Origin of the sequence: Streptococcus tangpeifui, assembly GCF_011038795.1 — a bacterium.
GTDB lineage: Bacteria > Bacillota > Bacilli > Lactobacillales > Streptococcaceae > Streptococcus > Streptococcus tangpeifui.
This window is the reverse complement of sequence record NZ_JAAKDU010000002.1, coordinates 57,672-115,342: the sequence shown is the minus strand read 5'-3', so window position 1 is coordinate 115,342 and position 57,671 is coordinate 57,672. Positions and strand designations below refer to the sequence as shown.

Below are 57,671 nucleotides of genomic sequence, written 5' to 3'. Positions count from 1 at the left end.
GCCGTTTACCTTCCGCATTGTCTTTACCTGGAACAATCGGCATTTCAGAAAGCGGCATAACATTTGTTGCCGAAGTGGCACCTAGGGTAATGCTGTTATTTGGGCCGGACATCCTGATAGCCCCTGCACCATACCAAGAATTTGGTGCATCGGATGAATCCCAACCTGAGTTTGGCTGACTATTCTTATACATAGTCCAACGGGCACCACCTTCACCCTGTTTAAAGTTAAGCGTGTCCGTAGCATAAATCTGACCGTTTTTCTCACCGATAGATGAACCGGCAATCTTAACGAAGGTACCAGTATAGTCCTTAGCCATCTCGATAGAGTTATGCTCACGGTTTAATGATGCTACCGATAAAAGCGCATTATCAAAGTCAATCGGATTGCCATCTTCATCGTAGAAGGTGAATTCATTTTTAATAAAGATAGATGTATCTTTTTCTGTATTTCCAGTGAAAGCAGACGCAAATACCCCTAGAGTTGGATCGGTAAAGATCCCCAGCCAGACCTTACCTTCTGGATTCTGGAATTTTGAATCTGGATCAACAGTATACTTAAAGACAATCTTGGAAATCTTTTTACCATTGTAGTAAGAGTTTTCTAAATTTGTATAAGTAGCTGTAGCACTTTGTCCGCGTTCTAAAAGGACAGAAGCCCACTTAGCTTCACCTGTGTTACTTACAGTTGTCGTCCAATCTGACTTATCGCCAATATTACCAAAGAGCTCCATTGAAGAAGAGACATCATCAGCTTGTTGTAAATTACTGATGTCCAAATCATCCATCTGAAGTACTTTCTGATCATACTTAGCTTTTGAAGTGCTCTTGCTAAAAGCATCATCCATAGCTGATGCTTTTAAAAACTGACCTTCGGTTGTCAACGCCAATTGAGCATTTGGTTCAAGGTCATAGACCAAGCTTTGGGCAGATGGTTCTGTCAAGTTACCATCTTCGTTCTTATGCTTCTCAAGTTCTTCCAGAGCTTTTTTAATTCGCTCTTGTTCCTCTTCGTATTCCCGTTTTTTGATAGGATACTCAGCCAAGTCCTTTTGATATTTGGCTAAGTCCTTTTCATATTTAGCTAATTTGGCTTCATAGTCAGCCTTAGCGTCAGCATTGCGCTGTTTAATAGCAGCGTTTTCCGCTGCAATCTCAGCATTCTTAGCTTGGTTGTCCTTAACAGCTTGGTCATAGGCTGCCTTGGCATCCGCATTAGCCTTTTGAACACGGGCTAATTCCGTTTCATAAGCCTGTTTCTTGGCTTGGTAATCCGCTTCATTATCCTTGTTACCCTGTTGGATAGCGGCCAAGTCAGATTCATATTGTTTGACAGCAGCGTCATATTTGGTTTTAGCATCCGCATTGCGCTGTTTGATGGCGGCGTTTTCCGCTGCAATCTCAGCATTCTTAGCCTTGTTGTCCTTAACAGCTTGGTCATAGGCTGCCTTGGCATCCGCATTAGCCTTTTGAACACGGGCTAATTCCGTTTCATAAGCCTGTTTCTTGGCTTGGTAATCCGCTTCATTATCCTTGTTACCCTGTTGGATAGCGGCCAAATCGGCTTCATATTGTTTGACAGCAGCATCATATTTGGCCTTGGCATCGGCATTGCGCTGCTTGATGGCGGCGTTTTCCGCTGCAATCTCAGCATTCTTAGCGTTATTGTCCTTTACAGCTTGCTCATAGGCTGCCTTGGCATCCCCGTTGGCCTTCCGAACCCGTTCTAATTCAGCTTGGTAGGCCGCAAGCGCAGCCTGATAAGCGGTTTCATTATTTTTATTTGTGTTTTGAATGGCTTCCAGGTCTTTTTGGTATTGCGCTAATTTTGCTTCATAGTCAGCTTTGGCAGCAGCATTAGCAGCATTAATCCGCTCAACTTCTTCCTGATGGGCAGCCAAATCTTTATCATATTGCTCTACAGCGGCCTTGTTTTCTGCATCTATACGCTCAACTTCCGCCTTGTGCTTAGCAATGTCTTCTTTATAAGAGTTGACGGTTGTCTTAATTTCTTCTACTTGCTGGGCATAATCCGCATCGATCTCTGCCTGCTTAGCAGCTGCTTGATCTGAGGTCTGAACGGTCCCTGCGTCTACATCAGCCTCTTCTTGAACCGTCACACCGGCTTGATAGGCTTCCTTAACCGCCTGCTCCAACTCTGGTGACGGAGCCTCTACAACCAACTTCTCCCCATTGTTCTGGCCGGCTTGAGCCTGACTCTGGCTGGCTTGGTCGCTGGCTGGGCCTTGGGCTTCCGGCAGATTAGTCGCTGGATTGCCTGTTTCTGTCCCGACAACCTTCGTGTCAACACCGCTTGTCGATGTTGTTTCCGATACTTCCTCGGCTGCTGCTCTATAGCCTGTCAGTGACACCAGTGCTGTGGCTCCCAACACAGCACCGCATAGAGACTTCACAACCTTACTTTTTCGAAAACCGTAAACTTGTTTTGCTTTCATTGTTTTCTCCCAATATTTTTCTAAGCAAATAATATTGCCTAGAATATTGTAACATAATTCCCTTGATTAAGAAATATTATTGTCTTGCTATGCCATAGTTTTGAAAAATATATGACATTTTTCTGTTTATTACAGAATAATTATAATTCAACTTCTAATTCCTTCCTCTTAAAACTTAATACGATGCATTTACTTTATTTTAGCTATTTTTGAAGCATCTGCACATCGTCACTTTGTTTAATGTGGTTTTTTGAATATATATTTATAGGGAAAAGTACTTTGCCAGGTCATTTGCCACTAATTTAGCAGATCTGCTGATGATTTAGGAAATGTAGCAAGAGTAGGAACTTGTTAAATGAGCAGATTTCTGCTATGATGTAGGCGTCACAAGAGGAGCTTTTGCTGAGAATGATCTCCAGTTTTAAGTAAATTCCATAACATTGGAGTTTTGCGTAGAGTCTGGGTGTCTAAACTCTTTGAACCTGAACAAGGTAATGCTTGCGTAAGGGATGTGCAGAAATAAGTGGATTAGTCAAAGTCCTGCTTATCTCAGTTTTGATTGTGGCAAATCAAATCAATTGCCCAGTCAGACTGGGCTAAGGAGGATTTTTTATGCAAAAAACAAATGTTGCTTCGATGGCTGAAATAGCTATCTTTGCTGGTCTGGCTATGGTACTGGATTTCTTTACCCAGCCGATGTCAATCGGTCCTTGGATTTCCTTATCCTTTAAGATGGTCCCTATCTTTTTAATCGCCTTTCGCCGAGGCACCAAGCCTGCTATCGTAGCAGGCTTGATCTGGGGGATCCTGCAAGTTGCGCTTGGTCAGGCAGCTGGGGGTTGGCTCAATCTCTGGCAAGGTTTTTTAGAATACTTCGTTGCCTTTAGTTTGATCGGCTTTGCCGGCATCATCAGGCCTTTATTCAATCAAACTCTTAAAAAAAATCAGCCCTTAAGGAGCTGGGCCATTATGGTTCTTGGGATTTTAATCGGCAGCCTGTCTCGCTATATCATCCATTTTATTGCTGGAATTATTTTCTGGGGAAGCTACGCTCCTAAGGGGCAGTCAGCTCTCGTCTACTCTGCTATTATCAATGGTTCTTCTTGCTTGGGTGAAACCTTAGCCTGCATTATTGCTCTAAGTCTGCTTTTTCCCTTTATTAAACGTTTTCTGCTAGTAAATTAAAGAAAAACTTAGGTCCAAAAGGTTTTGATTTCAAGAATCATCAAACTCTAAATGATCAATCAAATAAAAAAGTGAACAAGATAGTATTCTGAACAATGGAAAACTCATTTTGTTCGCGTTTTCTTCAAAATAATACAGAAAAAATGAGAAAGGTGTACTTTCTCATTTTTTGCAGTATTCCTTAGTTTTTCTTACGGCGGATGCCAAGCAGACTAAAGCCGGCTGTCAGGCTAACTAATCCTAATAGAGGCATGTAAGCATTGTTAGTATCGCCAGTAGCTGGCAGGTGACCGGTTTGTGGCGGAGCCGGCTGATAAGCCTTTTCCTTAACCGGACGATAGAGGACCGTATGGCTAGTCTTAGGATCTTCTGGCGTCTTAGGCTCCGGTGTGCTGGTGCGAACCGTGTTTGAGCTATAAGTGATGCCATTAACCGTATTAACATAGGTATTTTCAAAGGTTCCAACGGCAATCCGCTTCATTTGCAGATAAACTTCCGCTTGGAAGGCCGAATCAACAGAGACAGACCGTAAGAAGTCTTCCTTAAAGCTGATAAGAATCCGACCATCAGCCTCATCGACTTGGGCTTTAGTATATTGGGTCAGGTCCGTACCTGCCTTGATGACAGTACCATCTTTGAGGGTAAGGTCAACCTTGGCAAAGGCCTTATATTGGCCCGTGTACTTATCACCTGTCTGATCGTAATCATCGTCGAAGCTATACTCGAAGAGCTCTTCAGCATGCTTTGGTGGAATGATACCACCGATCAGACGATAATTGAAGGTTTGATTGAGAGCAATCGTTTGCCCATCAATATTAGTCAAATCGGCGGGATCAAGAGTCAGTGTCACATCCTTCTTAGGATCAATCTTAGGGACATTGTTAATCACTGGGTTGGACTCATAGCCGTTACCGAAATCAATTTGATAGGCCCTGTTTTCGTAGCCGCCACCTGTTTTACCCATTGCAGCCTTGACAACCATTGGTGTCACAATGGTCAAATCAATACCTTTAACGACATAAGTATCATAGAAGGCCTGCGGATTATCGGCTGTAAAGAGCTGGAAGGCGCCTTTTGGTGTGATGTTAGCCTTTTGAAGCATCTCACGAACCGTCTCTGGAGCAGCTTCAAGGCTGGCATAATCAGTCACGCTGATACCTGTTACAGCCTTACCGCCAGTATCAGTAATTTTGACCAAATCTGGACGCAGATCGAGGGCTTCTTCTGGATAATCCTCTAGATAGAAGAATCCTTTTTGGATACTTTCTTTACCAGAGCTATCACCCTTGTATTGGTCCAAGTCCCAAGTCAATTCATAGTAGTTTGTTGAACCTGCTAAGACGGCCTTCCCATCGATCACCACGCCATTTTCATTTTTATTGACCTTGTGCGGCTTGATATAGCTGTTGTTTGGATGTTTAGGGTCGTTTGGTTTCCCTGGAGTGGTTACTCGAACAATATTGGATTTAATACCGTAGGCATCGTTGACCGTCAGAGTGAAATTATTGGTATAGATAGCACCATCATTCAGTACTTGGCCAACAATCGTTGGGTAAATAGTTGAAACCGTCTTGGTCAGATCTTTATTGAGGTTGGCTAATGTTTCTGCAGTGGCTGTGAAAGTTACTGTATTCGTAGCTTCGTCATAGCTAGTGTCAAAGCCAGGACTAGCAACCTTTGTAGCTTCTAAATTAAATTGATAGCCACTTGGCAATGGATCCACCAGAACAAAGGAAGTCGTTTCGGGACGACCAGCTGGTAAATCTGCGGTTAACAATTGGAACTTAACAGTTGATTGCTTAGCTACTAAAGTCTTATCAATATCAAGATTATCGCTATTCTTGATTGCCTTGGTTACACCTGGCTGAATCGCTAATTTGTAGTAGTGATAGCGAACCCTTGGCACGCTGACTGGATCAGGTACCTTCTCATAAACAGGGTCAACAGGTGGGGTTGGCAGAGTTTCATAGTTGGGTTCAGATGGCTTAGTTGGTTCCGGCTGGTCCGGTGTACGAGTTGGCGGCGTTGGCTCTGGATCGTAGTTGGGTTCGACCGGTGCCGGTTCCTGAGGCTGCTCCACTTCATAGTTGGGTTCAGCCGGTTTATTCGGTTCCGGCTCATCCGGTGTATGAGTTGGCGGCGTTGGCTCTGGATCGTACTTGGGTTCGACTGGGGCTGGTTCCTGAGGCTGCTCCACTTCATAGTTGGGTTCATCTGGTTTATTCGGTTCCGGCTGATCCGGCGTACGAGTCGGTGGGGTTGGCTCTGGATCGTACTTGGGTTCGACTGGTGCCGGTTCTGATGGTTTTTCTACTTCATAGTTAGGCTCATCTGGTTTGTTTGGTTCCGGCTGATCCGGCGTACGAGTTGGCGGCGTTGGCTCTGGATCGTACTTGGGTTCGACTGGTGCCGGTTCTGATGGTTTTTCTACTTCATAGTTAGGCTCATCTGGTTTGTTTGGTTCCGGCTGATCCGGCGTACGAGTCGGCGGTGTTGGCTCTGGATCGTACTTGGGTTCTACCGGAGCTGGCTCCAAGTCCTTTTCGACCTCGTAAACAGGTTCTGAGGGCTGAGTTGGGGCTACTGGCGGTGTTGGTTCAGATTCCATCGGTTTATTAGGAATGTCCTTTGCCTTTATCTTAGAATCAAAAGCGAACCATATTCCCGAAGCGTTTTCGGCAGAAAGCGTAAATTTAATATCGGGACCAGTTTGTTTACCAACAATAGCTCCATACCAATTCAATGGGGAATCCGAACTATCCCATTCACCGCTTTCAAATCTTGACTGATTGGCCTTAGTATAGTTTGGAGTAGCAGCATATAAGCCATCCCCATTGTCTTTTACAGAAGAGCCGTTTATTTCAATGGCCGTTCCCGTATGATAATTAACCTTTTCAATTGTATTTATACCATTATACTGCGGCCAGCCATGTCCTCTGTTAAGTGAAGAGAAATCTAGCAAGGCACCCGTTGCATCGATCTTATTTCCATCTTCATCATAAAACTTAATGTCGACATCAATACTCTGTGAGCCAAAGAACTCAAAATAATATATTGTTTGTGTAGGATCATCATATAGCATCGCAGGTATTTTATCAGCATTAAGACTGGTATCTTTTAACGTATATATGAATTCGGCAGACGCAATCCTTTTACCATTCAACTCTGAATTCTTTAGGTTGCTGTACCGTGCAACAACAGGTTTACCTTTTGGCAAAAATACTCGCTTGCCCGGCCAATCTGCACTATCTTGAATGCCACCCCAAAAATGATCATAGGCCACTCGTCTCTTTTCTGTATTAAATGGCGTATCTGCCTTAATATAGTCCATTTTATCTGCTTCAGCATAGAATTCGTCAGCATTATAGACTTTATCTCCCGATGTAATTTCGAGGGTAGCATTTTTTTCTTGCTCAAAAATAAAGGGTTGCGATTCTGGTGATGGTAAATAGCCATCATCATTTTTGTGTTTTTCCAGTTCCGCCAAGGCAGCCTTATAAGCGGCTTGAGCATCTTCATAAGCTTTTAACTTGGTTTGATAGTCAGCTAAATCTTTTTGGTACTGGGTTAAGTCATTTTGATATTGGGCTAATTTAGCTTCGTAATCAGCCTTGGCTTGGGCATTGCGCTGTTTAATAGCGGCATTCTCGGCTGCAATCTCAGCATTCTTTGCTTGGTTGTCCTTAACAGCTTGGTCATAAGCTGCCTTGGCATCGGCATTAGCTTTTTGCACCCGAGCCAATTCAGTTTCATAGGCTAATTTTTTAGCTTGGTAGTCAGCTTCATTGTCTGCATTGTTCTTTTGAACAGCAGCCAAATCTTTCTGATATTGGGCCAATTTGGCTTCGTAATCAGCCTTGGCTTGGACATTGCGCTGCCTGATAGCGGCATTTTCCGCTGCAATCTCAGCATTCTTTGCTTGGTTGTCCTTAACAGCTTGGTCATAAGCTAACTTGGCATCGGCATTGGCTTTTTGTACCCGAGCCAATTCAGTTTCGTAGGCTAATTTTTTAGCTTGGTAGTCTGCTTCATTGTCTGCATTGTTCTTTTGAACAGCAGCCAAATCTTTTTGATATTGAGCCAATTTGGCTTCGTAATCAGCCTTGGCTTGGGCATTGCGCTGCCTGATAGCGGCATTTTCCGCTGCAATCTCAGCATTCTTTGCTTGGTTGTCCTTAACAGCTTGGTCATAAGCTGCCTTGGCATCGGCATTGGCTTTTTGCACCCGAGCCAATTCAGTTTCGTAGGCTAATTGTTTAGCTTGGTAGTCAGCTTCATTGTCTGCATTATTCTTTTGAACAGCAGCCAAATCTTTTTGATATTGAGCCAATTTGGCTTCGTAATCAGCCTTGGCTTGGGCATTACGCTGCCTGATAGCAGTATTTGCCGCCTTAATCTCTTCATTCTTGGCGGTGTTAGCAGCGACTGCTTGCTCATAGGCTGTTTTGGCAGCCGCATTAGCCGCTTGCACACGGGCTAGCTCTTGCTCGTAAGCCGCTTTTTTGGCTTGGTAGTCGGCTTCATTAGCCGCATTCCCTGCTTGGACTGCCGCTAGGTCTTTCTGATATTGGGCCAATTTGGCTTCATAGTCAGCCTTGGCTTGAGCATTGCGCTGCCTGATGGCGGCATTTTCTGCAAGGATAGCTGCATTTTTGGTATTATTGGCTGCGACAGCTTCTTCATAAGCCTTCTTGGCAGCTGCATTGGCTTGTTGTACGCGGGCTAACTCTTTTTCATAAGCTTCCTTAGCCGCTGCATAGGCAGCTTGAGTATCTGTATTAATTTGTTGGACAGCTGCTAAATCTTTTTGATATTGAGCTAATTTGGCTTCATAGTCGGCCTTGGCCTGAGCATTTTTATTGGTTATGCGTTCAACTTCAGCCTTGTTAGCGGCTAAAGCCTGTTCATACTGGGCTTTCTTGGCGGCATTTTCTTGATTAATACGATCGGTTTCTGCTTGATTAGCAGCCACATCGGCCTTGTAGGTTTCTGTTGTGGTTTTGATGGCTTCCGCTTGCTTGCTGTAGTCTGCCTTGATTTCACTTGATTTTTCATCTGCTTCTTGGGACGTCCCCACAGTTCCCTTGTCAACGGTTTCATCTTGTGATACTGTTACACCAGCTTCAGTAGCGGATTTCACGGCTTCGTCAAGCTCAGTGGTCGCTACATTGACAGGCATCGAACCAGTCTTTTCTCCCTCCTGAGCCTGACTGGTCTCTGCTTGACTGCTAGAGTCTGCCTGTTTATCAGGCAGGTTGGTTGCGGGATTCCCAGTCTCCGTTCCAACAACTGCTGTTGTATCAATACTTGATGTTGTGCTGTTCATCATATCTTCAGCTAGTACCTTTTGACCTGCTACAGACACAACAATAGCAGTTCCCAACAAGGCACCACAAAGGCTCTTACTGATCTTACTCTTGCGAAAACCAAACGTTTCTTTGCGTTTCATCTCTACTCCTTTTAATCGAATTGTAACATTCTAGTTTTTTTGATGACATTGATGTCATATTACCATTTTATGAGGAACTAAACAAGCTAATTGGCTTTTATTTATTGGCAACTGATCATTTTTAGAAATTTACCAAATTCTAAGTTAGCCTGTCTCTAAAAATATCTTAGAAGATGTGTCATCAAGGAGGTTTTTAAGAGAATTATTAAACCTGTTTTCAATGTCTACTGTCAGATCTTCGTCGTACTTTTGTCCCTCTAGCTAACCAGTGTCAAATCAAGCATTATGTTTCTTATGAGTCTCTCTTTTACGATAGATGTAAGGATGAGTGCAGTCACTATGAGCAATTCGTTTTTTCAGAATAGGTCACTGCTCATCCTTTCTTCATCCTATCCATTTCAATTTAAATGTGTCATGATTTATCGAGTCAGTTAATAACTTGGAATTCCTGTTTTTGGTAAGTTTGGGAAATTTTTGTCGTTTGTGCAAGCATTTACTTTAATAGTAATTTTCTAGCATAGCAGAAAACTTGATTCATCATATTTTTTCCTCAATTTTCTAGAATAGATTGGACTGTCTCATCAGCTTAGGAACACAGAAAACAAAAAGACAGCTCATCAAGAACTCTGCCTTCACATTTTAAACAAATCTGCATGACTGCCTGTATACACATAAAAGACCTCTCATTCCTTTTGATGAAATGATGGCCCTTTCTTGCCGTTCAATATTGTAGCTAGAAGCATTTATTGTTCCAAAACTAAGTTTGGCCTGTGAAAAATTGAGCCATAAGCCTTAGATTATTTTATTTTTAAATTTTCTACTGATCCTCAGGCCTGATAAAACTTGATTATCAGCTCTTTAATCTCAATTAAGAGCTGATATTTGCGGTATTTCCAAAAAATAAGGTAGACAAAATAAAAATCTTTAGTGCAGGCTGCTGTATGCAGGACGCTCAAAACGAGATAGGTGAAGGAAGAAAGCCAACCTAGGGCTAAAACGAGGGTTAAAACAAGGCTGGTTAGGACAAAGGGAGCCAGATAAACAATCAGCATCTGCCCTTTGGGATAGTAGGAACCTGGACTGGCGGCATTAAAAAAGCCTAGATACCATTTGGAACCGTATTTTACAGGATTATTGGGGTTAAAGAGCTTTAAGTAGAAAGCATGAATTCCCTCGTGAATGACTAACAGGAGAACTAAATCGAAGAGGAAGAAAAAAGGTTCCCACCAATTGATATAAAAGGAGGAGGTGCCTGTGATAGCGATAGCCAGTCGAGAAAAGAGATAGTAATAAGGGAAACAGAGCAGGAGACTCAATAGTTTTAAGCCAATGATCAGCCCTTTTCGCTTTAAGATATTTAACTCAGCAATCAATTTCATAGTAGGCCTCTCCCCCTGCGCTCTAGTAACTTATCTCCTATCGTCATTATTGTTATTATTGTTTAATATTTTCTGATTTCACTCTCTCATTGTACCATGAGAGATTTAATTTGCCAATGACAGACTGAAAAGATTAGGAGGAACTTTCGAAAATAGATTGAAAAGAAAAGCTGCTTTTTCCTCTATAGGAGGCAGCAGCTAGTGGTAAAGTTCCAATGCTTATTTTTATAAAAACTTGTAGAGACCTTAAAAGCGTTTATGATAATCATCTTGCCAAGATTTCTCCTGTCCGCAAAAATATTAAAAAAAACGTATGGTTAATGACCCAGTCCAAATGCCATAGATTATGCCTAAGAACTAGGTAGAACCAGCTATAGCGAGCAAAAAAATTATAAATCTGATCAGGAATTGTAATATTCGGTCACCATAGAGACATAGAGACCATTGGAAAGTGCCTGATTGGGCAAAAACCAGAACTGCCGATTGTCTTCGATATCATCAAGGATATCAGGATATCCTCAGGCTTTTACCCGATGAAGGCATTCATCTGTCTGTGTCACGTAAGGGAAATAGTCCTGATAATGGTATGATGAAATCTTTCTTCGGTATTCTCAAATCTGAGATGTTCTACGGTTTTGAGAAATCTTATCAAACTTGACGAACTTGAACAAGCTATTACAGACTACATTTTTTACTACACCAACAAGCGATTTAAAATAAAATTCAAAGGACTTAGCCCTGTCCAATACAGAACTAAATCCTTTCGATAATTTCTTATCTAACTTTTTGGGATCAGTACATGATAGGTGCTTAAAAAAACAAGTCTAAAGGAACCCTAATACATGATTTTGATCAGGGTTGCTGGCCCCCAGTGCCCCAGTGGGACAGCTTATACTTTGGTTCGTTTAAAACAAGTCTAGCTGTCCAATACGCTCAACAGCTTGAACCAGCCGGTCTGGCTCAACCAAAAGACCGATTCTGACATAGCCGTCACCTTCCTGACCGAACCCTATTCCTGGGGCAACGGCAACATGGGCTTTCTCTAACAGGAGATCCGCGAAGCTTTGATTATTAAACCCCTCAGGCACAGGCATCCAGGCATAAAAGGACCCCTTAGACGGGAAGGCCTGCCAACCAATCTGGGCAGCTGCTTGGACGAAGGCCTTCCGTCTTTGGTCGTATCTCTGGTTGAGGGCTACAATGGCCTCTTTGGCTCTTGGATCCGATAAGGCCGCCACCCCCGCATCCTGAATGGCAGGAAAGATACTGACAAAGAGGTGATCCTGAATGAGATTGAGGGCCTCAATCATATCTGCATTACCAGCTGCGAAGGCTAAACGCCAGCCAGCCATATTAAAGGTTTTGGAGAAGGTATAGAGCTCAACGCCAACATCCTTAGCACCTGGTGTGGATAGAAAGCTAGGATTTTTATAGCCTTGGTAACCCAGAGCGCCATAAGCAAAATCGCTGACGACACCGACTTCATATTTCTTGGCCCACGCCACCAAGTTTTCATAAAATTCCGGAGTGGCCACAGCGCCTGTTGGATTATTGGGATAGTTAATATAGATGAATTTAGCACGACGAGCAGTCTCCTCGGGAATGGCAGTCAAATCAGGCAGGAAGTCATTTTCTACCAGTAGAGGATAAGTCTCACAATCCACCTGCCCCAAAGCAACCGCTGAGAGATAGTCTGGATAGCCTGGGTCAGGCAAGAGCAAGAGGTCACCAGGATTCATTAAGGCCCAGGGTAATTCGACCAAGCCAATTTTAGATCCTCCTAAAACACAGATTTCTGTTTGGCTGTCTAAATCAACCTGATAATTTGTCTTGTAAAAGTCAGCTGCTGCCTCCTTGAAAGGAGGATTCCCGCGAAAGAGGGAGTATTTATGGGAGGCTGGCTTGGCTGCAGAATCCTGCAAGGCTTTCACAATAAAGTCGTAGGTTGGCTGGTCAGGATTCCCTTGACCGAGGTTGATGACATCAGCCCCTTGAGCAATCTTAGCATTAACCTTGGCCACTAGATCTGCAAAAAATTGTTTGGGTAAGTCTTTTAATAAATCAGATGTTTCAAATTTCATAGCTATCCTCCTAATGATAGAGTTCTGGTCTGCGATCCTCAAAAACTGGAATATTTCCACGGACCTGAGCTATTTGGGCTAAGTTCAAGTCGGCCGTAAAGATCCCTGTCTCATCATCTGGTGCTTGAAGGATGACATTCCCCAGAGGATCAATAACCATGGAATGCCCACTAAAATGATTGTCAGGATCATCTCCTACTCGATTAACCGCCACCACATAGGCCTGATTTTCAACAGCACGGGCTCTTAAGAGAAGCTCCCACTGCTGCACTCGGATTTGAGGCCACTCTGCTACGACGAAGAGAATTTGAGGCCCATCAGACATGAGGGTCCGCAACCATTCAGGAAAACGAATATCATAGCAAATAACAGAAGCTGCTTTAATGCCAGCTACTTCAAAGAGGCTTCGGTCAGATCCTGCTGTCAGATAGCGATCCTCTGCCATCAAACCAAAAAGGTGAGCCTTGTCATAGGTTGTTAAGAGTTGCCCCTCTTTGTTATAGATATAGGTTCGATTGAAAAAATGACTGCCTTCTTTGACAGCCACTGAACCGCCGACAAGAGCTACCTTATTCTCTCTAGCAAACTTACTAAGCAGTTGCTGAGTCTGCCGGCCATCCTTATCAGCCAGCCGGTCTAAATCGGACAAGGCATAGCCTGTATTCCACATTTCAGGTAAAACAATAACATCAGGATTTTCTTGGGCAGCCTGCTCTAGGAGCTCCAAAACCTTCTCGAAATTAGTTTGAGGCTGTCCATATAAAATATCCATTTGAATTAGGGAAATACGCATAAAATACCACCTTTCACGCCGATGTTGCCTATATTTTAACACAATTATTATTATCTGATTATTCTGAACTCAGTAATTCATCGATTTTTTAGCAAAAAAACCAAGTCCGGATAGACTTGGTAGATGACTGGCTAGTTAGACCTGACTTAGAAGACTAGCCCTGAAAAATCTTAATCCCCTCTTCATTGTTTTCTACTAAAATCTTATTGTGACGATATTTCCAAGTCATGATATACACATAGTAAAAATCGCCACTACAAGCAGCCGCATGCAAGCTGACAATAAAGAGGTAAATGGGATCCGATAGCCGACCTAATGCTAGAACAACAGTTAATAGGAGACTATTGATAATAAAAGGACTGGTTCCAATGACTAGCATTTTTCCCTTACTATAAAGGGAACCTGAGCAGGTAGTATAGAGTATGAAGAATCTCCAAATCACACCAAATTTAACCTTGCTTTTAGGCTTAAAAAGTTTGAAGAAGATACCATGAATGCCCTCATGCAGGATAAAGATAGTCATGATCAAAGCAATGAGAGCGAAGGGTTCCCAGGCCCTAATATTAAGGCGAATTCCTGAGCTACCAGTTACTATGGGAATAAGCTTAGCGAATAGATAAAGAAAAGGAAACCAGAGTAGGAGAGAGGCGAGATTCAGCCCTAATACCAGACGCTTATTATCTCTAATATTAATCTCTTGAAGTAAGGTCATAGATCTGCCCTCTTTCAGTTTATTTCACTTATAGTTTATATGATTGGGGTCACTTTAACAAGCTTCTACTGAAAAATTACTAAATTGAAAAAGTTCTGAACCAGAGGTTACAAGAAATCGAAACTAATTATCTTAGGACTTTTAATACGAGGTTCAAAGCTCTCTGGAAGCAGCCACATAACTGGTGGTTTTCGCTAACCAAAAAGAGGCTGAGACAAAAGTTCTCAGCCTTATTCTTTGGTCAATTTTATTTGCTAGGCACAGTGGTTGGGAGTAAGACTTGTTGGCTCTGCCAAGAAGTCTTTCCCATGCACAGTTATGAGGTGCTTTAACACCAATGAACCACTGCTGGTTGGATAATTCTTATCTTTGGGGGCAGTCCCATTTTCAGGTGCCCCCCTTAAACAGTCCACTGGACTGTTTAACTGCTACGCAAGTGATAGCTCCAACAGTTTAGGGAACTGTTGGAGAATGTCCAATTCTATGAACGTTAGTTCATATCAATCCCTAATCAACTGTGCGGAGGTGGGTTAAAAAGCTCTGGTAGAGCTTTTTAATCGGGAAATAAAGCTTGCAACGCAAGTGTCAAAATGCTCCAGTGGACTTTGGCGGTTTAGGTATAGACTGCCAAACGCCTGCCACCTAAAAACAGGAGAGTGGCAGAGCTCTGAGCCTTAAAATAAGAGAGCGAGGACAATCAAATTCTTCGAATGATTGATTTCTTATACGTAATCTTCAGAGATTACAATGCTTTGTGGGTGATTGCACAACAATCATCGCGGTTTGTCCCGCTTTCTTTTTATTCCTATTGCATTGAGACAGTCAGCTAACTCAGCTTAGAGCTTTTCGGCCACAGCGGCTAGAAGAGCTTGGATAGCTGAGGCGTCTGAACCTCCAGCCATAGCCATGTCTGGCTTACCGCCACCGCGACCTGAGACAATTGGAGCCAGTTCCTTGATGAGGTTGCCAGCGTGGATATCCTTAGCCTTGCTGGCGACAAGGACATTGACCTTGGCATCGATGCTCGCCGCTAGAACAAGAACATCTGAGTAATCCGCCTGTTTCCATTTGTCCGCAAATGTGCGCAGAGCACCAGCATCTGAAACCTCTACTTGACTAGCAATGTAGCGGATACCATGTGCCTCTTTGACATCCTTAAAGATATCGCCTGCTGCGGCAGCAGCGGCTTTTTCTTTGAGTTCTGCGATTTCTTTTTGCAGATCTTTAACTTGTTCGGTCAGGTTTTGCACCTTAGTTGGCGCTTCCTTAAGCTGGGGTGCTTTGACAATCGCAGCCACTGTCTTGAGGGCATCTTCTTCCTCACGGAAGGCTTCAAACGCTTGTTGACCGGTCAGGGCGAGGATACGGCGAGTACCTGATCCGATTCCTTCTTCTTTGACGATCTTGAAGAGGCCGATTTCAGAGGTATTACCCAGATGAGTACCGCCACAGAGCTCGATAGAATAATCACCAATGACAACCACGCGCACATCCTTGCCATACTTCTCACCGAAAAGAGCCATAGCTCCCATTTCCTTAGCCGTATCAAGGTCAGTTTCAATCGTCTTGACCGCAATAGCCTTCCAGATTTGTTGGTTGACCTCTTCTTCAATACGACGGAGTTCGTCAGCTGTTACAGCCTCAAAGTGAGTGAAATCAAAGCGCAGGAAGTCTTCTTCATTGAGCGATCCAGCCTGAGTCGCATGTTCACCGATGACATTGTGAAGGGCCGCATGGAGTAAGTGAGTGGCCGTATGGTTTTTCTCAACCGCATAGCGACGTTTGTGGTCGATTTCCAAGTGATACTCTGTACCGAGAGTCAATTCGCCTTCAACCTCAACGGTATGAAGGGCTTGACCATTTGGTGCCTTTTGCACATCTGTCACACGGGCTAGGACATGGCCAGCAACATCTGTGATGACACCATGGTCAGCTACCTGTCCGCCCATTTCAGCATAGAATGGCGTTTCTTCAAAGACAAGAAGAGCTTGACCCGAAGTTACTGAGTCTGCACGCTCGTTATCCACAATGATAACTGAAAGCTTACTATCTAGGACTTCCTTCTCATAGCTGAAGGTTGATGGCTCAACGATACCTGCGAGGGTTTCGTTTTGCATCCCCATAGAACCGCCCTTGACAACGGCAGCCCGGGCTCGCTCTTGCTGCTCTTTCATGGCAGCTTGGAAACCAGCATGGTCAATCTTATATCCAGCATCCTCTGCCAACTCTTCTGTTAGTTCAACTGGGAATCCGTAGGTATCATAGAGTTTGAAAATATCCTGACCTTCCAAAGTATCCTTACCAGCCGCTTTGAGATCAGCTAAGAGCTCTTCCAAGTGACCGCTACCAGCGTCAATGGTGCGGGCAAAGGTTTCTTCTTCACGTTTAACGATTTTTTCAATAAAGTCTTGCTTTTCCAACACTTCTGGATAGTAAGATTCCATAATCTTACCAACTGTTGGAACAAGTTTGTAGAGGAAGGTATTCGTGATACCCAACTTGCGTCCGTGCATAACAGCACGACGGAGGAGACGGCGAAGAACATAACCACGACCTTCATTACCAGGAAGGGCACCGTCACCGATAGCAAAAGAAAGGGCACGGATATGGTCAGCGATGACCTTGAAACTCATGTTGTCGCCGTCTGGATCGTAGGTCTTCCCTGAGAGCTTTTCAACTTCGCGAATGATTGGCATGAAGAGGTCTGTTTCAAAGTTAGTTTTAGCCCCCTGCATGACTGCTGCCAGACGCTCTAAGCCAGCACCCGTATCAATATTTTTACTTGGGAGTTCTTTATACTCTTTACGTGGAACTTTAGGATCTGCGTTGAATTGTGATAAGACGATATTCCAGATCTCGATATAACGGTCATTTTCGATATCTTCTGCCAAGAGACGTAGACCAATATGGTCTGGGTCAAAGTCCTCACCACGGTCGTAAAAGATTTCTGTATCAGGGCCTGAAGGACCGGCACCAATTTCCCAGAAGTTATCTTCGATTGGAACCATGTGACTGGGGTCCATACCGCAGGCAACCCAACGGTCATAGGTATCCTTGTCATCTGGATAATAAGTTACATAAAGTTTTTCCTTAGGAAAGGCAAACCAGTCCGGACTAGTTAAGAGCTCATAGCCCCACTCAATCGCCTCATCACGGAAGTAATCTCCGATTGAGAAATTCCCCAGCATTTCAAACATAGTGTGGTGGCGGGCTGTCTTACCAACGTTTTCAATATCGTTAGTCCGAATAGACTTTTGCGCATTGGTAATACGGGGATTTTCTGGAATGACAGAACCATCAAAGTATTTCTTGAGGGTAGCGACCCCAGAGTTAATCCAGAGGAGGGTGGGATCATTGACCGGCACTAGGTTAGCTGATGGTTCTACGGCATGACCTTTGGATTTCCAGAAATCAAGCCACATTTGACGAATTTGTGCAGAAGTTAGTGCTTTCATGAGTATTTATAACCTTTCTATATCTTTAGTCTTAGTTAATTAGCAGCTGAGTTAGCTGCTCCCCCAGATTTCCGAGCTTTTACATAATCAATCGCTACTGTTAAAGCGATGACTAAGTCTGAATAAATTTCGTTATACACCTCAATATTATAGGTTGAAGTCATACGCAGCCATTCCTGTGAGATGCGGGCTACAAGCTCCCCGTTCTGCAGCAGGTTAAAATTCATCTCCCAGAAGTTACCCTGAACTTCCATATTCAGATTTTCGAGAGAATAGTGGGGTTTAAAGAAGGTAAAATCCCTCTTGATGGTAAAGCTTTGACCATTGGCTAAATTGACCTGAAACTTGGGCAAAAAACTCCAGAATTGCTTATCAAGCTTACCTATCAGGTTTCCCTGCATATCCATGATTTTAAAGGTCTTGGGAATTTTGAAGAGGCTGCCCTCGACCTGATAGGCTGGCATCCCTAACTCGTCATTAATGGTAAATTTTCCACCTAAGGACCACATTTTTTGTTTAATTTGAAATGTTTTCATACAGATTCCTCGATATCATAAGAAATTATAAAAAGACAAGTTCAATAATGGGGAGGGCGAACATGGCCGCGGTACCACCTCCATTTAATGAACTTGTCATTCTTCATTAACTATTTCGTTTTGAAATTGAGCAGCATGGTTAGATTACCTGTCTGGCTCGCAGCAACCGCCAGATTTCTGAACAGGTCAATTCTAAACAATTCTCAATTTTATTTTTCCGTCTTAAACTGTCTTATTTAGACTTTTTAGAACTTGAAGCTGTGCTGCCGTCTAAACCATAGTTTGAAAGCAGTGAGCTGTAGGTCTTATCTTCAATTGTGACGTTGTATTCTTTGAGCAATTTAGCGATAACGTTATTGGTAAACTTAGAATCGCCAATCTTTTTGTTGACGTAAATTTCTGTCAAACGTTTCTTATAAGATTTCCAATCAGGATTCTTTTCATTTTTAGCGGTTACTTTGACAACATAGTAACTCTTAGAACCATCGTTACCTTCGGATTCAATGACATCTGATACAGCATTATTGTCCAACTTGAAGGCTGCCTTTTGGACATCTTCTGGTGGAAGGTTTTGGGCTGCATTGGTGTCGGAAGATGTTCCAGAATCGAAGGAGACATTTTCCTGACCACTATTATCTTTAGCGATTTGGCTGAAATCAGCTCCGTCCGCTGCAGCTTGATCATGCAGGTTAGAAGCCTTATCCTTATCATCTGTCTTGATGTAGCTGACAGTAATTTCTGGATTATAATCCTTATAAAGTTCTTGCAATTTCTTGTCGTTCAAATCCTTCTTAGCAGCATCCCTAAAGGCATATTCCTGCAAAGCTTGAACGCGAAGATTTTGTTTGAAGGTATCTGTTGTCAAGCCATTTTGTGACAAGAGGGTAGTCAACTGATTTCCGTATTGCTTAGCGTATTGTTGATACTTGTCATTAACCTTGTCGTCAGAGACCTTCTTACCATACTTGTCTTCCAGCATTGTTGAGAAGATTTTTTGCAAGAGAGCACTCTTAGTTGCATCTGAACCCTTAGAACTTTCATAGAGATCAGCAACCGTGATAGTCTTGCCCTTCATCCGAACCAGAACAGTTTCTTGGGAAGGACGACTATTCATATAAAGATAGGTCCCTACACCACCGATAGCCATAGCTAAAACAAAGGTCAGGAGACTGCGGAAAACCTTGCTTCCAAAGATGGTCGCAAGAGAATTCCATAAACTGCCTTGGGTTTTCTTCTTTTTCTTTCTTTGGTCTTTTCTAGCACGTCGGTTTTTATTTTTTACTTCATCCTGAAATGCTTTTTTATTCGCCATATTCTACTCCTTCTTATTGGGAACTGGAACAAAAATCGGTAGTGCAGCACAATCGATTTTGTATCCTGCCCCAAACATTAACTCACCTATTATAACATACTTTCTTCTATCTTGCCTAGTCTGGAAGAGTGACATCTATAGCATTTTTGCGAATCAGCAATAGGCCATCACTAATCGGTAAGAGACTAGCTGTCAAATCCGGATTATTCAAAGTGGCATCCATAAGCCGTTGGAGACCGCGGTAGATGGTTCTTTGTCCTCGCTTAACCTCTGCAATCGGCTTGGCTAAATCGCCTCCCTGAAAAACATCGTCAATAACGATGACACCGCCGACTTCCAGCCGCTCCAGAACTTGGGGTAAAAAGACGATATACTTAGATTTGGCTGAATCCATAAAAACAAAATCGTATCTGTCCCTTAGTGTCGGTAGAATATCGAGGGCTTCTCCTTCTAACAACTTGATCTGCCGCCGACTATCGTACTTGGTTAGATTTTCCTTAGCCAAGCCCAGCATTTCTTCATTACGTTCCAACGTTGTAATTTTAGCTTCAGGTGCATATTGAGCCATAAGAAGAGCCGAGAAACCAATGGCTGTTCCGATTTCTAAAATAGATTTGGGAGCTAGAGCCTGCATAAGAAAGCGAAAATAAGCCACCACCTCTGGTTGGATGATAGGGATATTTTCCTGATGGGCAAAGTCTGCCAGTTCTCTTAGATGTCCTGTCTCCTTTTTCTGATGTGTCCGCATGTAGCGAACAACTTCTTCTTTGACTATGGGACGGCGCATATTGTGATTAGCATTTTTACTGTACGTTTGAACCATGATCCTATGATAACAAAGGCAAGAGGGATTTGTAAAGACAAGTAAAAGGGAAATTCTAAGAAACTGTATTTACAAGTTTAAATTCTTAGCGTTAGCTGGAAAAAGCGACCATAAGGTCGCTCAAAACAGACAGTTGCCGCCGTGGTAAAAAGACGATTGTCCCTATTCAATCAATCGTCGAAGGGATTTTCAAGACCCTAGGCTTGAAAATGAGCAATGGAACTCCGTTAGGAGGTCGCTTGCGTCCCTACTACATAAGACTAACTGTCAAAAAATGTGAGTACAAGTTCTAACAACCGTGCTTTTCCTTATACTTTTACTGTTTGAAAAGGCCCTCAGCGCTCTCACATGCTATAATAAAGTAACGGTATGTTTAGAAAGGAAAAACTACTTATGAATAAAGGATTTGAAGCTTTCAAGAATACTCTGTCAACCGAGAGCCTCAAGGCTATCTACGATGAGACAAAAATTGAAGTGGCCGATGAAGAAACAGAAGGAACTGAAGCCTTTTCACTGGCATTAGCCACGCAGTACGCCGTTAATCTGGTTGAAAAATACCAAGAATGGCTAAATAAGGATAAATAAGTCATAAGGAGTTTAGGACAGTTAAGTTCTAAACTCTTTTGTAGTTCCTAAGCGCTTTTTGACACTCCGAAAGCAAGATAAGGTCGTGATTTCATAGACATCAATTTTTCAAATAAGCCTACTTCTACCTGCCGACCCTAAATGCTCTATTAGTTTTTTTTGTAATGATTCCAATGAATGGATTTATCCAGTAAATGCTTACTGGGCTGACTTCTTTTTGTTAGAATGAAGGTCTAAACCTAAATATATTTCTAAAAACTGAGTCGGTCTACGACCCTGCATAACTTACAAGGCCTAGGGGAGCTTTTGAATTCAGAAATAAACTAATGAAGTTCCGTTCATTTGATGGGATAAGCAAGGCGAACCTGCCCTTAGTATCTTGAATAAAGGAGTGAGGTAAATGGCACAAAAAGAACTAGGTCATCATTTCTTAGCTAGACTTGGGAAAAAGCGGCTGCGTCCTGGTGGCGTTACAGCTACTAATTGGCTAATTGAACAGGGACAGTTCAGCAAGGACAAAGAGGTTCTAGAAGTTGCCTGCAATCAGGGAACGACTGCTATTGATTTGGCTCAGAGGTATGGCTGCCATGTCATAGGAGTTGATACCGATACTGGGGCCTTGGAAAAAGCTAGGGAAGCTGTTGCTCAGGCTGGTCTTGAGAAATTCATTCAGGTCCAAGAGGCTAATGCTATGAAATTGCCCTTTGATGATAACTCTTTTGACATTGTTATCAATGAGGCTATGCTGACTATGCTCCAAGACAAAGCCAAGAAGCGGGCAATCATGGAGTACAGACGCGTCCTAAAACCGGGAGGCCTATTGTTGACACATGATGTTGCCTACGAGGATCCTCGATTGGAACAGACTTTAGAAAAGCTGAGAACCACCATTAATGCTAATGTCCAGCCCCTTCAAGTCAATGATTGGAAAAATCTTTATCAGGAAATGGGGTTTAAACAGGTACAGACGACCTACGGCCAAATGTCCCTGATGTCTCTGTCAGGAATGATCAGAGACGAAGGCCTTGGGGGAACGTGCAAAATTTTCTACCGAGGTATGAAAAAGGAAAATCGTCAGCAGTTTTGGAAGATGTACCGCTTTTTTAACCAAACAGGGAAAGATCTGCGTTATATCGCTGTAGCCAGTCAAAAATAAGGAGGAAATATCATGCGTTATATTGATAAATTAGAGCCTGCACATATTCTGGATTTAACCAAGGAAGTTCCTATCGCTGAAGAGCAAATGCTCAGTAAAACTCTGGTTCAGCGCCAAGACTTGGGAATGACTCTCTTTTCTCTGGATAAGGGGCAGGAGATTGGCCGCCACTCCTCACTAGGTGATGCTATGGTCAATATTTTATCGGGAACTGCTAGGATTACCATTGCTGAAGAAGATTTCGACGTCACGGCAGGTCAATCAATTATTTTACCTGCCAATATTCCCCATGCCCTCTTTGCTAAAGAGGCCTTTCAGATGCTGTTGATTGTTGTTAAACCGGAGGCTGACCATGATTGAGTCATTTCCAAATTTGGTTCATTACCATGAGCAGCAAATTGCCAGTCGCTCGCTCAGCCAGAAACTAGGATTGGAGCGAGCGGTCACGCTCTATGCTTTTGATCAAGGAGAGAGCATCAGTCCAGAGGTCAGCACAGCCGATAAACTCTTACAAGTATTAGAGGGCAGGCTGCTGCTGTCTTTAGATAACCAGAAAATCAAACTGGAAGCCGATAGTTTGGTCGCCATCCATAAAGGACAGGTAATAGCCCTAGAGGCTGCTAAGCCGAGCAAACTGCTACAGATTGATTTGTGAGACTCTTTAAAATTCAAACAGTAGAGCTTGATTCTTGAACAGATTTATAAGCTAAGCTTGTAAAAAAGTAAGGGCAGTTGCCACTCAGGCACCATCTCTCTATTTTTTGAATTGCTCTTGCTGCTACCATATACAAAAAAACACGAGGCTAGAACAAATATTCTGCCTCGTGTTAACTTATTAGATAGAGCTGTTTGCTACAATTTTTATTGGTTTGTTATCAAGACCTTGCGCGGCTTAGTTCCTTCGGCTGGGCCGATAACACCTGCTTCTTCTAATTCCTCCATTAAGCGAGTCGCTCGGTTAAATCCAACAGACAGTCGTCGTTGGAGCATAGAAGCCGAGGCTTTTTGCGTTTCCAAGACTAGAGCTCTGGCTTCAGCAAAGAGGGGATCTCCTTCGGAAGCACCGCTGCCTGAGCCAGAATCACCATCATTTTCGGAAACTTCACCGGGATCAAAGCTGTGATCATAATCCGCTTCAGCTTGGTCCTTGATAAAGTCAACAATCCGTTCCACATCATCGTCAGAGATAAACGAACCTTGCAGACGAATAGGGTGATTTTCATCAATCGGCTTAAAGAGCATATCCCCCCGACCAAGCAGCTTTTCTGCCCCATTTTCATCGAGAATAGTCCGACTGTCTGTACCTGACGAAACCGCAAAGGCAATCCGTGATGGGACATTGGCCTTAATGAGACCGCTGATAACATCAACGGATGGCCGCTGGGTGGCTAAAATCATGTGAATACCAGCTGCACGCGCCTTCTGTCCCAGACGGATAATAGCATCTTCAACTTCCTTGCTGGCTACCATCATCAAATCAGCCAGCTCATCCACAATGACAACAATGAGAGGCAAAGGAATCTTCTTCTCCTCAGACTGAGCATTGAAGGACTCAACCTTAGCATTGTAACCAGCAATATTGCGAACACCGACATGACTGAAGAGCTCATAGCGGTTTTCCATCTCATCAACAACTTTTTGTAGAGCCTTGGCAGCCTTACGAGGGTTGGTCACAACAGGAATTAGGAGGTGGGGAATATCATTGTAGACAGAGAGCTCAACCATCTTAGGATCAATCATCATGAATTTGACCTGATCCGGACGGGCCTTCATCAAAATGCTGGCAATAATACCGTTGACTGCAACAGACTTACCAGAACCGGTCGAACCAGCCACCAGAAGGTGGGGCATTCGCGCCAAGTCAAAGCTACGCGCCGTTCCATTGACAGCCTTGCCAAGCGGAACCTCCAAAAGTTTGCTAGGATTAGTCTTGGCCTGCTCCCAAAGTTCACGGAAGGTAACCGTCGCAATTTCCGAGTTAGGGACTTCGATACCCACTAGAGATTTTCCAGGAATAGGCGCTTCAATCCGCACGTCTTTGGCTGCCAGAGCAAGGGCCAGATCGTCCGCCAGATTGGAAATGCGGTTAACCCGAACCCCAACAGCTGGCTTGATTTCATATTTGGTGACGGATGGTCCGATTTCTGCCCGTTCAACACTAGCCTTAATACCAAAGCTGGCGAAGGTTTCTTCCAAAATCTTGATATTTTGGCGAACAATCTTTTTCTCTTTGGTTTGGTTCTTAGGCTTGTCAGGAGCGAAGAGATCAATGGTTGGCAACTTATAAAGCAGATGCTGTTTAGGAGTGAAATCAACCTGAACAGGTTCATCATCATCTTCTTGATCTTGGGTTTGATCTAGATTGGAGCTGGCTGCTTGAGCTGATGCGGAAGCTGGATTTTCAGCTTCTTCCTCATCAGGATAGTGGAAGTGATAATTCTTGAAGTCCTGCTGAGAATAGCTGTCCTGAACTTCTTCATCATATCCTCCCAGAATTTCCGGCTCAGTTTTCGGAGTGGATTGAGCTAGGTCTGATGATAGGATTTCGCCTGTTTCAGGATCAATTAGGCCAGCAAAGTCATCATCCTTTTCCGGCTGACTTGCTTCTTGCTCCTTAGCTGCCTGAGCTTTAGCTTGGACCTTGGCCTGGCGCTTTTGCTCGCGGCGCGATTCCATTTGAAGGCTGGTTTGGTCGATCTTATCACTGAGACTGCTGCCGGTCTTTTTAAAGAAACGCATAACGTCATACACATCCCAGGAGCTCATCAGATAAAGACCGAGGACGATAAAGAGTCCGCCGATTAGATAAGAACCGATGTTAGAAAAAAGAAAGACAACTGGCTTGTAAAGGACAGCCCCAACCATGCCACCGCCTAGGAAATGGGTGACATCCACATTTTTGAGGTCTGCCGTTGCCAAACGAAAAGTCCCTTCAAAGATATCACGTTTCTTCATCACATCCATAGAGAAGAAATAAGCATGGAAGATCAGCATGAGGCCGGCCATAGCAGATATGTAGCCTGACATAAAGCCTGCATGCTTTTGCAGCCATTTCCCTGCAAAGAGGTAAAAGAGCACGCCAAAAATAGCTGGATAGGCCAGACTTCCAACGGCTAGACGAATGAGGTTGTAAGCCGTGATACCAAAAACTCCCAAACGAATAATTGCAAAAAAAAGAATAAAGGCTGTCAAAAAGGCAACTACCATTTTGCGAACAGCTTTTTTATGCTCTCTTTCCTTCTTGGTCGGGCGGCTGTTTTTCCTACCCTGTCTCTTATTTTTTTTAGCTGATTTTGTTGATTTTGCTTTTGCCATAATACCACTATTATAGCATGTTTTATGAGATTTGATGAGGAGAGATAACTACAAAAAGGCCGGAAGAAAATCCAGGCCCTTTTGTTTATGAAGGTTGAGTTGATCGGCACAGACATATCTGCGCCCAGTTATTCTTAGAATGAGCAGTCTGTTATTGGAAAATCTTGGCTTAAATTCTAAGTTGCCAAGTTCTAATGCAGTTGGGCAGTGCTAAGCGGCATGCAATGATAGGTGTCATTCAAACTGCTATTATTTATTACGTAAATAATAATATATCGCCATCACAATCAAATAGAGCGGTAAAGAACCCGAAACACAAAATCTAATCTTTTTTGATTTAATACTTTTAAGTCCTCGATCAGCTAAAAAAAAAACATAGCAATAATAACTATTGCATTAATGATATCAATTGGTGTTTTCATTTTAGTCCTTACTTTTGATAAATTATATAGCTATTCTCACATATTAGGTACATCTAACATTTAAAGGAGACCACCTTTATTGACGTTCGCTCCAAGATAGCCACCTGATACTACACCAGCAATCGTTCCCATAATAAAGCATTCATATTGTTATCCTATTTTTATATATTAATCTCACTTGAATTTAGGCGAAAAACGTTGTATAGATTGATAAAACAATTAATATAATAAAGGAAATCCAGGCTAAAATTTGTTTAGTCCTTCCCTTTTCCATTGGCCTGATTACAAAATAACTGAAAATCCCCAGCATCAATAATAATATAAATGGGATTAAATACTTAAGTGAAATCATTTCTATTGTACCTCTATCCAATTTATTACAACCAAGATGGCGTACCTGGTATATGAATTGAATTTCCAAGTTCAGATCCAATACCTCCGCCAATAGCACCTCCAATACCTGCACCCCAAGCAAGTCCAGCAACTGTACCTCCTCCAGGTTCAGCAACTGTGCCAAGTGCTCCGTCAATCATACCACCAATTGATTCTCCAAGTACAGAACCAGCTCCTCCAAAGACCCAACCTAATACTTTTCCTCCACCTTCGGTCTCAGAAAGAACTTCCATATTCGCCAACGTGTATTCCTCAAATGCCATTGTGTCTAAAGTACTGTGTTCATAAAAAGTTTTCCTTTTTAAAAAATTATGTGGCTATTTTAACGCTTAAAGTTTACTTATGCAAGGAAATTTGAAATATTTAACATCAAAGGTAATCTTTTGAAAAAGAAGAATAAAAATTCTGGTTATTGTTATCGAATTTTTTAGAAATACAAGAATGAGAAACTAAAGATAGGAAAACTATATTTGGCAAGAATTCACCCCACTTCTTGATTGGTATCCAAAAAAAGAAACAATTGATAGTCAAAATAATCAAAAACAGACACGGCGACAAGATGCAAGCAGTACTTTTGTACAGCTAGTTAAAGTCAACGATGTATCACCTGAATTCTCAACGGATATATGACGTTTGAATACCTCCAATATTACTACCATTGACCCCCTCCAAAATAAAAGCAGCTCAAGAAGGAGATGGCTGCTGGTTGAGCCTCCTGTCAGTTAGTTTACAGGAGGCTATTCAAGTTGTATTGAGGAGAGCATTTTAATGCCAAGTTTAAAACCTTACAAAATCATGATTCATCCCTATCGCAACGAGTAGGAATCGTTTGGATAGGTTCTGAAATAATTTACGGACTTTGCGGACTCATCATTTGCAAGGTATTAGAAACTGTATTCACAAGTTAGCATCAGCTGGAAAAAGCGACCATAAGGTCGTTCAAAACAGACAGTTGCCGCCGTGGTAAAAAGACGATTGACCCTATTTAAGTCAATCGTCGAGGGGATTTTCAAGACCCTAGGCTTGAAAATGAGCAATGGAACTCCGTTAGGAGGTCGCTTGCGTCCCTACCACATAAGACTAATTGTCAAAAAATGTGAATACAAGTTCTTAGTTTCCAAATCAATCTATTTTTCAAACTGGCTGGCTGCTTGGATAAAGTCTTCTACTGTTTTGGTTTGGCCAGCATGAAGGTCGCAGACGATTTTTGAGCCAACAATGACACCGTCGGATACTTGATTGAAACGGGCAACATCTTCCTGACTGGAAACACCAAACCCTGTCAGCACTGGAATATCGGCCATGGCTGATAGACGCTTTAGATGCTGGTCTAAATCTTGACGGTAACTTCCTGATTTTCCAGTTACCCCATTGATGGCAACTGCATAGATAAAGCCCTGAGCATCTTTGATAAGCTCTTTCTGGCGTTTGAGACCGGTCGTTAGGCTGACAAGGGGAACGAGGCTAATATCACTATCGACCAGATAGGGTTCGACAAAATTAGCGTGCTCATGTGGCAGGTCGGGAATAATCAGCCCCTTGACAGAAGTTTCAGCCAAGTCTGCTACTAATTTTTCCACACCATATTGGTAGACCGGATTAAAGTAGGTCATTAAGACCAACGGTATTTGAAGACGTTGCTCCTGCAATTTGGCAACAATGCCGTCAAGTGTGGTACCGTGTGCTAAGCTGCGCAAACCTGCTTCTTCAATGACTGGACCGTCTGCGACAGGGTCTGAGAAAGGGACACCGACCTCAATGGCAGAAGCTCCTGCTTTTTCTAAGAGGCTTAAGGTCTCGAAGAGACCGTCCAATCCCTTATCGTGGTCACCGGCCATGATATAGGGAAGGATGAGACCTTTTCGAGCATTTTTTATAGCTTGCAGGTGGTTGGTTAATGTCTTTGTCATAATCTACTTCCCTTCTTTCTCAGCTTCCAAGCGCTCTTTAACCTGTGAGACATCCTTGTCTCCACGCCCTGATAAACAGATGATTAGAGATTGATCCGGCTGCATGGTTTTCGCGACTTTTTGCGCCAGAGCGATGGCATGGCTGGATTCCAGAGCAGGAATAATTCCCTCAAGACGGGAAAGCAATGTGAAACCTTCCAAGGCTTCCTGATCCGTAATGGAATCATAACTGGCACGGCCGATTTCATTGAAGTAGCAATGCTCAGGTCCAACACCTGGATAGTCCAGTCCTGCTGAAATAGAGAAGGCTTCCATTATCTGCCCATGCCTATCCTGTAAGACATTCATCAAAGCGCCGTGCAGCACGCCCGGACGTCCCTTAGCAAAAGTTGCCGCATGCTTATCGCTGTCTAGACCTAAACCGGATGCTTCTGCACCGTAGAGGGCAACTGACTCATCATCAACAAAAGGATAGAACATCCCGATGGCATTGGATCCACCGCCAATACAGGCCATAACAGCATCTGGCAGCTTACCGCCAGAAAGCTGGGCAAACTGACGTTTAGATTCCCGACCGATGACGGATTGGAAATCACGTACAATTTCAGGGAAAGGAGCTGGGCCTAAGGCTGACCCCATGATATAGTGGGTATCGTCAATATTGGCTACCCAAGCGCGCAGGGCTGCGTTGACCGCATCTTTAAGGACACGAGAGCCATCTGTAACTGCCTCAACTCTGGCTCCCAGCAGTTCCATGCGGAAAACATTGAGGGCCTGACGTTTGACATCTTCTTCTCCCATGTAAATGGTACATTCCATATCAAAGAGAGCTGCCGCCGTTGCTGTAGCTACTCCATGCTGACCGGCACCGGTTTCTGCAATTACTTTTTTCTTCCCCATACGCCGGGCCAACAGCACCTGACCGAGGGCGTTATTAATCTTGTGGGCACCGGTATGATTGAGGTCTTCGCGCTTGAGGTAAATCTTGGCTCCGCCAATATGCTTGGTCAGGCGTTTGGCATAGTAGAGCGGGGTCTCACGGCCAACATAATTTTTGAGCAATTGATCCAATTCCGCTTGAAAATCTGGATCATCCTTAGCCTGACGGTAGGCTTGATCCAATTCCAGAACGGCTGTCATCAGTGTTTCGGGGACAAATTGACCGCCGAAACTGCCGTAAAATCCTTTAGCATCTGGTTGATTATAGGTCATTGTTTCACACTTTCTATAAATTCTTTAATCTTGCGAAGATCCTTCCTGCCCTCGGTTTCAACTCCTGATGAAACATCGAGGGCGTAAGGATGGAAGGCTGCGATAGCCGCTTGAGCGTTGCCGCTGTTAAGACCGCCAGCAATGAAAAAGGGCTGCTTAACTTGGCTAGTATCTAATTTTTGCCAATCAAAGGTTTTCCCAGAGCCAGCCAGAGGAGCGTCGAAAAGCAGGTAAGCGGCCGAACTCCTGACTGAGTCCGCTGAATTGCTGACCTGCAAGGCACGGATAACCGGTACTGAAACCTGACGGATCAGGGAATCGGGAAAGTCCCCATGAATCTGGACCAGATCGAGAGGGACAGCTGCAATGGCGGCCTGCAGTTCCTCTAGACTGGGAGAGACAAAGACACCCACCGTCTTAACCCTTTCGGGGACAGCTGCTGCTAAATTATGAGCCTGAGTCAGAGTCACCTGACGCTTGCTGGGAGCAAAAACAAAGCCGATATAATCCGCACCGCTGGTGACGGCCCTTGCTACTGCTTCTGGGTCGGATAGGCCGCAAATTTTAACCCTTGTCAATTCTTAGCTCCTTTATCTTGTCTGCAACATTGTCAGCTGCCATCAGGGCTGTTCCTACTAAGATAGCATTAAAGTAAGGAGCAACTGTCTGCGCATCTTCTTCGGTGCTAATGGCTGATTCAGAAATGTAAACAGGTCCTTCTTTAAAATGGGTGGATAGCTGCAAACTCGTGTTGATATCCGTGTTAAAAGTGACTAGATTGCGATTGTTGATTCCAATAATCTTTGCACCAATACGGTGAGCAGCCTCAAGTTCTGGTAAATTATGCGTTTCCACTAAAACTTCCAAACCTAGGCCCGTCGCAAAATCATACAGTTCCTTTAAACGTCCCTCTGACAGGGCTGCTACAATCAATAGAATCACCGTTGCTCCAGCATTTCGGCTGCGGATAATCTGCTTTTCATCAATGATAAAATCCTTAGCCAGAGTCGGAATAGCCACTTGGCTAGAAATTTGTCGCAAATAATCTAGATGTCCCTTGAAATAAATCTCATCTGTCAGTACAGAAATCATAGCAGCACCATTTTGTTCGTAGGTCTTAGCTTGAGCCACAATATCAACACCCACATTGATATCACCGAGGCTGGGACTGGCTTTTTTGACTTCGGCAATGATTTGCAATTTGTCTTGGTGACCCTTGAGAAAATCATAGAAACGATAGGCCTGACGTAAGGGGTGCAGTTCTTCCATGGTAAGCTGGGCAACTTCCTTGGCTTTTTGCTTTAGGATGGTGGGGAGAAATTCTTGACTCATACTTGTACCTCTTGTAACTGGTGAAGCTTGGCTAGAGCCAAACCGTCAGCTAGAAGCTGACGGGCTAGGGTTACGCCGGCTTTGATACTGTCAGCTTTACCATTGGCATAGAAGCCCAAGCCTGCATTTAGGACGGTCGTCTCTAGATAAGGACTCGGTTCATTGTTTAGGACGCTGAGCAAGATTTGAGCATTGTCTTTAGCATCACCGCCTGTGATATCGGCCAATTCAACCTTATCCATGTCCAAATCTTTATAGGTAAATGTGTGCTGGCTGATTTTACCGTCTTCTAATAAAGTATAGGTATTGGTACCATAGAGGGCAGCCTCATCCATATTGTCAGGTCCTGTAATGACTAGGGCACGTTTGCGGCCCAGCTGCTGCAGTGACTGAGCAACTATGTCCTGCAATTCTACACGATAGAGCCCCATAAGCTGAGTTTCTAAATCCAGCGGATTAGCCAGAGGCCCTACCAAATTCATAATAGTTGGAATCCCCAGTGCCTGTCTGGCTGGACCAATGTAACGCATGGCTGGATGCATGGTTTGCGCAAAGATAAAGGCTAAGCCTGCCTCATCCAAAGCCTTAGACAGAGTTTCAGGTTCTGCTGCAATGTTAATCCCTAATTCTTCCAGAACATCGGCTGAACCTGATTTAGATGAGACCGAACGATTCCCTGCCTTGGCCATGCGGACACCGCCAGCTGCTAAGATAAAGCAGGCTGTTGTCGAAATATTGAAACTGTAGGATTGGTCACCGCCAGTTCCGCAGTTGCACATGGCATCCTCAAAAGTCTGAGGAAGCTGGGCTGCTCGATTTTTTAGAGCCTTGACCACCCCTGTAATCTCCTCTGGTGTTTCAACCTTAATTTTCAAGCCTAACAAGAAAGCGGCGATTTGTGCTTCTGACACTTGACCCTGCAAGATATTTTCAAAAAGTTCCTGAACTTCTTCTTGATTTAGGTCTTGTCTCTGACTTAATTTCATAAAAATCTCTTTCATCTGTTGTTCTCCTCTTACATTTTATACGTCTACTGTTTGCTTCTTACTCTTTGGCTGAAAGCTTGACAAAGTTTTCAATCATTTTCAAGCCATCCGGTGAGCCGATACTTTCCGGATGGTATTGGAGACCGTAAATGGGCAGTTCCTTATGCTGCATAGCCATGATTTCATGATCATCGCTAGTGATGGCCGTCACTTCAAAATCCTGAGGCAGGTCTTCAACGACTATTGAGTGATAGCGCATAATAGGTACGCCGTCTGCAATACCTTCAAAAAGAGGAGAAGGTGCTTGCAGTTCCAGAGGCGATTGCTTCCCATGTCTCACATTTTTAGCCAGCCCCAGTTTACCGCCAAAACTCTCAGCAATAGCCTGATGTCCCAGACAGATACCCAGTATCGGCTTTTGTCCAGCAAAGTCCTTGATCAGACTTTCCATTTTCCCAGCATCAGCTGGCCAACCGGGACCTGGTGAAAAAACTAGGGCATCAGCTGTTTGCGCCTCTTGATACACGTTTTCAGCATCATTGCGCAGCACTTTAACCTCTGCGAAAGTCCCAAGATACTGAGCTAAGTTATAGGTAAAAGAATCATAATTATCAATCAGTAAAATCATTGGGCATCTCCTATTTTTGTCATAGCCTTGGCCTTATTGATTGTTTCGTAAAATTCATTCTCAGGCTGACTGTCGTAAACAATACCAGCTCCAGCCTGAACGTAGGCCTTGTTATTTTTGAGAATCATTGTCCGAATAGCAATGGCAAAATCCATATCGCCTGTCGCAGATAGGTAACCGATGGCACCGGCATAGATTCCCCTTTTTTCTTTTTCCAGCTGATAGATACGCGTCATAGCACGAATTTTAGGAGCACCTGATACGGTTCCTGCTGGTAAGGTTGATTTTAGAGCATCAATAGCTGTCAGTTGAGACAACAGAGTTCCTTTGACAACACTGGTCAGGTGCATCACATAGCGAAAATATTCCACTTCCATATACTTGGTCAGCTTAACACTGCCAATCTCAGCAATCTTACCGATATCATTGCGGCCTAGATCGACCAGCATACGGTGTTCGGCCGTTTCTTTGACATCACTGGCTAAATCTTTCGCTAAGGCCTGATCTTCTGCTTCATCCTTACCTCTGGGACGAGTGCCGGCAATCGGATTGGTCACGACCTGACCGTCTTTAACGGAGACTAAACTCTCAGGACTGGCTCCGATAATCTGATAATCTCCGAAATCATAGAAATAGAGATAATTTGACGGATTGGTCACGCGCAAATTTCGGTAATAATCGAGCGGATCTCCTTGAAAATCGCTGGAGAAGCGCTGGCTGATCACACATTGGAACATATCTCCCTGACGAATAAGTGTTTTAGCCTTGGTGACCATAGCTTCAAACGTTTCCTTTTCTAGGTGGTTCTTAAAATCCAGTCGGTGCAGCTCTTGCGGGCTGAATTCATTCGGAGCCTGAGTCTGCAAATCCTGAATGACCTGTCCCAATGCCTGACGGCTAGCATCATTATCACGGCCGCTGTAAATATTATCCTCTACCACATAGACCTTTTCCTTCTTGTGATCAAAGACCAAATATGACTCATAAATAAAGAAGTGCATATCCGGTGTCCCGATAGTGTCTTGGGGAATCTGACCAATATTTTCATAAAGATTCATCATATCATAGCCAACAAAACCGATGGCGCCGCCGCCAAAAGGAAGGGCAGATTGATTCGATTTAAGTGTTACGGCGCTGAGATAATCAAGCGGATCATCATCAACTACTATTCCGTTTTTTAATAAGCGGCCTTCTTCAAAACGCAGTTCAAAAACGGGATTATAGGCCACAATTGAAAAGCGGGCATTTTCCTTTTCGCGGGGAATAGATTCCAAAATGACCTTATGCTGACCTTTAATGCGCATATAAGCTAAAATCGGGGTCAGCGTATCTGCCGGTAAAATTTTTTGCATAATGATTCCTTTCTGTCTATGTGATCGGAGACCGGACAAAAATTCGTCCAGTATTCCTGTTTTGGAATAAACTTTTGACGCAGGCGTCAGCAGGCTTTCTTTTGGCTACAAAACTAAAGCGGAAAACCTAAACAAATGTGATGAACATCGTTCATTTTATTTCCAACCTCAAAAGGTCTCCCAGACCTTTTGAGCTGTGCAGAGTGGGAGTGAAACGGTCTGGGGAGAGACCGTTTCAGGTCACCACTTTGAAACTAGGGAGTGGTGAGCCCCCAAATTTTCAATTTTGGGGTTGATCCTACCCCTTTTTGCAAATAGTTTAACTGGTATGAGGATGTTTTTCCTCATTAATTTCAGTCTCTAATAGGATAAAAGCTTCTATCATTGACCGCCATACAGCTTCCGCAACAGCTGGTGATAGGTTTGCCTCTGCGGCCTACTGCGGCGTTCACGGATTATCTGGGCTACACGATGAGGGGCAGCCACAGCGGCAGTATCTTGGCTGGTTTTTAAACGTCCCGCTGTCTCTACTAATTTTTGCCGCTCGGCCAACAATTTAATCATTTCCTGATCTAAACTATCTATTTTCTGACGAACGTCAGCTAGTGTCTGGGGCATAGCATTCCTCCTTTACAGCCATTATCTGATGTTCAAAGTTTTAGAAGTCCTTTCTTATACTCTTTGAAAATCAAAACTATACATCGTTGACTTCAGCTTGCCGTACACTAGTACTGCCTGCACTTCGCTGCCTTGTCTATTTTTGATTTTCTTTGGGTATTTACTTACGGAATCGGCTTTCTGAAAAATGGTTGGCTTCAAATTCTTGAGATAAACGTCAAAAACCCTCGCACAGAAAAATCTGTGCGAGGGCGTTTAGTACAAAGTCAAAACACGGTACCACCTCGATTGATAGGATTTGTCAATATTTCCCATCATCTCATACTTGTCCAACAACAAGCTGCACGATAAGGGGTGCCTAACCGGGAGACTATTGTTTATCTCCGCTTTTATAGCCATCAGCCCATTTCCCAAAAGAGCTGCTATTGCCTCACAGTAACCGGCAACTTCCTGAAAACCTCTCTTAAAGTACTTCTTCTGATTGGTTTATATTATAAATCAGTCCCCCGAAAATGGCAAGCGTTTTCTGTAAAAAATTTTTGGATTTTTTCTTTAATTTTTTCAGTTGTACTAGCCTTTTGTCCTAGAGCTATCCCTACTTACCAAGGCAAATCAAGCCCGAACTTTCCGTCCATTTTTTGATAAACTGTATCACCATAGTTTTCATCGTACTATCTAATCTGCTGATAGGCGGATTCTCATTCATCATCAATGAAAGAATTTGATAATCTGGGCATTCTTCAAAGTTGACCATTAGAGCTAGACAGCATCTTGACGACTAATAGTGGCTGCCCCACCTTTCTTTGCTGCCTTAGACCACTGGTACCAACCGACTAAGCTATTAATGAGGTAGATAAAGTATTTTCCTTGTATCTGCAAACTTTCTCCCCACCAAAGATAGATGGAGAAAATATTGGTAGCTGCCCAGAAGAGCCACTGTTCGCGATAGACCGCAGTCATCAGGAGCTGGCCTACCCCATTAGTCGCATCGGTGACACTATCTCTGAAAGGCCGTCTAGCTCCGATGGACTGATAGATGAGACCGAAGCTCAGCCACCAAAGGGCGGTTACCAGAAGATATTTGAGCCAGTTGGCCAAGTTTAATTTACGAGCCACGAACGTCTGCTCCTGCTTTTTAAACTGAGATTGGTAAATCCAGACAAAAAGACCAATTGGCTGCATAATCGTAAAGTACAGGGTTGTCAGTACCTCACCATAAAATCCTTCTTGCAAGGCTAAAATCAAATAAATAACCGAATTAATCAGACCAAATAGATAGTTGCTGGCCCGACCTTCTGATACAAAAATGACACAGATAATACCGGTCAGACTGCAAGTCATTCCTACCCAGTCTCTCACTTGATGATGGTAGTAAAGTTCCAGCCAGAGCGGAAAACTGCCGAGGATCAGCAAGTAAAGCCATTGAACGAGGCTGCGGTTGGCAAACAAATCATCCCAAAAGATCTTGAGGCTCTCTGCTAGAGAATGCTCTTTTAATCCTCGGATGATCAGTTGCAGCCCCTGCGACATTTCTTGCCAGGTTGTGCGGATACCTTTAATTTTTCTTTCAATAAAATGCATGGTTACTCCTTTTGTTTTTAGAGAGCCGTGTCCATTGACTTGCGGATGCAACGCTCTATTGACTAAGTGAAGGCTGGGGCAGACAGTTATGATGGCGAAATCCTCCTAGCTGTCTGTTCACTCGTCCAACTTTCAATAATCGTAAGATGCCTATTATTGGAAGCTATTATAGTCTCCAAATAAGTGAATGTCAATCGTTCCTTACGCATAAAAAAGCTTCAGACCCTTGCAGGAACTGAAGTTTTGCTGGTTTAGACAAATAACACTGCTTTTTAAAACGGCTTTAATTTTTTCCTACACCCAGCCCTTGTCCTTGGCAATGCGGACGGCATCGGTACGATTGCTGGCCGATAATTTATTAAAAATACTGGTCATATAATTTCTGATGGTCCCATTCGATAAAAACAGTTTTTCAGAAATATCTTGATTGGACAGACCTTGAGCTGCCAATTCTAGGACTTCCTGTTCGCGCCGACTGAGAGGATTTGACGTAAAAGTCACCTCTTCAACTAGCTCTGGTGAGTATTCTTTGTGACCTGCTAAAACCGTATCAATAGTCTTCATGAGTTCCGAAGCTGAGCGATCCTTTAAAACATAAGCGTCTACATGAGCTGCTAAAGCGCGTTTGAAATAGCCTGCACGCTTGAAAGTGGTCACGATGATCACTTTGATATCCGCATTAGCGCGAATCCATTCCAAGACTTCAAGTCCTGTTTTCTTTGGCATTTCAACATCTAAAATAGCGACATCAACAGCCTGTTTTTGCAGCTGAGCTATCGCTTCGTCCCCATCTGTAGCTTGATAAATTTCCTCCACACCATCCTCCATGAGTAGAAGCTGACAAAGCGCATCCCGCAGCATGGCCTGATCTTCTGCAACTAATAATTTCATAGCCTATCTCCTTCTTCTAAGGTCACACGAATAAGCGTTGGATTTTGGCTGGATAGAATCACAACGTCCCCCTTAACCAGCTGTAGGCGCTCTTTGATAGAATGCAACTCCTCACCAGTCAGCTGGGCAAAACCGCAGCCATTATCACTGACCTCTACCACCAGTTTGTTGTCAGACCTAAATAACTTGATACGGCACTGATTAGCCCCAGCATGCTTGATAATATTAGTGGTTAATTCTCGTAAAATCATGGTCATGCTGGACTGGATAACTGGTGATAAAGTATCTAAGTTCAACTGATTATCTACTGTCAGGCCAATGTCTGACAGGGCAAACACCTCAGTGATATTATCTAATTCCTCTGCCACTGTACGGTATTTGAGATTATTAATTAGCTCGCGGACATTCTTCATCGATTCTTGGCTAATCTGGTTAAGCTCCAGCAGCTCCTTACTAACAGCAGCTAGATTTTTCTTATCCAGCTGCTTGAGAGCCAGTTCTGTTTTCAAGGTCATCATGGCAAAGGTATGTCCCAGCGTATCGTGTAAATCGCGGCCGATTCGGTTGCGTTCATTTTCGGCGGACAGGAGATTAATTTCCTTATTTTTCTGATAAATTTCTTCTTGAATTTTATTTTCCATATAGGTCTGTCGCTGAAAAAAATGCATGGCAATGATAAAGATGGTAATCAGTACCGTCATTACTTTTGCTATTAAGGGCTGAGCAAAGAATAACCCCCACAGCATAACCGCCGAAAGAGCAAACACGTAGGATACCATGCGGTAACTTCGGATATCACCCTCAAATCGCCAAACTAAAAGATTTTCTAAATAGAATAAAAACCACATCATATTAGGCTCAATCGCAAAAGTCATCCCAAGAATATAGCCGAGCAGATAGAACCACAGGAGGGCAATCAACTTTTTATACTGATCGCGAAGATGAATAATCAAAATATAACAAATTCCAAAAAGTATTGAAGGGATTAAGGTCCAGCTAGGATAGCCGAACCACAGCACCCCTCCCCAAGGAAAGATCATGAAGACTAGCCCTACATAAAAGAGCGAATCCGTCTTTTGAAATCGGCGAAACATCAATTTACCTCAAATTTTTTTCCAGCTGCCAGAGCAATTATTAAAACTATAATAGCATATCCTAGCAGAATAACCAGAGACTGGATGGAAAAATCATCTTTGAAATAAGAAATTAAGAGATTATTGAGATGATAGGTCGGGGTCACCTTGGCTAGTTTCTGCATAAAATCTGGGAAAGTCTGTACTGGCATCCAGAGGCCGCCCAAGACAGCCAAGCCAAGATAGAAAATATTGGAAACCAAAGAGAGAGTCTGCGAAGATTTGATATGGGCAAAAAGGGCACCAAAAGGCATAAAACAGACCGCTCCAGCAAATAAAACCACCGCACTAGTCAGCCAATCGATCGCAGGCATATCAACTCCTTTGATAAAGTACCCTACCGCAAAAACAGCCATAATAGCTAAAACAAAGTGAACGAGAACAGCTAAGATTTTACTAAAATAGTATTGCCATATAGGGATTGGGCTGTGCTGAATACTTCTGAGACGGTTGCCATTTCTATCTTCCTGAAAAGCGAAGGGCAGGGAATAAAAGGCAAAACTAAGACTGGAAAAGGCTGTCATCTGTATCATATATTGACGTACCCAATAGGCTACCTGTTCTTTAGGCATATTATCGTCACTGGCCCAAATGCTGGTAAAGAGCAAAAAGAAAGCAATCGGCATGCCAATTCCCATTATTAGGTTGGACAGGGAACGTTTATTAATGAGATATTCCTGATGCAGGATTGCTTTAAGCGTGTTCATAATCATTCTCCTTTGCCATGTCAAAAATAGTATCTAAAAGGGTACGATTGGTCATTTGAATATCCTCGATAGGACACTTAGCTTCTGTCAGTAAATCCCAAATATGCTGCGGTTGTCTGCTGCTAAAAGAAATAGTGTCTGTTTTAACAGTCAAGCCCTTAATATCTTGCCCTTCAACAGCATAGAGGTAATCAGCAGGCAAGGTGAAGACCTTCTCTTTTTCTTCTGAGCGCAGCAGATAAGGCGTGGTATCACGCAGCAATTTTCCTTGGTGTAAGACCAAAATTCTGTCCGCCGTGTGTTCAACCTCTTCAATATAATGGCTGGAATAAATGATGGTCTTGCCTGTCATTTTCAAATCTGCAACAATCTCCCAAAAACGCTTGCGTGTGTTCGTGTCCATGCCAGCCGTCGGCTCATCTAAGAAGATGATGTCGGGCTGACCGACCAAGACTTGCACAAAAGCCAGAAGTCGTCTTTGACCGCCAGATAATTTTTCAGCAAACTGATTTTTCTGCTGGTCAGAAAATTGCAGCAAGGCATCAATTGCTTTATCAGACAGAGGATTTGAGTAGACAGCTTTTTGAAAATTGAGAAGTTCAGAAACCTTCATCTTTTCTTCTGTCAGGTTCTCCTGAAAAAGAATGCCCACCTTTCTTTTAAGCTGTGAAGACTGGGTATTCTGCCCCAGTACAGTAACGCTACCTTCTGTTGGAGCATAGTCCCCCAGCAGGCAGTTAAAGAGTGTTGTTTTGCCTGAACCATTAGGTCCAATCAGGGCTAAGCAGTCGCCTTCCTTAACGTCAAAGGAAATACCCTCCAGAACCTTTTTCGATTTAAATTGTTTGGATAAGTTTGAAACGCTTATAACAGTAGTTGCCATCACTATACTCCTTTTACTAAGATACGGCAGAGGCTTGTTATCTAAGTGCTCCGCACTTGATACCAAACGAGGCTGGACAAAAACTTGTCCAACATTCCTGTTTTGGAATAAGCTCTTGACGCAGTGGTTGGCTGGCTTTCCTTTTGCCACAAGGCCAAAGCGGAAAACCTAGCCAACTGTGCGGAGGTGGGAAGACGAACCAAAATTTTCAATTTTTGGGTTCTTTCCCACTCCCTACCTCTCCCACTAACTTCGTTTGGTTCGTAAAATCGACTAACTAAACTTCGTGTCGCAAAGGACATCCGCGAACACCGTCAAAATAGGAATTTTGACACAGAGTCAAGAGAAAACTCTAGAAGAAATCGTCTTTTTGACACCACCATCCGCAGCCTATGTTCATTTTTGAAATAATGCCAAACCCCTAAAAGGCAAAGCAAAAATAGGAAATTAGCAGAAAATCCTGACTTTCTAGACGGTTTATCTTTTTACACAGGCTTTAGGGTAAGTTTATTTAGATGGTATGTTTGCTGATAATTCTAAATATCTAGATATTCGGTGACTTCACCATGCTGAACTTTTTCCGCCAGTTTGTGAATGATATCTTTTCCCAAATATTTTGTTAAAGTTTCCAAATCATCTGCCACTTCAAAAAGGGTATTTTCATGAATATCACTTGGATCAAAGTTTGCGTTTTCCCTATCTTTATTCCAGTAATACCAGTTAGGATCTGTTCGCTCATAATAAACATAGTGTTGCTTTTTTGTCAGGTAAACTCTTTTTGAGATTTGTTTTTGTTCATCCTCAGTTTTGACAATGTGGGAGTAAATTTTAATCCCTTGAAAGACTTTATAGCTGCGGATACCATCTTCTAAAAGTTTAAGTTTGATCTCCTCATAGGTCATTTTAGTCCCTCCTTTGTAACTATTAAGGTAGGAGAAGGTTGTCCTTTCTTCCTAGTCTGTTAATTCTTCGATAAGAAATTGAGTAATACCAATTAGAACAATCGCTGAAATTAACAAGCCCATAAATCTTCCAAATATGAAAAGGCCACTCAATCTTCAACTATTCAAAAACAATTGTAAAGACACTCAAGACTGCGCAAACCACTCCAATAGGGTATAAATGCTATCAGATACTTTGATTTTCATAATATTTTCTTTCTGGTTTAAGTTTATCGAAAAAGAGCAAAACTTTTCAGCACCTAATGTCATGACATGATATGACTTTTGTCATATTTGAAAATAAAATGTTGACTTGAAGAACCACTTAAATGCATTAACTAGCGTTAGGAAATCTACATTACAACCGATTCGTTATCCATGTCCATTTGTACTCTTTACTACGCTTTGGTTTATTCACTGATTCATTTTTCATATTTTTATTAAAAAAATTCCGATAAAAAACAAGTCTCTACTTCTGAGACTTGTGATTTCTTCTTAAACTAAAATGATCAGGTACGGGGTCATCACCGTCTTCGACGAAGGGATGGCAGCGTAAAATTCGGGCGATTCCCATGAGTAGGCCTAGCAGGCCATGCTTTTCAATAGCTTCAACCATATAGTTGGAGCAAGTGGGATGATAGCGGCAAGAAGCCGGTGTTAGAGGGGAAATCAATTTTTGATAGAGGCGAACTGGAGCGATCAAGAGTTTTTTCATTTGGTCTTTGTAACAGCCGCATTGTGGAGCTGGCTGATTTCTTTTTTATTAAGGCGGCGGGATTCTCCTGGGCGCAAACCGCGTAAGTTAAGGGTGCCAAATTGGGTGCGGGACAGTTTATCTACTAAGAGGCCGACAGCTTCAAACATCTTCTTCACTTGATGGTTGCGGCCTTCATGGATAGTTAGCTCAACGACCGAGCGATTCTTATCAGGCTCAACCTTGATGATATTGTAGCGGGCAGGTCCTGTTTTCTTACCATCGATCACCACGCCCCGTGTCAGGGGCCGCAGATTTTCCTTAGTCGCAATGCCCTTGACCCGTGCCAGATAAACCTTATCAATCTCATTGCGGGGATGAATCATCTCGTCGGTAAAATCGCCGTCATTGGTCAAGATTAAGAGACCAGTGGTATCCCAGTCCAGTCGGCCGACAGGGTAAATGCGCTCTTTGACATCTGGCAGAAGGTCAATGACGGTCTTACGTCCCTTATCATCCGAGACGCTAGAAATCACGCCCCGAGGCTTGTTTAGGAGGTAGTAGACCTTTTCTTCATTATAAATGGGCTGGCCAGAGACTTCGACTAAATCACCATTTTTGACATTGGTAGCCAACTCTGTCACTGTTTGACCATTGATACTAACCAGACCTTTTTTAATCAGCTCTTCTGCTTTTCTGCGACTGGCTATACCAGCGTGGGCAATGTATTTGTTAATTCTCATGATTTTCTTTCTGTTTTAAATATCATCCTCACTAAAGAGGGTCATTTCCTGATCCACTAATTCGATCGCAGAGGCATCAACCAGCTCATCCAAGCTGTTGATTCCCATATAATCCAAGAAATAATCAGTGGTCGCATAGAGGTTGGGCCGGCCGATAACATCCTTCTTGCCGACTTCCTGAATCAAACCAAAAGCCTGCAGCTTAGAAATAGCTCCACTGGAATTAACACCGCGGATGCTGTCCACTTCAACCCGAGTAATGGGCTGCTTGTAGGCTACGATGGAAAGAACTTCCAGACTGGCTCGGGACAGACTCTGATTAATGGGAGCCTTGGAATACTGCCGCAGGAGCTCAGCGTGTTCCTCCTTGGTCACAATCTTGTAGGTATTGGAAGACTCTAGCAGATAAAGTGCAGAATCCTGATCCATCCTATATTTCTCAGCCAGTTTTTCCAGCTGCTGGCTGACTGCCGTGACTGAGATATCCAGTAAACCGGCCAGATTGCGCAGGCTGAGACCATCTTCTCCCGCCACAAAGAGTAGAGCTTCAATTTGTGCTAAATAAGACATTAAGTCTGCTCTCCTTCCATGCTAATCAAGGTGACTTGTCCAAAATTCTCAGCTTGTCGGGCTTGAATCCGACCGACTTTAATTAATTCTAGAGTGGCTAAAAAAATAGTGATAACCTCATTCATAGACTGGGCTTCTGAAAAGATTTCTCCCAGTTCGACAGACTTGTGGCCAACTAGACGGGTTGAAACCAACTCCATCATATCTTCAATTCTATAGTCATCCCGTTCAATAGTGGTATGACTATTTTTTATCTCTTCCTGCTTAGCTGCCATGACCTTAGAAAAAGCCAGATAGAGATCCAGTGTCGTCTTATCATGGGACAGCTCAGCATCCTCATAAATCAATTCCTGCTTGGGCTTGGAGAAAAAACGAGCCCTAATGTCATGCTGGGCAGCTAATTCCTGACTGAGCTCCTTATATCTTTGGTACTCCTCCAACTGACTGAGCAGTTCTTGCTCCGGATCTTCTTCCAGTGGCGTTTCTTCCACCACTTTTGGCAGAAGCTTGCGGCTCTTAATCAACATGAGCTGACTGGCCATAACCATATATTCACCGGCCACTTCCAACCGCATGGCCTGCAGGGTGGAAATATAGGCCAGATACTGTTCGATGACCTCCACAATGGGCACATCGTAAATATCCATTTCATATTTTGAGACCAGATGCAAGAGTAAATCTAGCGGTCCTTCAAAATCTTTTAATTTAATATCCATGCTTGTAATAGTGCTCCAAGGTTAGGGGACTTTTAAGACCCAAATTTTTCGCTAAGTCCAATATTGAGGTTCCTTCTTTGACTTCTCTTAGGATATATTGCTCCCGCAATTTTTGAGCGGTCAAATCTGGAAAACCGACTTGAGCTAAAAAGTCATTGAGCTGATTAAAAAACCACTGCCGCGAATAAGGCTGTCCCTTCTTGTCAAAAAGATAAAGACCATCGCTGAGCTGACTGAGCCAAGGCAGCAGCTCCTCTGATAGGGGAAGAATCCTCACCTGTTCGGCCCTTTTCAAGCGAATCACACGAAATTCCAAATCCACATCAGTCAGCTTAATTCCTGCAATCTCACTTGGGGTTAAACCAAGTTCCAAAATCAAGAGGGCAATCCACTTCCCATGACTGGGCTGGGCTTGCCTAAAGCAAGCAAGGTCCAAAAGGTCCTGCGGTTTTGCTTCTGGTCTCACTTTCTCATGATTTTTTAAATGATGATAATGCGCCACTTGCCCTTCTTCATAGAGATAAAGGAGAAACTGGTTGACAGCAGAAAACTTGCGCTTACGGGCCGATGGCTTGAGGTTAGCAAGAGACTGCTGGTAGAGCTTGAGCTTATTTGAAGAAACCTGAGCATCAATCAGCTGGACAAACTGCTGCAAGTCATACTGGTAGGATTTGCGGGAATTCTCGGATAGGTCCTTGCTGGCAATAAAATCATTAAGACTCTGGATCAATGGGCTCAATCTGATACTCCTCTGTAAAATTGTGCAGTAGGCTATTGATTGATTTGAGAACCTTCTTACGGGTGATAATACCAAGGAAGATCCCTTGCTTATCAATCACAGGCAGAAAGGGAAAATCAACAATCTTGTGCAAGATTTCGGTCAAATCCGCATCATCTGTCAGGATATCAATCTTGTGATTGAGCATTTCAAGAATCTCAACATCTGCTATCTCCTGATCAGACAAGCCATTCCGAGCTTGATAGGACAGAATATCCGACATGGAAATAGTACCCATATAGCGTTTGTCCGTAGACATGACAGGGATTCTGGAATACCCATTTCTGGTCAATAAAAGCATGACATGTCCCGCCTTATGATTAGACATGACTAGGGCCAGATCCTCAGCTGGTGTCAGGTAGTCCTCTTGAAAGGGGGTAAGGAAGTCTTCAAATTCTTTCGCTATCATCATTCAAATTCCTGTGTTAAGCTGGGATAGAGCTGGTGGTCACGAGTGTAATAACTCACTCTGATTAGCGTCTCTGAAATCTCAATTTTAGCATAGAGCTTCTCTGTGATTTCACCCCTCGGTTGTAAAACAGATCCGGGATTGACAAAGACAGTTTTGCCATTGCGCCAAGCGCTTGCCCGATGCAGATGGCCATAGAGGCAAATGTCAGCATCTTCTGATTGAGCCCAAAGATCTAAACGCTCCCAAGTAAAATTGATGCCGTAGAGATGGCCATGGGTCTGAGCGATAACCGCATCACCGACCTGAGTGACCAAGGACTCTGGATAGCCATTATCATAGTCACAGTTCCCACGCACTACCTTGATTCCCTCCCAGATTGAATCATTAGAAGGAAGTTCAGAATCTCCATTGTGAAAGATAGCATCGACCTTTCCCTGATAATAAGCTTTAATACTTTGGACAATCTCACGATCTCCATGAGAATCGCTCATCACTACGATTGTTTTTGTTGCCATGCTGGAAATACCTCCATCAACTTCTTAACAGCTAAGCCACGATGGGACTGAGCATTCTTTTCCTCTGCTGCCAACTGGGCTGCCGTTCGGCCTGTTTCTCCTACCAGAAAGAGAGGATCATATCCAAAACCATTCTCTCCCTTGGCTTCAAACGCAATATAGCCCGGCCAATCAGCTTCTACCACTAAACTTTCGCGCTCAGGTGCCGCTACAACTAGAGTGGTATGGAATTGAGCCGATCGATCTTTCTCTTCAAAGACCATGGCCAACTCATGTAATAGTTTGGCATTGTTCTTTTCATCATTGGCATCAGGCCCTGAAAAGCGAGCCGACCAAACACCAGGAAGTCCGCCTAAGGCGTCCACCTTGAGACCTGAGTCATCCGCCAAAACCATTTGCCCAGTCAATTGAGCAATGGTTTCAGCCTTGAGGCGGGCATTTTCTTCAAAGGTTGTCCCTGTTTCTTCTACCTCCGGCAAGTCGGGGTGGTCATTGAGATTTTCAACCTCCAAACCCAGATTCTTAAACATCTGACGAAATTCCTTGGTCTTACCATCATTGCGGGTGGCAATCAGAATTTTATCACCTAAGCTCTGCTTAGTCTCTTGACTAAAAAAGCTATCCAGAGACAATCCTTGCTCAGGCAGGTGAACTAAACGCAAGAGCTGGCCTTCGGTAATGATGATGGCTCCCCTGTACGGCTTAATTTCTAGATTCCGATCTAATTCCTCATTAATCATATCAATGATAAAAGCCATCAGACGAAAATCTGAGGAATAGCGGAGAACTGACACATCAAAGCCTTGCTTACCAGAGATGAGGCCGGCTAATTCCTGCTCAATTTGAAAAAAATCCTTTTCTCCGCCCAGATTATAGATATTGGTCAAGTCGCGCCATTTGCCGACAAACCAGTCGGTCCGGTCCTTGTATTCATAAATCTTATCTGTCATAGCTTAACATGCTCCACATTTAAATCCTGTCCCAGCCAATTTTCCGCAATTTCCTTGAACGTTGCTACTCCCGCCGTTGTATAGAAACGGTGCTGGCTGGCACTGACGTCCCGGCTGCGATTGAGCTGGAAATAATTGAGTAAAACAGAAACATCACGGATAGTCTCTGCCCCACTGTCAATCAGTTTGACCGAGGGCCCCATAACATTTTGAATAATACCCCGTAAAAGAGGATAGTGGGTACAGCCCAAAATTAGGGTATCAACCTTGCCAACCAAGGGAGCCAGACTTTCATAAACTACTTTTTTAGCAATACTAGAAGTCATCTGGTTAGATTCAACCAAGGGGGCAAAGCGAGGACAGGCCAGACTAGTCACCTGCATCTGAGGAGCCAGATCTACAATCTTTTTCCTATAGATATCAGACTTGACCGTCATAGGGGTACCAATGACACCAATCTTACCCGAACTTGTTGATTTAATGGCTGCACTGGAACCCGGCAGAACCACACCTAACACAGGAATATCCAATTGTTCTTTAATTTCTTCCCAAGCAACAGCAGTCGCTGTATTGCAGGCAATGACAATCATCTTAACATCTTTGGTCAAGAGAAAATTAACCAATTGCCAAGTAAATTCTCGAATCTGTTCGGCTGGCCTTGGGCCATAGGGAGCCCTAGCCGAATCGCCGATATAAATAATCTCTTCGTGGGGCAACTGGCGCATCAGCTCACGGACAACCGTCAAACCGCCAACACCAGAATCCAAAAAGCCAATCGGTCTGTTATCCATAGTTCTCTTTCTAAAACAAGGCTGAGTTTTCACCCAGCCTTCTCTCTTGCGCCTACTTTTTCTTGCTTGCTTGTGCTTTCGACTGTTTAATAATATTGCGGTAGGTTTGTTGAACCTTCGCTTCATTAGGTTTTTGTCCCATAGAAGACATCATTTCTCGAATAGCATCAGGTGTCAGACGAGGGTATTCCGCAATTTCCTTCATAAACTGACGACGAGCTAAATAGGCTCCCAAAAGAACACCACCCATAAGGGCAACAGCAATCAATAAAATAGCTAACCAAAGTGCCATAGTTTAATAACTCCTAGTAATTTTTTACATAACTGATTATAGCAGAAAAGCCCTATAAAAACAACGAACAACGCTAGCTCACTTACTAAGCCTACTATGAAAATTATTAGAACAATGCTCTAGGTTTTTACTAACTCTGCGTTTAGCTAGTAGTATTGACTAGACAGATGCCAGATTGCAACAAGCGAATACTCTTCCTTAGTTTAAAAATGATACTGAAAGAACTTCTACGAGGAGCTTTTGCACCCTTCACTGATTTCGTCTAATCAATATTATTGACTTGTTAAACTTCGGGTCACAATTCTGGAATGTTACCTAAAAGCTTTGGACGCTTGATACAAAAGGGACTGGATAAAAATTCGTCCAGTATTCCTCTTTTGGAATAAACTCTTGGCGCAGTGGTTAGGAGTAAGACTTGTTGACTAGGCCAAGAAGTCCTCCCCTGCACAGTTCATTAGAGGCTTTAGCATCAATGAGCATTTCTTTTTACCGCAAGACCAAAGTTGATAATCTGATCAACTATACTGGAATGGGAGAGCGAATCAAAATTTTCAATTTTTGGTTTCTTTCCTGCTCCCTCTCCACCCTACTAACTCAAACCAGATAGTAACATCGATAGCCTAGGTTTCATGTTCCCCAACAGACAAGGCAGGTCTTCTCCTTTCCAATTTGGACTGGCTAGAGAAAGTACTGGGACTGTTTTCTTCTCGTCCTTACGATGACTAATTGTTGCCTTGTTCAGTCCGAGTCTCAGCGGGCAAAGCAGATACCCCACTATGACTTAACTAATTTTTTAACGCATCAAAAAAGCACCCAAGACTGCTGCCTCGACTGCCTTAAAATCTTTATTGATTTTACTCGTCCAACCCAAATCCATAGAGGGTGGCAAAATAATCTTCTGGCCTTTCTGCTCGACGAATCATTTTGGCTGTGCCATCCTCCTGTAAGAGAATTTCAGCTGAGCGAAGTCGGCCATTGTATTGATAGCCCATGGAGAAGCCGTGGGCTCCTGTATCATGAATGACTAAAGTATCACCAACCCTAGCCTCGGGTAATTCGCGGTTTTTGGCAAATTTATCATTGTTTTCACAGAGGGAGCCAGTCACATCTACTACTTGCACTTTACCGTTAGGATTGCTGATGTTGGTAATATGGTGGTAGGCATCATACATAGCAGGACGCAGAAGATTAACAGCTGATGCATCAACACCGACATAATGGCGATAGGTATCCTTGAGGTGGAGAACCTTAGTGATTAAGTGACCATGGGAAGCCAGCATAAAGCGACCAAGCTCAGTGAAAATTTTGATTTCTCCCAGTCCATTTGGCACTAGAATTTGATCAAATTTCTCGTGGACTCCCTGACCAATGACCGCAATATCATTTTGCTTATCGGCTGGACTATAGTCAACGCCGATACCGCCAGACAGATTGATAAAACTGAGCTCTACACCAGTTTTTTCCCTAATTTCCAAGGCCAGTTCAAAGAGCTGACCAGCTAAGGTTGGATAATAATCATTGGTGACCGTATTCGAAGCCAAGAAAGCATGGAGTCCAAAGTTCTTAACTCCTTTAGCCCTAAGATCTTTGTAGCCCTGCAACAATTGAGCCTTGGTCATACCAAACTTGGAGTCCTCTGGATGATCCATAATATCAGTCCCTAAGGAGAAAACACCGCCTGGATTATAACGAAGAGAAACTGTTTCAGGAAGACCTGCCACTTCGTCTAAAAAAGCAATATGCTCATAGGCATCTAAATTAATCATCGCTTCTACTTCTCTGGCATAGACAAACTCTTCAGCACGGGTATCATTGGAAGTAAAGCTGATATCTTTGAAGCCCAACTTCTTAGCCATCATGACTTCAACATCAGTTGCACAGTCGACTCCACATCCTTCTTCTTGGAGAATTTTCAAAATAGACGGATTAGGCGTCGCCTTAACGGCAAAATATTCCTTGAAACCAGGATTCCAGGCAAAGGCCTTATTAACAGCTCTGGCTGTTTCTCTGATACCTTTTTCATCGTAGAGGTGAAAAGGTGTCGGGAATTTTTTTGTAATCTGGTCTAATTGTTCTTTGCTGACAAAAGGTGTCTTCATATATGGATTCTCCTCAAAACTATTTAGTCCATTATAGCATAGAAAAAGCCAGGACCCAAGAGGCCATGGCTTTCTCATTGTCTGACTTTTAATCGTTTTAACGGGAACTTAAATTTCTTAAGCTTCGATTTCTGAAACGATACCTGAACCAACAGTACGTCCACCTTCACGGATAGAGAAGGTAGTACCTTGTTCAACAGCGATTGGGTGGATCAATTCAACGTCAATTGTCACGTTATCACCAGGCATAACCATTTCAGTACCTGCTGGCAATTCGATTGAACCAGTTACGTCAGTTGTACGGAAGTAGAACTGCGGACGGTAGTTGTTGAAGAATGGTGTGTGACGTCCACCTTCATCTTTAGAAAGGATGTAAACTTCACCCTTGAACTTAGTATGTGGATGGATTGAACCAGGCGCAGCCAATACTTGACCACGTTCGATTTCATCACGTTGGATACCACGAAGAAGCACACCAACGTTATCCCCTGCAAGACCTTCATCCAATTGTTTACGGAACATTTCAACTCCGGTAACAACTGCTTTTTGGATTTCGTCCTTGATACCAACGATTTCAACTTCGTCGTTGACTTTAACAGTACCACGGTCGATACGTCCTGAAGCAACAGTACCACGTCCAGTGATTGAGAATACGTCTTCGACTGGAAGAAGCAATGGCTTATCAGTATCACGTTTTGGTTCTGGAATGTAGTCATCAACGATGTCCATCAATTCCATGATCTTGTCTTCGGCAGCTGTATCACCTTCAAGAGCTTTAAGAGCTGAACCTTGAACAACAGGGATATCATCACCTGGGAAATCGTATTCTGAAAGAAGATCACGGATTTCCATTTCAACCAATTCAAGCAATTCTTCATCATCAACCAAGTCAACCTTGTTCATGAAGACAATAAGGCTCTTAACACCAACTTGGCGTGAAAGCAAGATGTGTTCACGAGTTTGTGGCATTGGTCCATCTGTAGAAGCTACTACAAGGATAGCTCCGTCCATTTGGGCAGCACCGGTGATCATGTTTTTAACATAGTCCGCGTGTCCTGGAGCGTCGATGTGAGCATAGTGACGTTTTTCAGTTTCATACTCAACGTGTGCAGTGTTGATTGTGATACCGCGTTCACGTTCTTCTGGAGCAGCGTCAATAGATGAATAATCTTTTGGTTGGTTCACTGCTGAAGGCAAGCGACGTGCCAATACAGTAGTGATTGCTGCTGTCAAAGTAGTTTTACCATGGTCAACGTGTCCAATAGTACCAATGTTAACGTGTGGTTTACTACGATCGTATTTTTCTTTTGCCATTTAGGAAAAGCCTCCAATAAAATATATTTTATAGATAGACGGTAGGCAATACAGTCTAACTTTACCCTACTATTCTAACAAATTGTTTTAGAATTGCAAGCTTTTTACATAATTGTCAAAGGCTTTTTATCAAAAAATAAGATGGCAGGCTCAAAAATCCCTTGCACTTCTTTCGACCCAAATAAGCAGAAAAATTAGGTTAGCGGCTCAAGGGGTTAGCGTTATCTCTCTAGGACATTTTGACAATAGGCTTAATGACCGAACCATCAGCAGAATCCAGAAAGGCTTGGTTAATCTCATTAAAATCATAAAATTTAACCAATTTATCAAATGGGAAGCGCCCTTCTTTATAGAAGTCCACTAAACTAGGAATGAAAATTTGCGGTACAGCGTCGCCTTCTACAACACCAATCAAGGACTTGCTTTCTGCCATAATTTCATTGTGAATATCGATTTCCATTTCAGGCGTAAAGCCAACAACCGCGAGACTACCCATAGGCATCAAGGCTCGTAAGGCTGATCTGACAACAATAGGGACTCCTGTCGTATCAACACCATACTCTGCACCATCTCCTGTAATGGCTTTAACACTTTCAACAATATCTTCGGTTTTACTGTTAATAGTGTGAGTTGCACCTAGATCTTTGGCCAACGCCAAGCGATTATCATGAATATCTACAGCGATAATGTTCTTGCAGCCAATGAGTTTGGCAGCCATTATGGCACTCAAGCCAACCGCGCCAGTTCCATAAACCACAATTGAAGAACCAAATTCAGGTCTTAAACGGTTCAAAACGGTACCACTTCCGGTTTGAATGCCACAGCCTAGCGGGCCCAAGAGAGCGACGTCAACCTCCTTATCTACCTTAACAACATTATTCTCTTTGGCAATAGAATAGCTTCCAAATGACGATTGCCCAAAGAAATTAGAGACTTCCTGACCCTTCTGAGTCAGAGGGGTTGTACCATCCAAGAAACGTCCCCCAAAATTTATTGGTCCACAGTGAATGCAGTTGGCTGGATGACCGCTTAAACAGTTGACGCAGTGACCGCAATAGGCAAAAGACAGCACAACATGGTCTCCCGGTTCAACACTAGTAACAAAGTCCCCAACCTTCTCAACAATTCCAGATCCTTCATGTCCCAGTAAAACCGGATAAGGGGTGACACCGAAATCACGTCCAATAGCGTCTGTATGGCAGATACCGGTCGCAACGATTTTAATCAATACCTCATCAGCTCGAGGTTCACGAAGTTCAAGCTCTTCTGTTTTTAGATCTTGCCCTTGTTCTTTAGCAAGTGCGGCTGTAATTTTCATTTCTATGGCCTCCTAGCTTAATTAAGTGCGTTTTATGAATGCGTTTTCGTGAGCAGTATAGCATCTTTAATCTACAGTTGCAACTAAAAATATCTATGTCTATAGTTCTACTCGTTCTGCTCCTTCCTTCTTGAAGGTTGCACTTAAAATCAGGAAATCAAGGGACGTTCTAAGTCTTATCAGTTAGCAGCTGAACTGGTAGTTATGACTGTTTCTCTCTATTAGAAAACTGACCTGAAGCCATAATAAAAGGAAGTTGGAACATAGATATGATATACCATCATATGCAATGTCCCACTTCCTACTTCAACTAATGACCTTGAATTCTTGGGTTTCAGCTCGCCGAATTTCTTCAGTTGCTTCCTTGTAGATTTCTTCACGTTTTTCATTGGCATCAATATTGAGAACAATACCGATAGCAACCGATAAGAGCAAGAGGCTGTTTCCGCCTTGAGAAAGGAAGGGAAAGGTAACCCCTGTTGAAGGAATCAGGCCTGAGATGCCGCCGATATTAACAAAGACCTGCATCAGGAGCATACCACCGATACCTAAGGCCATCATAGAATTAAAAGAATTCTTAGCCTTGATGCCAACCAGCATAATCCGCAGAATGAGAAAGAAAACCAGTGCTAAGATAAGACCGGCACCAATCAGTCCCAGCTCCTCGATTACTACAGAAAAAACGAAGTCTGTCGTTGCTTCAGGCAGATAGCCATTCTTCTCAATAGAATTACCCAGCCCCCGACCAAACCAACCGCCATTAGACATGGCGTAATAGGAATGGGCCAGCTGCAAACCAGAATCAGCCAGATCTTTAAAAGGATTAAAGAAAGCGGCAAAACGCTTAGCGACATAACCAAAGACTGGCACCTTAGACATGGTCTTAACACCAACGACACCGATAATACTAAGAAAGATACCGGATACCGCTACGATTAGTCCCATCAAGGCGGTGTACCAGCGATAACCAACCCCACTGAGCGCAAACATAATAACACCGGATAAAACAATGATAGAGGCGTTCCCCAAGTCAGGCTGGATGACAACTAAACCAACCATAATGGCAGAATAGACCCGCCAATCCTTGAGGTCATCTAGGCTGCGAGGATACCAGCGCCGTCTCGTAAGAGCCTGATAATCGTAGGTCTCGATATCTGTCTGTCGTCTGGAAAAGGTAAAAGCCAAGAGCCAAACCATGATGAGTTTGAGATACTCGGCAGGCTGGAAGGTGATAGGGCCTAAAGAAATCCAGCCGTTAGCTCCGTTGATCTCTTCCGAGAAGAACTTAGCGACGACTAAGAGGACCACTTCAACTAAGAGAGCAGCTGTTAGGACATGCTTATTCTTTAAAAAGTTTAATTTTAATCTATATATAAAGGTGATGGCAAAAAGACTGACCAGCCAAAAAGCTCCTTGGTTAAGAACTGAACCAAAAGGATTCAGACCAAACTTAATCAGAGAGACACTGGTTGTGGAATAAACCACAATCAAGCCAAGCACAGATAGCACCAAATAAGGAATTAATATGGAATAATTCAACAAGTGCTTTTTATCTATCTTCATGAATGCTCCAATACTTAACAAATCATACGTTTAAAAGTATACCATGTTTGAGAGCAAAATTAAAGACGGAGACTTGCGGTTCGGTCTTCCGACTGCATTGCAAAGTGCCTGCTGGACCTCTTCAGCAGGTACAAAAAGAGCCTGAACTCAGTCAAGCTCCTTTGATTTTATTCAAAAAGTAGGTTAGGTGAGCCAACCTGTTTACCTTCATTAGCCTGAGTTACGCAGACCTGTGGCAATACCGTTGATGGTGATATGAATCAATTTAACAGTATCTTCATCTAAGCCTTCGTGGCGCAGACGTTTAATCAATTCGATTTGGATGTAATTGAGGACATTGAAGTAAGGCAGACGGTAATCCAAGCTGGATTTGAGGGCTGGATTTTCCGCTAGGAAGTCCTCTTCTCCTTCAATGGCCAGAATAACGTTTTTCGTCAACTGCCATTCGTCTAAGATAACATTGAAGACATCTCGTACTTCCTCTTGTTCTGCTAATTTAGCGTACTGAAAGGCGATATTCATGTTGGATTTGGACAGCACCATATCAACGTTGGACAGGAGAGAATTAAAGAAGGGCCATGTTTTATACATGTGCTGCAACTTAGCAAGGTTACCTTCGTCCGCATCTATGAAGTGCTTGAAGGCGGAACCGACTCCGTACCAACCTGGGAACATTATCCGGTTTTGTGACCACGAGAAGACCCATGGAATTGCTCGAAGACCAGAAATTTCCGTGATGGTCTTGCGGGCAGCTGGACGAGAGCCCAGATTAAGGCTGGAGACCTCTTTAATCGGACTGGCTTCAAAGAAATAATCATAGAAGTGCGGGTTCCCAAAAACTAAATCGCGATAGATGACATTAGAGTCAGCTACGATAGCGTCCATATCAGCTCGGAAGCCTTCAATCTCATTAGGATCAGCCAACATCCGAGTGACCATCCGATTGACAGCGGCCGATACCAGCATTTCCAGATTGTAGTAGGCAGCGTCCTTGTTGCCATACTTAAAGCCAATCACTTCACCTTGCTCGGTCAAACGAATTCGGTCCTTGATTGAGCCAAAAGGCTGTGAGGTAATAGCCTCGTAAGATGGGCCACCTCCACGGCCAACCGTTCCTCCACGGCCATGGAAGAAGGTAATCTTGATACCGTGATCGTCACCTAATTTAGTCAGAGCATTCTGTGCCTTATAGAGGGTCCAGCCAGAAGCTAGATAGCCGCCATCTTTATTAGAGTCTGAGTAGCCCAGCATGATTTCTTGATAATTGTTCTTGGAAGCCACCCATTTCTTGACAATATCGTAGCTCAGATAGTCTTCCATGATGCCTGTAGAATTGTCCAGATCTTCGATGGTTTCGAAGAGAGGAACAATTTGTACCCGGGCAGATTCCTTATCAATCAGGCCGACTTCCTTGAGCATAATGGCCAATTCAAACATGTCAGAGACCGACTCGGTGTGCGAGATAATATGCTGTTTGATAACATCTTCACCCAACAGGTCTTTCATCTCACGCGCTGTTTGGTAGATAGCCAATTCCTTTTGCAGGAGCTCAGACTTAGGCGCATGGGTCGAAGACAAGGTTCGAGGGTCTTCCAATAATTCTTTGAGCAGAACCTGACACTTTTCTTCCTCGGAGAGGCTGCTGTAGTCGGCAACAATATTAGCTGACTTGAGCAGCTCTGCCACACAAGCCTCCTGAACACTGGAATCCTGCCGCATATCAATACTAGCTAGGTAGAAACCAAAAACTTCTACAGCCTGCAAAAGTTCCTCAAAATCACCAGACAAAAGAGCTTGATCACCATTGCCAATAAGGGATTCCTTAATAGCCAGCAAGTCCTCTTTAAGTTCTTGAGCCGTCTGATAATAATCCGGTTGCTCATCTTCCAGATCAGATACAGCCTGAGAAGCTTTATTTGGGACATAGCTAGCTATGATGCTGCTGCTTGGACCGGCAAATTTAGCCTGCTTACGCTCCTGATTGTGATCAGCACGATCCTGTAAATTCAAGAGGGTTTGAATCACCTTGGATTGGATATAATTGAAGGCTTTTCGGTAAGGTTCATGCTCTCGATAGATGGAGGTATCATTGGACAGAGCAGCCAAACGTTCAACTGCTTCAGAGGTTTTGATTAGGTGAGTGGACAGGGAGAACGAACGGTACAGATCGTTGAGTTTTTCAATATAGTAGTTGAGAATAACCTCGCTCTGAACCGTAGCTGAAATCCGGAGTGTTTCAGCAGTCACATAAGGATTCCCATCGCGGTCGCCCCCGATCCACATCCCCATGGTAATAGGCTTAGGATTATCCAGTTTAATGCCTCGCTCAGCCGCCAAGCGTTGATACTCAGTCGAAAGATTAGTGATAGCCTTAATCAGGGAGCTGTTGTAATACTCCATAACATTGGTGATTTCATTGGTGACCTTGAGCTTTTGCTCTCGAATAATGTCGGTCTGCATCATGATTTCAATGTAGCGGCGCAGATCAGCATACCATTTGTCTTTATTGATCAAGCCTCTTTTGACATCGCGGTGCTTGCGGAGAAGGTCATGAATCTTAGTGTTGAGTTCCAACATAGTTTTGCGCTGTACCTGTGTCGGATGGGCCGTCAAGACTGGAACTACATTGACGTGCTGCAGAATGTCTTGAGCATTGTCCTTCTCAGCTACCAAATCAATGGTGGTCGAAATTTTACCCAGATAATCTTGGTCCGTATTATTTTGGTGATTAACCTCATAAGCCAAGTCAACATCTTCTGAAATATTAATCAGCAAAGGCAAAATTGAGAAATACCGGGCAATCACGACCATATCATCATTAGAAATAGTGTGAATGGCCTGTTCTAATTCGCCGTATTTTTCCTTGCTAGATAAATCAATCAAGATTTGAATCTTAGCGAAGACCTCATCACCGATCATCTGGCGCGTCGTATCATCGAGAATCCCCTTTAAAATCTGAACCTCTTCAGTGACAATGGTCTGATCACTGCTGGCCTCTAATTTTTTAATGGTCATCTTCTTCCTCCATTATCTAAATGTCCCAAGCACTGTAGCTTTATCGGGATAGAAGCATCAGTTTGTTTAGCTTCTCACAATTCTTCCCTATCATATCACTTTTAACCTTAAAACTAAAGATTTTTTCAAAAGAAAAGCCCTGACGTTCGGGTTTCTTCGCATAAACTCATTTATTTATAGAGACAAATTTCTTTTTTTCTGTTACACTAAAGAAAAACTTAATGAGGAGGGAAAACCATGACCATTTATGATTTTACCGTTTCCGGACAAGACGGACAATCCATTTCTTTGAGCGATTATAAAGATAAGGTTCTCTTAATTGTTAATACGGCAACAGGCTGTGGCTTTACACCCCAATATGATGGACTTCAGGCTCTCTATGATCGTTACCAAGGTCAAGGGTTTGAAATTCTAGATTTTCCTTGCAACCAATTTGCTGGTCAGGCACCTGGCAGTGCAGAAGAAATCAATCAATTTTGCAGTCTCAACTACCAAACGACATTCCCGCGCTTTGCTAAGATCAAGGTCAACGGCAAGGAAGCTGATCCTCTCTATCGCTGGCTTAAAGAGCAAAAACGTGGTTTAGTCGGAGAGCCTATCGAATGGAACTTCACTAAGTTCTTAATCGACCGCGAAGGTCAGGTTATCAATCGCTATGCTCCGAAGACAGAGCCTGAAACTATTGCCAGCGACATTGAACAATTATTATAGTAAGACTATTCCTTAAATAGAGGCTGAGATAAAACTATCTCAGTCTCTATTTATTCTTAACAGTAAAGAAGATATACTTTCTTACAGTTCGGTATCTCTCCGATTATTAATTGTTTGGATCTTGAAATTTTTTCGCATCTGTACACAATGTTCGATCATTTAGTTTATATCACAATCAAGAAGCACACAGTCCCGTCATTCTTTCAAAAGGTTCATTTGAAAGAATGATCAACCTATCCAGGCTATGCTCCCAACAATAGGCTGACTGTTCTAATCTGAGCTTTGCATTTTTCCCAGAAGGTTTTCATTTCACAATGCTGGCAGTTTTTGGGGCTCCGAGTAAGTTTTAATAATGCGTCAAGACAGCAAGGCTTTTACTTGGAAAAGACTTGGCATCCATGTTTCTTAATCCAGAAAATCAAAAAAACGAACAACATTAGCACTTCCATTATTAGGAATCTAACCTTGTTCGTTTTTATGTTTACTATCGGACTTTTTGTCAGCTTATGGATAGGAGTGCAGAACTGTCTGTTACAGACTCTTTTACGTTTCCACCATTTTCTGAGCATCTTTGAGTTTAACAGAGACGATTTTTGAGACACCAGATTCTTGCATGGTAACCCCGTAGATACTGTCAGCTGCTGCCATAGTTCCCTTCCGGTGGGTAACCACGATAAACTGGCTAGCCTTATCAAAGCGATTGAGGTAATCCCCAAAGCGTTTGACATTAGCCTCATCCAAAGCCGCTTCAACTTCATCCAGAATGACAAAAGGAATGGTTTTAACTCGGATAATGGAAAAGAGCAGAGCTAAGGCTGAAAGCGCCTTTTCCCCACCTGACATAAGATTGAGGGACTGAATTTTCTTACCAGGCGGTTGAACTGAAATTTCTACTCCAGCTGTTAGAAGGTCACCCTCGGTCAGAATCAGGTCAGCAGAACCTCCGCCAAACATCTGGACAAAAG

46 protein-coding genes and 4 pseudogenes (2 of these 50 cut by a window edge) are annotated in these 57,671 nt (G+C 43.2%); 7 read left to right on the top strand and 43 right to left on the bottom strand.

Features of this window, described 5'->3' with window-relative positions; genetic code table 11:
- Positions 1-2,455: the 5' portion of an antigen I/II family LPXTG-anchored adhesin gene (locus tag G7Y32_RS02240; protein ID WP_165210054.1), read on the bottom strand. The gene continues 2,267 nt to the left of window position 1, outside the view; 2,455 of the gene's 4,722 nt are visible here — the first part of the coding sequence; the start codon lies at positions 2,453-2,455; the stop codon falls past the left edge of the window.
- 612 nt (positions 2,456-3,067) lie between these two features.
- Here G7Y32_RS02240 and thiT point away from each other — a divergent pair.
- Positions 3,068-3,640 (top strand): energy-coupled thiamine transporter ThiT, encoded by a 573-nt coding sequence (gene thiT / locus G7Y32_RS02235; protein ID WP_165210051.1) that lies wholly within the window; start codon positions 3,068-3,070, stop codon positions 3,638-3,640.
- Between the two features lie 181 nt (positions 3,641-3,821).
- Here the strand turns inward: thiT and G7Y32_RS02230 are convergent.
- From G7Y32_RS02230 to G7Y32_RS02225, 3 genes and pseudogenes are all read right to left on the bottom strand, one after another.
- Positions 3,822-8,837 (bottom strand): annotated as a pseudogene (locus G7Y32_RS02230) (antigen I/II family LPXTG-anchored adhesin); the annotation flags it as partial.
- A 144-nt stretch (positions 8,838-8,981) separates the two neighbouring features.
- A pseudogene (locus G7Y32_RS10530) lies at positions 8,982-9,089 on the bottom strand (putative cross-wall-targeting lipoprotein signal domain-containing protein); the annotation flags it as partial.
- 827 nt (positions 9,090-9,916) lie between these two features.
- Positions 9,917-10,468, bottom strand: a complete 552-nt coding sequence (locus tag G7Y32_RS02225; RefSeq protein WP_165210045.1) for a DUF3267 domain-containing protein — start codon at positions 10,466-10,468, stop codon at positions 9,917-9,919.
- Positions 10,469-11,006: 538 nt separating this feature from the next.
- Between G7Y32_RS02225 and G7Y32_RS02220 the strand changes: the two are divergent.
- Positions 11,007-11,238 (top strand): annotated as a pseudogene (locus G7Y32_RS02220) (IS3 family transposase); the annotation flags it as partial.
- A 135-nt stretch (positions 11,239-11,373) separates the two neighbouring features.
- Here G7Y32_RS02220 and G7Y32_RS02215 read toward each other — a convergent pair.
- The 7 genes from G7Y32_RS02215 to G7Y32_RS02185 all read right to left on the bottom strand — a co-directional run bounded on the left by G7Y32_RS02215 (position 11,374) and on the right by G7Y32_RS02185 (position 20,180).
- Positions 11,374-12,549 (bottom strand): pyridoxal phosphate-dependent aminotransferase, encoded by a 1,176-nt coding sequence (locus G7Y32_RS02215; protein WP_165210042.1) that lies wholly within the window; start codon positions 12,547-12,549, stop codon positions 11,374-11,376.
- A 10-nt stretch (positions 12,550-12,559) separates the two neighbouring features.
- Positions 12,560-13,342 carry a carbon-nitrogen family hydrolase gene (locus tag G7Y32_RS02210; RefSeq protein WP_165210040.1) on the bottom strand — a complete coding sequence of 261 codons (783 nt, stop codon included), beginning with the start codon at positions 13,340-13,342 and terminating at the stop codon, positions 12,560-12,562.
- Positions 13,343-13,496: 154 nt separating this feature from the next.
- Complete coding sequence (locus G7Y32_RS02205) at positions 13,497-14,054, bottom strand: DUF3267 domain-containing protein (protein ID WP_165210038.1); 558 nt, start codon at positions 14,052-14,054, stop codon at positions 13,497-13,499.
- An 836-nt stretch (positions 14,055-14,890) separates the two neighbouring features.
- A complete protein-coding gene (gene alaS, locus G7Y32_RS02200) occupies positions 14,891-17,509 on the bottom strand; it encodes an alanine--tRNA ligase (protein ID WP_165210036.1) in 2,619 nt (872 codons plus the stop codon).
- Positions 17,510-17,544: 35 nt separating this feature from the next.
- The gene (locus tag G7Y32_RS02195) at positions 17,545-18,045 is read right to left on the bottom strand and encodes an LURP-one-related/scramblase family protein (protein WP_165210034.1); all 501 of its coding nucleotides are present in this window, start codon (positions 18,043-18,045) and stop codon (positions 17,545-17,547) included.
- Positions 18,046-18,277: 232 nt separating this feature from the next.
- Positions 18,278-19,357, bottom strand: a complete 1,080-nt coding sequence (locus tag G7Y32_RS02190; RefSeq protein ID WP_165210032.1) for a peptidyl-prolyl cis-trans isomerase — start codon at positions 19,355-19,357, stop codon at positions 18,278-18,280.
- Between the two features lie 115 nt (positions 19,358-19,472).
- Entirely contained in the window at positions 19,473-20,180 is a 708-nt protein-coding gene (locus G7Y32_RS02185; RefSeq protein ID WP_165210030.1) for an O-methyltransferase, read from the bottom strand.
- Positions 20,181-20,573: 393 nt separating this feature from the next.
- On the opposite strand from G7Y32_RS02185, the gene G7Y32_RS02180 reads away from it, so the two are divergent.
- From G7Y32_RS02180 to G7Y32_RS02165, 4 genes are all read left to right on the top strand, one after another.
- Positions 20,574-20,765 (top strand): hypothetical protein, encoded by a 192-nt coding sequence (locus tag G7Y32_RS02180; protein ID WP_165210028.1) that lies wholly within the window; start codon positions 20,574-20,576, stop codon positions 20,763-20,765.
- A gap of 400 nt (positions 20,766-21,165) precedes the next feature.
- Positions 21,166-21,921, top strand: coding sequence for a class I SAM-dependent methyltransferase (locus tag G7Y32_RS02175; RefSeq protein ID WP_165210026.1), 756 nt, complete (start codon positions 21,166-21,168; stop codon positions 21,919-21,921).
- Between the two features lie 12 nt (positions 21,922-21,933).
- Positions 21,934-22,281 (top strand): cupin domain-containing protein, encoded by a 348-nt coding sequence (locus tag G7Y32_RS02170; RefSeq protein WP_165210024.1) that lies wholly within the window; start codon positions 21,934-21,936, stop codon positions 22,279-22,281.
- Entirely contained in the window at positions 22,274-22,576 is a 303-nt protein-coding gene (locus G7Y32_RS02165) for a cupin domain-containing protein (RefSeq protein ID WP_165210022.1), read from the top strand. Before G7Y32_RS02170 ends, G7Y32_RS02165 begins: the two co-directional genes overlap by 8 nt.
- Positions 22,577-22,782: 206 nt before the next feature.
- Here the strand turns inward: G7Y32_RS02165 and G7Y32_RS02160 are convergent, their stop codons facing one another.
- The 31 genes and pseudogenes from G7Y32_RS02160 to ppc all read right to left on the bottom strand — a co-directional run bounded on the left by G7Y32_RS02160 (position 22,783) and on the right by ppc (position 55,995).
- Positions 22,783-25,236 (bottom strand): FtsK/SpoIIIE family DNA translocase, encoded by a 2,454-nt coding sequence (locus tag G7Y32_RS02160; protein ID WP_165210020.1) that lies wholly within the window; start codon positions 25,234-25,236, stop codon positions 22,783-22,785.
- A gap of 799 nt (positions 25,237-26,035) precedes the next feature.
- Entirely contained in the window at positions 26,036-26,314 is a 279-nt protein-coding gene (locus tag G7Y32_RS02155) for a bacteriocin (RefSeq protein WP_206221346.1), read from the bottom strand.
- Between the two features lie 864 nt (positions 26,315-27,178).
- Positions 27,179-27,961, bottom strand: coding sequence for a tryptophan synthase subunit alpha (trpA, locus tag G7Y32_RS02150; RefSeq protein ID WP_165210017.1), 783 nt, complete (start codon positions 27,959-27,961; stop codon positions 27,179-27,181).
- 3 nt (positions 27,962-27,964) lie between these two features.
- Positions 27,965-29,173: a tryptophan synthase subunit beta gene (trpB, locus tag G7Y32_RS02145; protein WP_165210014.1), complete on the bottom strand. Its 1,209-nt coding sequence runs from the start codon at positions 29,171-29,173 to the stop codon at positions 27,965-27,967.
- Positions 29,170-29,751: a phosphoribosylanthranilate isomerase gene (locus G7Y32_RS02140; protein WP_004229900.1), complete on the bottom strand. Its 582-nt coding sequence runs from the start codon at positions 29,749-29,751 to the stop codon at positions 29,170-29,172. Before G7Y32_RS02140 ends, trpB begins: the two co-directional genes overlap by 4 nt.
- Entirely contained in the window at positions 29,738-30,505 is a 768-nt protein-coding gene (gene trpC, locus G7Y32_RS02135; RefSeq protein ID WP_165210011.1) for an indole-3-glycerol phosphate synthase TrpC, read from the bottom strand. The genes G7Y32_RS02140 and trpC overlap by 14 nt, the downstream gene beginning before the upstream one ends.
- Complete coding sequence (trpD, locus tag G7Y32_RS02130; protein ID WP_165210008.1) at positions 30,502-31,506, bottom strand: anthranilate phosphoribosyltransferase; 1,005 nt, start codon at positions 31,504-31,506, stop codon at positions 30,502-30,504. The genes trpC and trpD overlap by 4 nt, the downstream gene beginning before the upstream one ends.
- 43 nt (positions 31,507-31,549) lie before the next feature.
- Entirely contained in the window at positions 31,550-32,119 is a 570-nt protein-coding gene (locus G7Y32_RS02125; protein WP_004226843.1) for an aminodeoxychorismate/anthranilate synthase component II, read from the bottom strand.
- Entirely contained in the window at positions 32,116-33,471 is a 1,356-nt protein-coding gene (gene trpE, locus G7Y32_RS02120) for an anthranilate synthase component I (RefSeq protein WP_165210005.1), read from the bottom strand. Before trpE ends, G7Y32_RS02125 begins: the two co-directional genes overlap by 4 nt.
- 319 nt (positions 33,472-33,790) lie before the next feature.
- A pseudogene (locus G7Y32_RS02115) lies at positions 33,791-34,089 on the bottom strand (chorismate mutase).
- A gap of 759 nt (positions 34,090-34,848) precedes the next feature.
- The gene (gene pnuC, locus G7Y32_RS02110) at positions 34,849-35,670 is read right to left on the bottom strand and encodes a nicotinamide riboside transporter PnuC (protein ID WP_165210002.1); all 822 of its coding nucleotides are present in this window, start codon (positions 35,668-35,670) and stop codon (positions 34,849-34,851) included.
- Between the two features lie 294 nt (positions 35,671-35,964).
- Entirely contained in the window at positions 35,965-36,561 is a 597-nt protein-coding gene (locus tag G7Y32_RS02105; protein ID WP_165209999.1) for a response regulator transcription factor, read from the bottom strand.
- Positions 36,558-37,655: a sensor histidine kinase gene (locus tag G7Y32_RS02100; protein WP_165209996.1), complete on the bottom strand. Its 1,098-nt coding sequence runs from the start codon at positions 37,653-37,655 to the stop codon at positions 36,558-36,560. The genes G7Y32_RS02105 and G7Y32_RS02100 overlap by 4 nt, the downstream gene beginning before the upstream one ends.
- A complete protein-coding gene (locus tag G7Y32_RS02095) occupies positions 37,655-38,401 on the bottom strand; it encodes an ABC transporter permease (RefSeq protein ID WP_165209993.1) in 747 nt (248 codons plus the stop codon). Before G7Y32_RS02095 ends, G7Y32_RS02100 begins: the two co-directional genes overlap by 1 nt.
- Positions 38,388-39,284 carry an ABC transporter ATP-binding protein gene (locus tag G7Y32_RS02090; RefSeq protein ID WP_165209990.1) on the bottom strand — a complete coding sequence of 299 codons (897 nt, stop codon included), beginning with the start codon at positions 39,282-39,284 and terminating at the stop codon, positions 38,388-38,390. The genes G7Y32_RS02095 and G7Y32_RS02090 overlap by 14 nt, the downstream gene beginning before the upstream one ends.
- 536 nt (positions 39,285-39,820) lie before the next feature.
- Positions 39,821-40,186: an EXLDI protein gene (locus G7Y32_RS02085; RefSeq protein WP_165209987.1), complete on the bottom strand. Its 366-nt coding sequence runs from the start codon at positions 40,184-40,186 to the stop codon at positions 39,821-39,823.
- 508 nt (positions 40,187-40,694) lie between these two features.
- Positions 40,695-40,940 (bottom strand): membrane protein insertion efficiency factor YidD, encoded by a 246-nt coding sequence (gene yidD / locus G7Y32_RS02080; RefSeq protein ID WP_165209984.1) that lies wholly within the window; start codon positions 40,938-40,940, stop codon positions 40,695-40,697.
- The gene (locus tag G7Y32_RS02075) at positions 40,937-41,662 is read right to left on the bottom strand and encodes a pseudouridine synthase (RefSeq protein ID WP_165209981.1); all 726 of its coding nucleotides are present in this window, start codon (positions 41,660-41,662) and stop codon (positions 40,937-40,939) included. The genes yidD and G7Y32_RS02075 overlap by 4 nt, the downstream gene beginning before the upstream one ends.
- A 15-nt stretch (positions 41,663-41,677) precedes the next feature.
- Positions 41,678-42,232 (bottom strand): SMC-Scp complex subunit ScpB, encoded by a 555-nt coding sequence (scpB, locus tag G7Y32_RS02070; protein ID WP_165209978.1) that lies wholly within the window; start codon positions 42,230-42,232, stop codon positions 41,678-41,680.
- Positions 42,232-42,948 (bottom strand): segregation/condensation protein A, encoded by a 717-nt coding sequence (locus G7Y32_RS02065; RefSeq protein ID WP_165209975.1) that lies wholly within the window; start codon positions 42,946-42,948, stop codon positions 42,232-42,234. Before G7Y32_RS02065 ends, scpB begins: the two co-directional genes overlap by 1 nt.
- Entirely contained in the window at positions 42,938-43,687 is a 750-nt protein-coding gene (xerD, locus tag G7Y32_RS02060; protein WP_165209972.1) for a site-specific tyrosine recombinase XerD, read from the bottom strand. Before xerD ends, G7Y32_RS02065 begins: the two co-directional genes overlap by 11 nt.
- Positions 43,662-44,135, bottom strand: coding sequence for a cyclic-di-AMP-binding protein CbpB (cbpB, locus tag G7Y32_RS02055; RefSeq protein WP_165210540.1), 474 nt, complete (start codon positions 44,133-44,135; stop codon positions 43,662-43,664). Before cbpB ends, xerD begins: the two co-directional genes overlap by 26 nt.
- Positions 44,135-44,653, bottom strand: a complete 519-nt coding sequence (locus tag G7Y32_RS02050) for a metallophosphoesterase (protein ID WP_165209969.1) — start codon at positions 44,651-44,653, stop codon at positions 44,135-44,137. The genes cbpB and G7Y32_RS02050 overlap by 1 nt, the downstream gene beginning before the upstream one ends.
- Positions 44,632-45,603 (bottom strand): nucleoside-triphosphate diphosphatase, encoded by a 972-nt coding sequence (locus tag G7Y32_RS02045; RefSeq protein ID WP_165209966.1) that lies wholly within the window; start codon positions 45,601-45,603, stop codon positions 44,632-44,634. The genes G7Y32_RS02050 and G7Y32_RS02045 overlap by 22 nt, the downstream gene beginning before the upstream one ends.
- Positions 45,600-46,394, bottom strand: coding sequence for a glutamate racemase (gene racE / locus G7Y32_RS02040; RefSeq protein ID WP_165209963.1), 795 nt, complete (start codon positions 46,392-46,394; stop codon positions 45,600-45,602). Before racE ends, G7Y32_RS02045 begins: the two co-directional genes overlap by 4 nt.
- Before the next feature lie 52 nt (positions 46,395-46,446).
- Complete coding sequence (locus G7Y32_RS02035) at positions 46,447-46,686, bottom strand: YneF family protein (RefSeq protein ID WP_165209961.1); 240 nt, start codon at positions 46,684-46,686, stop codon at positions 46,447-46,449.
- Between the two features lie 854 nt (positions 46,687-47,540).
- Positions 47,541-48,785: a diaminopimelate decarboxylase gene (locus tag G7Y32_RS02030; RefSeq protein ID WP_165209958.1), complete on the bottom strand. Its 1,245-nt coding sequence runs from the start codon at positions 48,783-48,785 to the stop codon at positions 47,541-47,543.
- 117 nt (positions 48,786-48,902) lie between these two features.
- Positions 48,903-50,099 carry an elongation factor Tu gene (tuf, locus tag G7Y32_RS02025; protein ID WP_165209955.1) on the bottom strand — a complete coding sequence of 399 codons (1,197 nt, stop codon included), beginning with the start codon at positions 50,097-50,099 and terminating at the stop codon, positions 48,903-48,905.
- Positions 50,100-50,328: 229 nt separating this feature from the next.
- On the bottom strand, positions 50,329-51,417 hold the full coding sequence (locus G7Y32_RS02020; RefSeq protein WP_165209952.1) for an NAD(P)-dependent alcohol dehydrogenase: 1,089 nt from the start codon (positions 51,415-51,417) through the stop codon (positions 50,329-50,331).
- 306 nt (positions 51,418-51,723) lie between these two features.
- Positions 51,724-52,980: a cell division peptidoglycan polymerase FtsW gene (gene ftsW / locus G7Y32_RS02015; RefSeq protein WP_165209949.1), complete on the bottom strand. Its 1,257-nt coding sequence runs from the start codon at positions 52,978-52,980 to the stop codon at positions 51,724-51,726.
- 210 nt (positions 52,981-53,190) lie between these two features.
- Entirely contained in the window at positions 53,191-55,995 is a 2,805-nt protein-coding gene (gene ppc / locus G7Y32_RS02010) for a phosphoenolpyruvate carboxylase (RefSeq protein ID WP_165209946.1), read from the bottom strand.
- 237 nt (positions 55,996-56,232) lie between these two features.
- Here ppc and G7Y32_RS02005 point away from each other — a divergent pair, with 237 nt between their 5' ends.
- The gene (locus tag G7Y32_RS02005) at positions 56,233-56,706 is read left to right on the top strand and encodes a glutathione peroxidase (protein ID WP_165209943.1); all 474 of its coding nucleotides are present in this window, start codon (positions 56,233-56,235) and stop codon (positions 56,704-56,706) included.
- A 543-nt stretch (positions 56,707-57,249) separates the two neighbouring features.
- On the opposite strand, the gene smc is transcribed toward G7Y32_RS02005, so the two are convergent.
- Positions 57,250-57,671 carry the final stretch of a chromosome segregation protein SMC gene (gene smc / locus G7Y32_RS02000; protein ID WP_165209940.1) on the bottom strand. The gene runs 3,121 nt beyond the window's last position, so only the last 422 of its 3,543 coding nucleotides appear in the window; its start codon lies beyond the right edge, outside the window; it ends in the stop codon at positions 57,250-57,252.

Bases quoted from the DNA above. Each gene is read 5' to 3' on its own strand.
- thiT (WP_165210051.1), top strand. From the start codon at position 3,068: ATGCAAAAAACAAATGTTGCTTCGATGGCTGAAATAGCTATCTTTGCT.
- G7Y32_RS02225 (WP_165210045.1), bottom strand. From the start codon at position 10,468: ATGAAATTGATTGCTGAGTTAAATATCTTAAAGCGAAAAGGGCTGATC.
- G7Y32_RS02215 (WP_165210042.1), bottom strand. From the start codon at position 12,549: ATGAAATTTGAAACATCTGATTTATTAAAAGACTTACCCAAACAATTT.
- G7Y32_RS02210 (WP_165210040.1), bottom strand. From the start codon at position 13,342: ATGCGTATTTCCCTAATTCAAATGGATATTTTATATGGACAGCCTCAA.
- G7Y32_RS02205 (WP_165210038.1), bottom strand. From the start codon at position 14,054: ATGACCTTACTTCAAGAGATTAATATTAGAGATAATAAGCGTCTGGTA.
- alaS (WP_165210036.1), bottom strand. From the start codon at position 17,509: ATGAAAGCACTAACTTCTGCACAAATTCGTCAAATGTGGCTTGATTTC.
- G7Y32_RS02195 (WP_165210034.1), bottom strand. From the start codon at position 18,045: ATGAAAACATTTCAAATTAAACAAAAAATGTGGTCCTTAGGTGGAAAA.
- G7Y32_RS02190 (WP_165210032.1), bottom strand. From the start codon at position 19,357: ATGGCGAATAAAAAAGCATTTCAGGATGAAGTAAAAAATAAAAACCGA.
- G7Y32_RS02185 (WP_165210030.1), bottom strand. From the start codon at position 20,180: ATGGTTCAAACGTACAGTAAAAATGCTAATCACAATATGCGCCGTCCC.
- G7Y32_RS02180 (WP_165210028.1), top strand. From the start codon at position 20,574: ATGAATAAAGGATTTGAAGCTTTCAAGAATACTCTGTCAACCGAGAGC.
- G7Y32_RS02175 (WP_165210026.1), top strand. From the start codon at position 21,166: ATGGCACAAAAAGAACTAGGTCATCATTTCTTAGCTAGACTTGGGAAA.
- G7Y32_RS02170 (WP_165210024.1), top strand. From the start codon at position 21,934: ATGCGTTATATTGATAAATTAGAGCCTGCACATATTCTGGATTTAACC.
- G7Y32_RS02165 (WP_165210022.1), top strand. From the start codon at position 22,274: ATGATTGAGTCATTTCCAAATTTGGTTCATTACCATGAGCAGCAAATT.
- G7Y32_RS02160 (WP_165210020.1), bottom strand. From the start codon at position 25,236: ATGGCAAAAGCAAAATCAACAAAATCAGCTAAAAAAAATAAGAGACAG.
- G7Y32_RS02155 (WP_206221346.1), bottom strand. From the start codon at position 26,314: ATGGCATTTGAGGAATACACGTTGGCGAATATGGAAGTTCTTTCTGAG.
- trpA (WP_165210017.1), bottom strand. From the start codon at position 27,961: ATGACAAAGACATTAACCAACCACCTGCAAGCTATAAAAAATGCTCGA.
- trpB (WP_165210014.1), bottom strand. From the start codon at position 29,173: ATGACCTATAATCAACCAGATGCTAAAGGATTTTACGGCAGTTTCGGC.
- trpC (WP_165210011.1), bottom strand. From the start codon at position 30,505: ATGAGTCAAGAATTTCTCCCCACCATCCTAAAGCAAAAAGCCAAGGAA.
- trpD (WP_165210008.1), bottom strand. From the start codon at position 31,506: ATGAAAGAGATTTTTATGAAATTAAGTCAGAGACAAGACCTAAATCAA.
- G7Y32_RS02125 (WP_004226843.1), bottom strand. From the start codon at position 32,119: ATGATTTTACTGATTGATAATTATGATTCTTTTACCTATAACTTAGCT.
- trpE (WP_165210005.1), bottom strand. From the start codon at position 33,471: ATGCAAAAAATTTTACCGGCAGATACGCTGACCCCGATTTTAGCTTAT.
- pnuC (WP_165210002.1), bottom strand. From the start codon at position 35,670: ATGCATTTTATTGAAAGAAAAATTAAAGGTATCCGCACAACCTGGCAA.
- G7Y32_RS02105 (WP_165209999.1), bottom strand. From the start codon at position 36,561: ATGAAATTATTAGTTGCAGAAGATCAGGCCATGCTGCGGGATGCGCTT.
- G7Y32_RS02100 (WP_165209996.1), bottom strand. From the start codon at position 37,655: ATGTTTCGCCGATTTCAAAAGACGGATTCGCTCTTTTATGTAGGGCTA.
- G7Y32_RS02095 (WP_165209993.1), bottom strand. From the start codon at position 38,401: ATGAACACGCTTAAAGCAATCCTGCATCAGGAATATCTCATTAATAAA.
- G7Y32_RS02090 (WP_165209990.1), bottom strand. From the start codon at position 39,284: ATGGCAACTACTGTTATAAGCGTTTCAAACTTATCCAAACAATTTAAA.
- G7Y32_RS02085 (WP_165209987.1), bottom strand. From the start codon at position 40,186: ATGACCTATGAGGAGATCAAACTTAAACTTTTAGAAGATGGTATCCGC.
- yidD (WP_165209984.1), bottom strand. From the start codon at position 40,940: ATGAAAAAACTCTTGATCGCTCCAGTTCGCCTCTATCAAAAATTGATT.
- G7Y32_RS02075 (WP_165209981.1), bottom strand. From the start codon at position 41,662: ATGAGAATTAACAAATACATTGCCCACGCTGGTATAGCCAGTCGCAGA.
- scpB (WP_165209978.1), bottom strand. From the start codon at position 42,232: ATGTCTTATTTAGCACAAATTGAAGCTCTACTCTTTGTGGCGGGAGAA.
- G7Y32_RS02065 (WP_165209975.1), bottom strand. From the start codon at position 42,948: ATGGATATTAAATTAAAAGATTTTGAAGGACCGCTAGATTTACTCTTG.
- cbpB (WP_165210540.1), bottom strand. From the start codon at position 44,135: ATGATAGCGAAAGAATTTGAAGACTTCCTTACCCCCTTTCAAGAGGAC.
- G7Y32_RS02050 (WP_165209969.1), bottom strand. From the start codon at position 44,653: ATGGCAACAAAAACAATCGTAGTGATGAGCGATTCTCATGGAGATCGT.
- G7Y32_RS02045 (WP_165209966.1), bottom strand. From the start codon at position 45,603: ATGACAGATAAGATTTATGAATACAAGGACCGGACCGACTGGTTTGTC.
- racE (WP_165209963.1), bottom strand. From the start codon at position 46,394: ATGGATAACAGACCGATTGGCTTTTTGGATTCTGGTGTTGGCGGTTTG.
- G7Y32_RS02035 (WP_165209961.1), bottom strand. From the start codon at position 46,686: ATGGCACTTTGGTTAGCTATTTTATTGATTGCTGTTGCCCTTATGGGT.
- G7Y32_RS02030 (WP_165209958.1), bottom strand. From the start codon at position 48,785: ATGAAGACACCTTTTGTCAGCAAAGAACAATTAGACCAGATTACAAAA.
- tuf (WP_165209955.1), bottom strand. From the start codon at position 50,099: ATGGCAAAAGAAAAATACGATCGTAGTAAACCACACGTTAACATTGGT.
- G7Y32_RS02020 (WP_165209952.1), bottom strand. From the start codon at position 51,417: ATGAAAATTACAGCCGCACTTGCTAAAGAACAAGGGCAAGATCTAAAA.
- ftsW (WP_165209949.1), bottom strand. From the start codon at position 52,980: ATGAAGATAGATAAAAAGCACTTGTTGAATTATTCCATATTAATTCCT.
- ppc (WP_165209946.1), bottom strand. From the start codon at position 55,995: ATGACCATTAAAAAATTAGAGGCCAGCAGTGATCAGACCATTGTCACT.
- G7Y32_RS02005 (WP_165209943.1), top strand. From the start codon at position 56,233: ATGACCATTTATGATTTTACCGTTTCCGGACAAGACGGACAATCCATT.